Consider the following 57,671-nt stretch of genomic DNA (forward strand, 5'->3'; position numbering starts at 1 on the left):
CAGCTATATTCGATATCCGTAAAAGTTTGTTGCTTTTTCATTTCTCTGCACCGCCTGTGAATTGATAGTTCTATTTTACCAGAGTTCTCCTCTCTTCGGTAGAGGGGCGGATTAAATCAGAGGTTCCCTAATCTATCAACTCGACCCTATCGTTTTCAGGGTAGTTGATATGTTTCCTCAAAGAATAAAAATGAGGGTTTCCCGACTTTAACATCCTCGGCAAAGTAGCCGTGAGCAAAGTTCAATGTCAGGAAACCCTTTATTTATCAGTGCTTTGAATAGCCTTATTTCTCCACCCGTGACATCAAGACAACACACTCGACGTGCGCGGTGCGGGGGAACAAATCCACCGGCGTGATCTGCATGGTTTTATATCCGCGCAATGCGAACCGCTTTAAATCGCGCGAAAGCGTCTCCGGGTCGCAGGAGACGTAAACCACGCGCTGGGGGGCCATCTTGCCGACGGTATCAATTAAAGATTCGTCACAGCCCTTTCGCGGCGGGTCCAGAATGACGACGTCCGGCTTTTCTCCGCGGTTCTTCAGCATGTCGGCGGCTTTTGCGGCGTCCATGCAGAGGAATTCCGCGTTTTCAATCCCATTCTCCTCCGCGTTTTGCCTGGCATCCTCCACCGCCTGCGGAATGATTTCCACTCCGATCACCTTGCCCGCGTTTTTCGCCATGGAAAGCCCGATGGTTCCCGTGCCGCAGTAAAGATCCAGAATCGTTTCGCCGCCGGTCAGGCCCGCGTACTCTGCCGCCAGACGGTAAAGGCGTTCCGCTTGCCGGCGGTTTACCTGGTAAAAAGAGAGCGGGGAAATGCGGAATTTCAGGCCGCAAAGCTCATCCGTAATGGTGTCCTGGCCCCAGATGGTCCGGCATTTGGGGCCGAGTATGACGTTGGTGCGCTCGCGGTTGCTGTTGATGACAACGCTTTTTAATCCGGGAACGTTGTTTTTCAGCAGCTCAACAAGCTCCGGTTCGTTGTGGACTCCGTTGCCGTTGACGACCACGCACGCCATGACTTCGCCTGTGGATTCCGCCAGACGGAGGAAAAAATGCCTGATGTGGCCGCGCCCTGTTTTTTCATCGTATACGTCTTCCCGGGTGCGCTTTTCCCATTCGCGGAAGGCGCCGGCTGCCGCGGAGAAAACCTGCGGCTGCAGCAGGCATTCGCCGCAGTCGATGATCCGGTGACTGTGGGAGGCGTAAAAGCCGAGGCTGATTTCTCCTCCAGGACCGCCGCCGACCGGCAGCTGCGCTTTGTTGCGGTAGTGGTCCGGATTTTCCGCGCGGACAATCGGATTCAGAATTGTGTAATGAAATCCCGCGATTCGCTCGATTGCGTCCTGAACCCGCTGCTGCTTGGCTTTGCATTCGGCTTCATACCGAACGTGCCGGTAGACGCATCCGCCGCAGCGGGAAAACTGTGGGCAGTCCACCGGAATGCGGTCCGGGGAGGATGAAAGGATTTTTTCAATCTTGCCGAACGCATAGGTTTTGGCGGTTTTTAAAATTTTAACGGAAAGACGGTCGCCTGCGGCGGCGTGCGGAACAAATACGGCAATTCCGTTATAGCGCCCGACTCCGTTGCCTTCGGCCGTATATCCGGTTATATCGAGTTCGATCATTTGATTTTTCTTGAGTTCCATTTTTCTCCGTTCTCCTTTTCCTGTTACCCGTCTAGTGTACCATTGAGCAACCGACAATACAAGGCGTACGGAAAAATGATCGGATGTGCCCGGCTGGTTCAGGAAGCATAATAGTGAATAATAACTAAAAGTGTTCGTTTTATTCCTACGTTTTATACAAAGAGTAGATTCTGTTTGGGATTCCTGGAAAGCCGTTGACAGAATGCGCCCAGGGGGGTATACTGATATCAAAGAAATGAAAGATACGAATTTAATCGATTCATTTCTTTAAGGCCTTATTTGTTTTGTGATTATAAGTCCTGTGGCAGAGTTTGCCACACCTTTTCAATACAACTCCTCCCCAAAAAGACAAAAACCGGTGAAAGCCGGTTTTTGTCTTTTTCATTTTTTGCAAGATGCTAAACAGCAAAATTCATAATGATTTTAGTTCTGTGAACGAATTCCACTTCTTACGATGCTTTGACGGAAAAAGTGGTACGATCAGGAGAGAAAGGATGGGGAATTATGGGGAAAATGTTCGAAAAAAGGTTTCCGTTTACTCTTTCTCTGACCATTTTGTTTTTGGCCGTGATTCCTACCACTGCATTTTACGCACAGGAAACTGCAAAACAGGGGAGCGCCGCAGTCAGCGCGGAGGAACACTGGTTTGGCGCCGACGCCACCGTGGAATCGGTCGGCGCGCAGTTAAAGGCTTTTGATCCGAGCATTACCGTGGTGGTGACGGACCAGGACGGAACCCCCAGAACCGGCGGCTTGCTGGAAGAAGGGGATTTCGTCATGATGTATGATGCTTCGGGAAAGCTGCGCAAGGAGTTTGTAAATATTAATCCGGACAGTCAGGAAAGCTCTTCCTCCGATTCCGCGCCGCCGGTCTCCTCACAGCCGGAAGACAGCGCGCCGTCCTCCGAACAGGCCTCGTCGCAGAGTCAGCCGGAGAGCAGCGCTCCATCCGATTTGCCCTCCGCCTCAGAGCCGTCTTCTGCGTCGAATGCCGACTCTTCCGCGCCCTCCGGACAGTCATCGGGCTCCGGGGTCTCTTCCGGGCCGGCGGATGGGTTTTTATCAGGGGATGAGAATTATTTCGATTTCAGAACACCTGTTTCGGTGGAAGAACTGGAGGATCAGCTCCTGGATGAGGGCGTGCCGGATTCCCGGCTGACGGTCAAAGCCTATAACGGCAGCATCCGGCTGGGCGGCTCCGTCTGCACGGGGGATGTTCTGACTGTTGAGAATCCGGACGGCACGGTGCAGAACCGCGTGACGGCGGTCGTTGCCGGAGATCTGACGCGCCGCGGTACCCCGGACGAAGCCTCGTGCAGAGCGCTTTACAATTATCTGACGGGCTCCGGAACACTGAGAGCCGACCTTCGCCGCGCGGCGGACCTCAACGGGGACGGAACCGTTACCACCAGCGACCTTCTGAAGCTGAAAAAGATGATTTCCGGGGAAGACTGAGGATTGACCGGGTTCGAAAAAGTAATATAATAGGAATGATCGAGAAATAAAGGAGATTATATTATGTTTGAACCCGCTGAAATCAGCAGCCTGTTTGATTTGTCCCATACGGCGGCCGCGCCGCTGCTCGCCGCGCTCCGCTATCCCTGGGAGGCACTGCCGAAAATCGGAGAATTGATCCTGCGGATCGGCGCCGGCCTGCCGGAAGAAGAATATGAGCGTCACGGTGAAGCCGTCTGGGTACACCGCACCGCGACCGTGTTTGAGTCCGCTTACCTGCATGGGCCGATAATCATCGGACCCCGGACGGAAGTGCGTCAGTGCGCGTTTCTTCGCGGAAACGCCCTGGTCGGAGCGGACTGCGTCGTCGGGAATTCGACGGAGCTTAAAAATGTGATTTTGTTCGACGGCGTCCAGGTGCCCCACTACAATTATGTGGGCGACTCCATTCTGGGGTATAAGGCGCATATGGGTGCCGGCTCCATCACCTCAAACATCAAATCAGACAAAACGGACGTGACCATCGCGACCGGGGCCGAGCGGATCGCGACGGGTCTGAGAAAGATCGGCGCCATGCTGGGCGACCGTGTGGAAATCGGCTGCAATTCGGTTCTGAATCCGGGGACCGTGATCGGCAGGGAAACCACCGTTTATCCGCTTTCCATGGTGCGCGGATTTGTGCCGCCCAACAGCATTTATAAACGCGCGGGAGAAATCGCCGTAAGAAAATAATACCATGGCCGCCGAAGGGCGGCCGTTTTCTTTTTATCATTCTGCATTTTTCTCCTTGAATCCGTTTGCCGATCCGTCTATTGTGAGGATATTACGGTTTGGAGGGATTCAAAATGAGTGATAACAAACGCGCGGCTCTGATCGGTTCGGTCTGCGGGACCGGGAAATGCTCGCTGACCGCCGCGCTGCCGGTTCTGGCCGCCGCGGGCATCGAGGTGTGCGTGGCACCGATGGCTGCGGCGTCTTCGCCGGGACCGGCGAAGGAAAAACGAATTGATTTGGGCGGCGGCCTGCCGTCTTACGCGGATCAATGGAAGAAGTTGGGCTATTCGTTCGATGCGGTGCTGTTTGAACTTCCGGAAAACGCAAAAGAAGCCGATGCGCTCGCCTCTTTCCTTCACGCGTTTCGGGAAAAGGACAATCTGATTTTGTTTGGCTCTTCCTCTTGGAACGGGAACGGCGGCAAAGACGGAATGACGCGGGAACGGGCAAAACTGGCGGAACAGTTTTGCCCGCTGGCCGATCTTGTAATTCTGCCGGCCTGCGACGCCGCTTTTCTGACGGGAGAGCGCGAGCGGGTCGGGCCGTGGAACCGCAGAACGGTGGAGGACCTGCTGCGGGGCATCTGTTCCCTGGGCGCAAAAAGCGCGGTGATGACGGGGATCTGGTTCAGTCAGGACCTGATGGGCGCGGCGGCTTACACCGCGGAAAACGGGAGCGTCAGCTATGCGTTTTCGCACCGGATCGCCGGGGAATGGCTGGGGGCGGGAGACCTGTTCTGCGCCTCTCTTCTCGCGGGGCATTTGTACGGGATGCATCTGAGCGCCGCCATGCAGCTCGCGGTCGATTTTACGGCCGACTGCATCCGCCGCACAAGGGAAAGCGGGGACGACGGAAAGTTTGGATTGAAATTTGAGGCATGTCTGCCAAAACTGATCAACCAGCTGGGAATCGTAACGCCGTAATCGACGCGTGAAAGACGCGTCCGGCCGCCGATTGGTCGCGTTTTTCGAACGAAAAATTCCGCGCGGCTTTCGACGGCCCGCGGCGCGGCCGCGATCCGGAACCCCGGTTTACTTTAAAGCCGAATGCCGCTATAATGTTTCATGAACCGAAAGGAGGTCCTTTCCTTGAATACGTTTTTAACCGCCCTTACAAGCGCGGAGTCCATCCTGCTGTTTGCGGCGCGGGTTGCCGTGGCGCTGATCAGCGGCGTCGTGGTTTTTCGCTGTTTTTCTTCCCTGCGCGTCGGGCGCAGGCGCGAGGACCCCGTCGTGGTTCTGGAAGATATGGTGACGCATGAGGTGATTCCGGTCCTGTACTGGGAAAATTCCATCGGGCGAAGCCGAAGCTGCGACATTGTTCTAAACGACGAAACCGCAAGCCGGGCCCATGCGGTGCTGTTCCGCCGGGAAAGCGGTTGGCTTGTCACGGATACCGATTCGAAGGCCGGCACATTCATCAACGGCAAAAAAGTCCGGCAGAACGCTCCGATCCTGCCCGGGGACACCGTCGCGATGGGGTCCACCGCGCTGATGCTCAAACGCACTGCGGACGTGAGCGGCCTGAAACCGTCCAAACGCCCGCGCAGGCCGGCTGCCTCCCCAGTGTCGCTGATGCTCGCGGTTACCGCCGCTCAGCTTCTGCTGGGGGCGCAGGCGTGCTTCGCGGGGGACAAGCCCGCTTTGATGCCGCTTGTTCCGCTGGGAATTCTGCTGCTGCTGGGATGGGGACTTTACTTTTTTTCCAGAAAAATACTGGGGCGCGTCAGTTTTGAGCTGGAAACCATCGCCTTTCTGAACAGCGGGATCGGAATCCTGCTGATTTCCGGCACGAATGTCAAAGAGACCTGGGTTCAGCTTGCGGCGCTTGCAGCCGGGATGGCTTTGTTCTGCGCGATGATCTGGTTTTTAGGCGACCTGGACCGCGCGATGCGGTGGCGCGTGGCGATCGGCGTGCTGGCGATTCTGCTTTTTGCCGCGAATCTGCTGCTGGGCAGGGAGTATAACGGCGCGAAAAACTGGATTGAACTCGGCCCGGTCACCATTCAGCCGTCGGAACTGATTAAAATCGCCTTTATTTTTGTCGGCGCCTCCACGCTGGACAGGCTGCAGACCGCGCGGAACCTGACGGGGTTCATCGCTTTTTCGGCGGTGTGCATGGGCGCGCTGTTCCTGATGAAAGATTTCGGCACGGCCTGCATTTTCTTTGTGACCTTTTTAATTATCGCGTTCATGCGGTCCGGCAGCTTTCGCACCATTGCGCTGATCTGTTCGGTGGCCGGGCTCGGCGCGTTCCTGATTCTGAAATTCCGGCCCTATGTCGCGCAGCGGTTTGCGGTCTGGGGGCATGTCTGGGAGCATGCGAGCGACTCGGGCTACCAGCAGACCAGAGTGCTGAGTTATTCCGCCTCCGGCGGGCTGTTCGGCGTGGGACTGGGGCGCGGCAGCCTGAAATCGGTGTTCGCGGCCCAAAGCGACCTGGTTTTCGGGATGCTCTGCGAGGAACTGGGATTGATTGTCGCGCTGATCGCGGTGCTGTCGGTCGCGGGCCTGCTGCTTTACGCGCGCTCCGACGCGACCCGGAGCCGTTCGACGCTCTATTCCATTTCCTCCTGCGCGGCGGCGGGCATGCTGTTGTTTCAGGCCTGCCTGAATATTTTCGGCGCCACGGACGTTCTTCCCCTGACCGGGGTGACGCTTCCGTTTATCAGCATGGGCGGCTCCAGCATGGTGTCCGTCTGGGGGCTTCTGGCCTTTATCAAGGCCGGGGATGAGCGGACTTATGCGGTGCGCAGGAGGAGAAAACCATGAAAACGACCGGGACGCGTTCTTTTATTCTTTATATTCTCTGCGCGGGCTTTGCCGCCGGACTTTGCGTGTTTCTTTACGGGCTGTTTGTCAACGGCGGCAACTGGGCCGTTCAGCCGTTCAACAAGCACATTTCCGGCGGGAGCTCGGTTTCCGCCGAGGGGCGTGTACTGGACCGGAGCGGCGTGGTTCTGGCCGAAAGCGAAAACGGCAAACGGGTGTACAGCAATGACGAGACCGTCCGCAGGGCGATGCTGCACGCGGTCGGGGATACGCAGGGATACATTTCCACGGGCGTTCAGTACAACTTCCGTGCGGAGCTTTCCGGCTACAATTTCGTGACGGGGCTTGCCTCCCCGACGGGACAGTCTTCCGGAAACGACCTCCGGCTTACCCTGGACAGCGGCCTGTGCAGCCTGGCCAGGCAGCAGCTTGGCAGCCGCAACGGCGCCGCGGCCCTTTACAATTACAAAACCGGGGAGATGCTCTGTATGGTCAGCACGCCCGACTATGACCCGGCAAATCCGCCGAAAGACCTGACAACCGATCAAACGGGCAAATACGACGGCGTGTTCGTCAACAAGGTGCTGTCCTCCTCGCTGACTCCCGGCTCCATTTTCAAGCTGGTGACCTCCGCCGCGGCGATTGAACAGATCAAGGACCTGGACAGCCGTACCTGGAACTGCAACGGCAGCGTCACGATCAACGGGAACAAGATCACGGATATGAGGGCGTACGGGAAACTGGATTTTAAAAACGCGCTCGCCAAATCCTCCAACGTGGCGTTTTCGCAGATTGCCATTGAGCTGGGCGCGGACACGATGACCGCAATGGCAAACGAAATGGGCTTTAACCGCACATTTGCCCTGGAGGGAATTCCGTCTGCGAAAAGCGTGTACAATGTAAACGGCGCTCAGCCGCAGGAACTCGGCTGGTCCGGCGTGGGGCAGTTCACCGACCTTGCCAACCCCTATCACATGATGATCCTGATGGGAGCGATTGCAAACGGAGGAACCTATGTGCAGCCGTATCTGGTCCAAAATGTCTCCAATTCCTTTGGATTCCGGACGGTAACCGGCTCCGCGAAAACGGGCGGGCAGCTGCTCAGCCCCGAGACCGCCGCAAAACTTACAACTTATATGCGCTATGACGTCACGTCGGATTACGGAGACGGTCTGTTCCCCGGCATGAAGGTTTCGGCGAAAACCGGGACCGGGGAAATCGGCAGCGGAAAAAAGCCGAACTGCTGGATGGTTGGATTCTCTTCCGACGAAAAGACTCCGTTCGCGTTTGCGGTTCTGGTTGAAAATCAGAATTCAAGCATTGCTTCCGCCGGGAAGCTCGCGTCCGCCTTGATGCGGGCCGCGGCAAAAATTTCATAAGTTTTTTCAGGGACTTCGGGGTGCCAACCCTTTCCGTTTGAATCCGCGAAAATTGGTGCATTTCGCCCTTTTATATCTCCGCCGGTTATGCTAAAATAAGTTGGATAAAATCTGAATGATGAATCGGATCGAAATTCAGCCGTTCAGCCGGCGGAATGGGGGAAAAAATGTCAGAAGTCATCCGTGTTTTTGTGGAAAAAAAGCCGGGGTTTGACTCGGAGGCGCGGCATCTGCGCGCGGACCTGATGGAAAACCTTGGCCTGACTTCCGTGGAAGACGTCAAAATCGTCAACCGCTACGATCTTTCCGGAATTTCAGGCAAAGAATATGAGGCGGCAAGGGACACCATCCTTTCGGAACCAAATGTTGATCTGGTGTACGAAGAGGAATATCCTTTGCCGGAGGGGTACAGAGCCTTTGCGACGGAGTATCTTCCCGGGCAGTACGATCAGAGAGCGGATTCGGCGGCCCAGTGTGTCCAGCTGCTGACGCAGGGGGAGCGGCCGCAGGTTGCGACGGCGAAACTCGTCGCGGTCAAGGGTGAATTGAATTCGGAAGCTCTTTTGAAAATTGAAAATTATCTGATCAACCCGGTTGAAAGCCGCCTTGCTTCCATGAGCAAGCCGGAAACACTCGATTCCGAGGCAAAGGTGCCTGAGGATGTCGTTCGTGTGGAAGGATTCACCTCCTGGAACGATGGGCGGCTTTTTGAATATCACCGCTCGATGGGGTTCGCCATGAGCCGCGAAGACCTTTTGTTCTGCCGCGACTATTTCCGCGACGCGGAAAAGCGGGACCCGAGTGTCACGGAACTGCGCGTGATCGATACCTACTGGAGCGACCACTGCCGCCATACGACGTTCCTGACCCGCCTGAACCGCATCACGGTGGAACGCTCCGCGCTGAGCGCGGCGATAGAGGACGCGCTCGCGGCGTACTATCACGCCCGCGACGAGGTTTACGGAAGAACCGACCGGCCGGTATCCCTGATGGACATGGCGGTCATCGGGATGAAGCTGCTGAGAAAGCGCGGCCTGATCCCCGACCTTGACGTAAGCGAAGAGATCAACGCCTGTTCGATTGAAGTGCCGGTTACGGTGGACGGGAAGGTCCAGACATGGCTGGTGCAGTTTAAAAACGAAACCCACAACCATCCGACGGAGATCGAACCGTTCGGCGGCGCGGCGACCTGCCTGGGCGGCGCGATCCGCGACCCGCTCTCCGGCAGGGCGTACGTCTATCAGGCGATGCGCGTCACCGGCTCCGGCGATCCGCGCGTGCCGTTTGAAAAGACCAGGAAGGGCAAGCTGCCGACGCGCAAGATCACGACCGGCGCGGCGCAGGGGTACAGCTCTTACGGGAATCAGATCGGCCTTGCCACGGGGCAGGTCACGGAGCTTTACGACCCCGGCTATGTTGCGAAACGCATGGAAATCGGCGCGGTGATCGGCGCGTCCCCCAAAGAAAACGTTATGCGCGGCGTTCCGGCGCCCGGTGACGTGATCGTTCTGCTGGGCGGGGCGACCGGACGCGACGGCTGCGGCGGGGCGACCGGCTCCTCCAAGGCGCACACGCAGCAGTCCATCGAGGTGTGCGGCGCGGAGGTTCAGAAGGGCAACCCGCCCACGGAGCGTAAGATCCAGCGCCTGTTCCGCGACCCGAAGGTCGCTCAAATGATCAAGCGCTGCAACGATTTCGGCGCGGGCGGCGTCAGCGTCGCGATCGGCGAGCTGGCGGACGGCCTGAGCATCGACCTTGACAAGGTCCCGAAAAAGTACGAGGGACTCGACGGAACGGAGCTTGCCATTTCGGAATCGCAGGAGCGCATGGCGGTGGTGCTGGCCCCCGGAGACACGGAAGCCTTTGTCTCCGCCGCGGCGCGGGAAAACCTCGTCGCGACCGTTGTGGCCGTCGTGAAAGAAGAGCCGAGGCTTCGCATGACATGGCGCGGAGACAAAATTGTCGATATTGCCCGATCTTTCCTGAACACGAACGGCGTTACCCAGAACGCCGACGCCCTGATTTCGGCCGTCGACCCAAAGCAGAACTACCGCGAAAGGGTTCCGGCGTGCCTTGCGGGGCTTTCGCTGGAGCAGGCGTTTGAAACGAACCTTTCCCGTTTGGAAGTTTGCGGGCAAAAGGGACTTTCCGAGCGCTTCGACGCGAGCATCGGCGCCCAGACGGTCCTGATGCCGTTCGCGGGCACCTACCAGCTGACGCCGGAAGAGGGCATGGTCGCGGGTCTGCCGGTCGCCGGTGCCAGCGACGACGCGACCGCGATGAGCTACGGCTTTATCCCGGGAATTTCCCGTTTCTCGCCGTTTCACGGCGCGGCCTACGCGGTGGTCGAGAGTCTTTCGAAGCTCGCGGCGCTCGGCGCGGACCCGCTTTCGGCGCGGCTGACCTTTCAGGAATATTTCGAACGGATGACGGACGACCCGAAAAGCTGGGGCAAACCCACCGCCGCGCTGCTCGGCGCGCTTTCCGCGCAGATCGGGCTCGGCGTTCCGTCCATCGGCGGCAAGGACAGCATGAGCGGTACGTTTGAATCCATCAGCGTTCCGCCGACTTTGGTCAGCTTCGCGGTGGCGATGACGAAAAAGAGCAAGACCGTTTCCGCGGCTTTCCAAAGGGCCGGTTCCAAGGTCTTGCTGCTTCCGCTTCCGGAGGACCCGGAGACGCTTCTGCCGAACTGGCAGAAGCTGAAGGCTTATTATGCCGCGGTGGTTCACCTTGTTCGGGGGGGCGGAGTCAGGTCCGCCTCCGTCGTAAAAGAGGGCGGCGCGGCCGCCGCCGTGGCGCGCATGTGCTTCGGCAACAAAATCGGTTTCCGCTTCAATCCGCCGGTCCTGAGCCCGCAGTGCCTGTTTGCCCCGGCTTCCGGCGCGATTCTTGTGGAACTGGACGAGGAAACGCCGGTTCGGAATCTGGCGTTTCTCACGATGGGGCATACGATAGAGCGGCCTCGGGTGGAGCTGGGAGACACGGCGCTTGACCTTGACCGGCTGATCTCCGCGTGGAGCGGTACGCTGGATAAAATATTCCCTTCAGCGGCGCCGGGTACCCCGATCCGTGATGTTCCGCTCTGCACGGAACGCGGCGCGGCGGCGCCTTCGATCAAAACGGCGAAGCCCCGCGTATTCATTCCGGTGTTCCCGGGCACGAACTGCGAATACGACAGCGCCCGCGCGTTTGAAAAGGCCGGGGCCGTACCGGAGGTTCTGGTCGTGAGGAATCTGACGCCGAATGATATTGAAGAAACCATCGAACGGATGGCGGAGGCGATTTCCCGTTCACAGATCATTATGATTCCGGGTGGCTTCTCGGGCGGCGACGAGCCGGACGGTTCGGGTAAATTCATTGCGACGACGTTCCGGAATCCGCGAATCGCGGAAGCGGTTGAGCAGATGCTTACCAAAAGAGACGGTCTGATGCTGGGAATCTGCAACGGGTTCCAGGCGCTGATTAAGCTGGGTCTTGTTCCCTACGGCAGAATTACGGCGCCGTCGGAACATGCGCCGACCCTGACCTTTAACAGCATCGGAAGGCATATCTCCCGCATGGTGTACACGCGTGTGACTTCGGTAAAATCCCCATGGTTCGCGGGGGTGAACGCGGGCGACGTGTTCGCCGTTCCGATTTCCCATGGGGAAGGCCGCTTTGTCGCGGATGAGGATGTGATGAGCGGCCTGATCGCAAACGGACAGGTCGCGACGCAGTACTGCACGCCGGACGGCGTACCGAGCGGAGCTTCCGAATGGAGTCCGAACGGCTCCGTCTGCGCGGTGGAGGGAATCACCAGCCCCGACGGGCGAATCCTTGGGAAAATGAGCCATTCGGAGCGGATGGGTGAAAATCTGTACCAAAACGTTCCGGGAAAGAAAGACCAGAAGCTGTTTGAATCCGGCGTGAACTATTTTAAATAAACAAGTATGAGAAGTCTGAAAGCTGGCGGTCGGTGTGACGGAAAATATTTTGAAGCGGACGTGGGCTGAAATCAGCCTGGACGCCGTGGAACACAATTACCGGGAGATCAAAAAGAGGCTGCGCGCTGAAACAAAGGTTTGCTGTGTGGTTAAGGCGGACGCCTACGGCCACGGCGCTGAGCGTCTTGCGGCGGAATATGAAAAGCTGGGCGCGGACTGGTTCGCGGTTTCCAATTTTGAAGAGGCGCGGCAGCTGCGCAGGGCGGGCATCAAACTGCCGATTCTGATTCTGGGTTACACGCCGCCCGAAATGGCGGAGGAGCTAGCCCGGCTGAATATTTCGCAGGCGATGGTCGGCGGCGAATACGCGGCTGCGCTGAGCGAGCGGGCCGTGAAGGCCGGGGCTTCCGTAAAGGTACATATTTCGCTGGACACCGGCATGAGCCGGGTCGGATTTTTGTATCAGCATCCGGAGCGTGACGGCGGTTCGCTGGACGAAATCGAACGCGCCTGCGCGCTGCCCGGAATCGACCCTGAGGGAGTTTTCACGCATTTCGCGGTGGCGGACGAGGGTGAAAACGGGCGTGACTATACCCGGATGCAGGCTCACAATTTCCGCGATGCAATCGAAAAGCTGAATCGGCGCGGCATATCATTCCGGATTCGTCACTGCGCCAATTCCGCGGCGATCTTCGATTATCCGGAGATGCAGATGGACATGGCGCGCCCCGGCATAATCCTCTACGGCCTGATGCCGTCCGGCTGCATCCGAAATCCCGCGCCGCTGATTCCCGTCATGCAGCTGAAAAGTGTTGTGGCGCTTGTCAAGACGGTCCCCGCCCGGACCTCGGTGAGCTACGGACGCAAATTTACCTCTCAGGAAGAGATGAAGGTGGCCACGGTGCCGGTTGGTTACGCGGACGGTTACCCGAGAAGCTTGTTTCAGTCCGCGGAGCTGCTGGTGCGCGGGCAGAGGGCAAAGATCATCGGCAGGGTCTGCATGGATCAGCTGATGCTGGACGTAACCAGAATCCCGGACGTGAAGGCGGGGGACACGGTTACGGTAATCGGCACGGACGGCGCCGCCGCCCTTCCGGTGGACGAGCTGGCTTCTCAGGCTGGAACGATCAACTATGAACTGGTTTGCGGCGTGTCCAAGCGGGTCCCGCGTGTTTTCCTGCGAAACGGTAAGACGATTGGCAGCCTTGATTATCTCAGGCGCTAAAGCACGGTCTTAAACGGGGAGAGGGGGAACGGGAATGCAAAGAAATAGAGCCGTTATGATTCTTGCATGGGCTTTTTCGGCTGCCGCGGTCGCGGCAGCGATTCACAACGCGGTTACGGGAACGGGGTCAATGGAATGCGCCGTTCTGATCACGGCTTCCCTGATTCTTCAGTTTTTATATGCGAAAAGCCTGAAACAAAACAAACCATAAAGGGCTGTTGCAAAATGAATTAGTGAGAGCGATTTCACAAAGAAACAGCCTTAAAAACAAGAGAATGCGTCTTGAAACGGCTTTTACAGGCCGGATCAAGACGCATTTTTTTACATAATTCCTGAATAGGGCTATTTTGCAACAATCTCTGTTCCACCCAAATCAGAGCGTTCTACTGCAGAAAACCAACCTTTTTCATGACCTTGCGCAGCGTTTTGCGGGCGATAACCTCCGCCTTTCGCGCGCCTTCGGCGTAACATTGTTCCAGATAGTCTTTATTCTTCATATAGTCGTCGAATTTCTCGCGGATGGGGCGAAGATGCTCCGCGACCGCCTCGCCGACCGTCGTCTTAAAGTCGCCGTAACCCTTTCCGGCAAACTCCGCCTCGATTTCCTCGTCTGTGCGTCCCGTCACGCAGGAATAGATGCCCATCAGATTGTTGACCCCGTCTTTGCCCGGGGCGCGGCGCACGCAGGCTTCGCTGTCCGTCACGGCGCGCTTGAATTTGCGCATGATATCTTCCGGGCGGTCCAGAACCGCGATGGAGGAGTTCACGTTCTCATCGGATTTACTCATCTTACGGGCGGGGTCCTGCAAAGACATGATTTTTGCGCCCGTTTCCGGAATATACCCCTCCGGCAGCTTGAACGTCTGGCCGTACAGACCGTTGAAGCGGTCGGCAATGTTGCGGGTCAGCTCGATGTGCTGCTTCTGGTCCACGCCGACCGGGACAAGGTCGGCCTGATAAAGCAGAATGTCTGCCGCCATCAGGCTTGGGTAGGTGAACAGACCGGCGTTGATGTTGTCGGGATGCTTCTGGGATTTATCCTTAAACTGCGTCATGCGCTGCAGCTCGCCGAACTGCGTGTAGCAGTTCAGAACCCACGCGAGCTGGGCGTGCTCCGGTACCTGGCTCTGAATGAAAAACGGGCTTTCCTGCGGGTCGATGCCGCAGGCGAGCAGCAGTGCGTACGCCTCAAGCGTATTGCGGCGGAATTTTGCGGGCTCCTGCCGCACCGTAATGGTGTGCAGATCCGCGAGCGCATAGATGCATTCGTATTCGTCCTGCAGCTCAATCCAGTTTTTCAGCGCGCCGAGATAATTGCCGAGTGTGATGGTGCCGCTCGGCTGAATCGCGCTGAAGATGACCTTTCTGGTGTTTTCGTTTTTTTCCGGTTCCATTAAAACTGATGCCTCCATATTGACGCTTTTACGGGATCATGTCGCTTGCGACTTCCCCTAAAAGCTGAATGCCGCGCACGAGGTTTTCGTCGGTCGGCGTGGTGTAATTGATGCGGAACGACTGGCAGGGCTTTGATTCGTCGGTCAGAAAGGCGTTGCCGGGCACGACGCAGACCTTGTGGTCAATCGCGCGTTTGACAAATTCGAGCATATCGATTCCGTTCGGCAGGGTGCACCAGAAAAACAGGCCGCCCTCGATCGGCAGATAGGTGATTTTCGGCAGAAGCCATCGATTCATCGCATCGACGGCGACCTTCGATTTTTTGCGGTATACCTCGCGCAGGCGGGCAAGATGCGCGCCAAAATCGTATTTTGTCATCAGCTCGTCGCAGAGCATTTGGCCCCAAATGTTGGTATGCACGTCCTCGCCTTGTTTGCATACGATCATTTTCTGAAGAATCGGCTTCGGTCCGACCGCGTACCCAACGCGGATGCCGGGCGCAACGACCTTGGAAAAAGTGCCGGAGTAGAGGACGATGCCCTCCGTGTCGAAGGACTTGATGGCCGGAAGGTCCTCCCCCTGAAAACGCAGGTCGCCGTAAGGGTTATCCTCCAGGATCATCACGCCGTATTTCTTTGCGAGCTCATACATTCCGTGCCGCTTTGCAAGGCTCATGGTCGCGCCGGTCGGATTCTGGAAGTTCGGGATGGTGTAGATGAATTTTACCCGCTTTTCCTCCTTTAATGCCTGTTCCAGGCCTTCCAGGCTGATTCCATCCGATTCCATCGGAACGCCGCGCAGTTTCGCCCGGTAGGAACGGTAGGTGTTCAGCGCGCCGAGAAAGCTCGGGGCTTCGCACACAATGGTGTCCTCTTCGTCGACGACGGATTTTGTAAACAGGTCCATGATCTGCTGCGCGCCGCTTGTAATGATCAGGTCGTCGCCGTCCGAACCGATTCCGGACGTTTCTTTCAAATAGGCGGCAAGATGTCCGCGCAGGGGCGTGTAACCCTCCGTCGTGCCGTACTGAAGAGCGTCGATCGGGCGCTGAGCCAGAATTCCCGCTGAAATTTCCGCGATTTCACGAACCGGAAACGCCTCCGGAGCGGGATTTCCGGCGGAGAGTGAAATAACCTGCGGATCGGCGGCATATTTGAAGATTTCCCGGATTGCAGAAGGCTTGAGTTCCAACACGCGCCTGGAAAATTGGTATTCCATAATGATCGACCTTTCTTACTGAATATTTTATTCCCTATTTTAACACAGTTTCCCTCCGGTTGCCAGATAAATCCTAATAAATGATAATATGGTTTTATCCGATTCTTTTCGCCATTATTTTACGCCATGTTATGACAATATGGTCTAAATACAAATCGTATAATAGACTTAGGTCAATTTGGGGACAAGTTGTTCCAATAAACAATGGCGGTGATAGATCCATGGCAAAGGAAAACATCCGGCGTATCCGACTTTCCGCGGCGGCGGCGGCCCCGGCACGGACGGCCGCGCGGCATCTTGCGGCTTTTACGGCGGGCATGCTTTTCGCGCGGGGGACCGTTTTCGGGCAGTACGCGCCGTTCGGCGTTGCGGCGGCGGCAGCGATGCCCTATTCGGTTCTGTGGAGCGCGATTCTTGGCAGTGCCGCGGGGTATCTTCTTCCCTCGGCCGTTACGGTCCCGGTTCACTATCTGGCCGCGCTGCTGGCTGCCGCGGCGATTCGCTGGACCCTGAACGATCTTGTGCGTTTACGCTCGCACCCCGTGTTCGCGCCGGTGGTTGCGTTTCTGCCTGTGCTGGCAACCGGGATGAGCGTGGCGCTGGTCAATGGTTCCGGAACCGCGACGACCGCCATGTACGTGGCGGAAGCCATGCTTGCGGGCGCGGCGGCGTACTTCTTCCGCCGGACGGTCTCCGTCTGGGAATCAGGCCGCAGCCCCGGTGAATGGAGTGCGCAGGAGACCACGTGCGCCGCGTTTTCTGTAGGGCTTCTAATTCTCTCCCTGTCCGGCTTGTCCGCTGGGGGAGTTTCGGCGGGCCGGGTCCTCGCGGTGCTGGCGATTCTGTTTGCCGCGCGGTACGGCGGGGTCAGCGGCGGAAGCGTTTCCGGTGTTGCGGCCGGAATCGCGTTCAGTCTTTCCACGGCGGGCCTGAATTATCTTTCCGGCGCTTACGCTCTGGGCGGGCTGATGGCCGGGCTGTTTTCGCCGGTGGGCCGGCTTGCATCCGCCTGCGCGTTTGTGGCGGCGAATACCATCGCTTCCCTTCAGGTTGGAAATCAGGCGGCGGTGGTGAGCGGCCTTTACGAGGTGATGGCGGCGACCGTCATTTATATGCTGCTCCCGGCCAAAACCGGCAGCGGCCTTGTCGGAATTTTCTCGCGAAGCGACGATTCTTCCCGTGCGGAAGGCTTGCGCCGTTCGGTGATCATGAAGCTGGATTTCGCCGCGAAGGCGCTCGGCAGCGTCTCGGAATCCGTCGAGGAGGTCTCCAAAAAGCTGCAGGTCGTTTGCTCGCCGGATATCAGCAGCGTTTACCACAAAGCTGCGGACGAGGTCTGCCGCACCTGCGGACTGAACGCCTATTGCTGGGACCGAAATTTCACCGACAGCATGAACGCTTTTAACGATCTTTCAGGAAAGCTGAAGGAAAAGGGCCAGATTCAGCGCGAGGATTTCAGCCAGCCGTTCGCTTCGCACTGCGGCCGCCTGAATCTGATTGCGGACGCCGTGAACCGCAACTACGGCGAATATGTGGTCCGCGCCGCCGCGGAGGGCCGCGCGCAGCAGGTGCGGGACGTCGTCGCGGTTCAGTTTGAAACGACGAGCAGCATGCTGGAGGAGATGGCATCCGAGCTGGAGCTGTACGACCTCTTTGACTACGCGGCGGCGCAAAAGGTGGAGGAAACGCTGCGTCTTGCCGGGATTCAGCCCTTTGACGTCAGCTGCAGAACAGATCGGTTCGGGCGCATGTCGGTTGAAATCGTATCGGGTCCGGTGGACTGCGCGCGGCTGAGCAAGGCTGAGCTGACCGAGGAGATTTCCCGCACCTGTTCCCGCACGTTCCAGCCGCCGTGCGTTACCACGGCGGGCGGAAAATGCCGGATTCAGATGACGGAGATGCCTGTCTTTCGCATCAAGTCCGGATGTGCGCAGCATGTTTGCGGAAACGGAAAACTCTGCGGTGACAGCTGGGAGATGTTCTCCGACGGCAACGGCCGTCAGATCGCCGTCCTGAGTGACGGGATGGGGACGGGAGGCAGGGCCGCCGTGGACGGAGCGATGGCCTGCGGTATTATGACGCGTCTGATCAAAGCGGGAATCGGATTCGACGCCGCGCTGAAAATCGTGAACTCGGCCCTTTTGGTGAAATCAGGCGACGAATCGCTTGCCACCATGGACATTGCCGCGTTGGATCTGTTCAACGGCCGTGCCGAGCTGTTCAAAGCCGGAGCGCCGTCCGCGATTCTGCGGCGGAACGGGCACGCGGCGGTGATCGACACCCCCAGCCTGCCGATCGGAATCCTGAACGAAACGCGGTTTGCAAAATCCTCCGAAACGCTTGCGGACGGGGATCTTCTGATTCTGATGACCGACGGGGCGCTTTCCTCCGGCGCGGAATGGATCTGTGAAGAGGCGGAGAAGTGGAACGGCCGTCTGCCGCAGGAGCTTGCGGAGGCAATCGTCTCGCGTGCGATATCAAACCGCAGGGACGGCCATGACGACGATATCACCGTTGTGGTTCAGATGCTGACAAAACTGGAGTAAATCTGAAACCGGCCCATTTTCCGTTGAATTAGGCTGCGGAACATGCTAAAATATCCAATGGAGAAAAACAGTCGGGAGGAAACAAAATGCAGACTGCCATTGGAATCCTGATGATCCTTGCCGGAATTGCCGGCGCGGTTTTTATGATGAAAAAGGCGGAGCGCAGGGCGGCTTCGGCGCCGCCGGCGGAACCGATCCGCCCGGTTCCGATTGAAGAAGCCGTCGAAGCGCTGAACCGGAAGCTGAAAGAGGATCCGGGCGCAAGGCTTCCCGTGGAGCTTTACGGCCTCGCCAGAACGGACCTTCCGGCCGTCGCACCGGTGACCGAACGCCCGGCGGCCTGCTATAAAACCGTTTCGTATTCGTGCCGTGAAAAAAGCGGCGGGCAGAGGCGGGGATTCCGGTCCGCTTCCAATCTGGAACAGACAGAAGAGTACCGGGAATCGGGCCCGGATGATTTCTATATTATGGATTCCACGTCGGATGAAAAGATCTATGTGGATCTGGAAAGCTTCGGCGACCGGGCGGAGCTGCTTTCCGCCTGCGACAGCTATGAAGAGAAAAATTCCAAATGGATGGACAGGCACCTGAAAAGCTGCCGGCGATTTTTCCCGCGGCTTGGTTCCGATATTGCCGGATACCATGTTCTGGAGTATTTTTACCATGTGAATCAGCCTTTGAACATTGCCGGGGACCTGTACCGGCATGCGAGGCGGTACCGCATCGCGGCGTCTTCCGGGAAGAAGCGTTCGCTGGTCACTTATAAATCAGAGGAACAGGCCCAAAAAGTTCTGCAAAAATCCCGCTTGACGGCGGTTGGGCTCGGCCTGATTGCCGTGGTGGTCGGCATCGGAGTGATCATCGCCGGATTCCGATAAAAAAAAGACGTAAAAATAATTTTTTGGTAATGACAGGAGCCGGATGCATGCGTCCGGCTCCTTTTTGTTGAAGTGGAATTTTTTGCTGAATCGTTTCTTTAACAAGAAAGTAAAGATTACTAATTATTTTTGATATCGATAGCTGAATTCATTGAATTTTCATTAAAATCTCATCCGATCCAAGAAAATGAAAAAAAGCAGTTGACAAAACATGATTTTAGCGTATGATTGTATTAGGACGTTAATACAGTAACAAACCGTTTTATTTTGCTCGGCTTCTGTTGACAATCATAAAATTCGCAGTATTATTTAGGTTGTTGACCGGAAATTCGCTGATTTTGGAAAGGAGTAAAATGATGAAAAAAGGGATTGCCCTTTTATTGACGCTCACATTGGCAGCGGGCGCCACGGTTCCTGCTTATGCGGAAGAAACGGCACAGTCTTCGGATCAGAAGCAAACGGTCGAGGTTACACTCGACAGCATCGAAGATATTATGTCAACCTACAACCTGAATGTAAAGACTTATCTGAACAATCTGAAAATTGCGAGAGACAATAAGGATGATTACGAAGATACCGACAACGAAGAATATTATGACAATCAATACGACGCTGCACAGGTTCAATATGATGAAAATATGAAGAACGCGGTTCTGAACGCAAAGCAAAGTTACCTGAACTACTGTGCGGACAACGACCGTTACGCGGCGGCGCAGACGAGCGCGGAAAATGCGCAGAAGGCATACAGCGCAGCTCTTTCTTCCCTTTCCTCCGGCTTTATCTCTCAGAGTGACTGCGACAGCCAGAAAGATAAATACAATCAGGCGCAGAACACGTTGACGCAGCTGGATTCGCAGCTGATAAGGGAAAGAGCCTCCCTTCGCACGCTGCTGAACCTGCCGTCCAATGTCAATATGGATATCAAACCCGTCACGGCGGATGACCTTACCCTGCAGGAGATTCCGAAGATCAATTACAGTGCGGATGTGATCGTCATGCGCGGACTGAACTCCAACATAAAGAAGGCAAAATTGGCTTACGAACTTCAGCAAAACCAAGAAGGGGATCCAGGGTATACAAAAAACACTTTGGATAATGCCTATATTGCGCTTCAGCAGACCAGAACATCGGAAGAGGCTGCGTTTCAGAAGCTTTATGATTCCATGACCAGCGCATATACGGTTTACCAGCAGGCTTTGGACCAGGTACAGCGGAAACAGGCGGAACTCACACAGGAAAGCAAAGCGCTTTCCCTCGGTTACTCCAGTCAGAAATCGGTGGACGAAAAAACCGATGAGCTGAAAACCCTGCAAAGCACGCTCGCCGACGACCGGAATACCCTGTTTACCAGTTATTTGAGCTATATAAATATGAAAAACGGATTTTCAACAGGGAGCTGAATACATGAAACTAAAACCGAAAAAGTTTAAGTTTACCAAAAAAACGGCGGCGATATTGCTGGTAGCGGTTTTGGTCCTGGGGGTTGGAGCGTACTCCTGCTCCGTGCGCGCCAAATCCAAGAACATACATACCAATATTACAACCACCAAGCTGTCAAAAACGAACCTTCAGGATACCGTGGCCGTGTCCGGGACGGTTCACAGCAACGATTCCCACAATGTGTATACGACTTTGACCTATCCGGTTAAAACCGTCAGCGTGGATGTCGGCGACAGTGTGAAAAAGGGAGACGTTCTGGCGGTTTTGGATACCGCTACATTGGAAAAGGACGTTGAACAGCAGCAGTACACGACGGACGATGCGGGTAAGAGCGCGGCGCTTGCTCTCGCGCAGGCCAAAAGAAACTATGATAACGCGCTGTACCTGAACAGCAACGGTTTGAACAACGGCGTAGTAACGGCTCAGGCCGCGCTGAAAACCGCGGCGGATAACTATAACTATCAGAAACTGCTGTATGAAAACGGTCAGATTTCCAAAACGGCGATGGAACAGGCGCAGAGTGATTATGATAAAGCGCAGAAATCGCTGACGATCGCGCAGAATCAGGCGGATCAGGATCTGAAAGCAGCAAAGGAAGCCTATGACAGCGCGGTGCTGAAGGCGGGGGACAAAAGCGCGGATGTCGGGCTGGAAAAGCTGAAAAAAAATCTTGAGGATTCCGTGATCACCGCGCCGGCGGATGGCACTGTTACGGTGAAAAGCGCGACGGTCGGGGCCGTGCCGACCGGAGTCATGTTTGTTATTGAGAATACGGGCGACCTGATCGTAGACACGCAGATCAAAGAAATGGATGCGGCGAGCGTAAAGCCGGGCGACCCCGTAACCATTCAGACCGACGCGACGGGGGATGCGAAAATCAAGGGTACGGTTACAACCATCGCTCCGGCGGCAACCGCGTCGACGGAAGGAACCGGCAACGTCACTTATGCCGCGAAGGTATCCATAGACGACCGGAATTCGTCCCTTCGCATCGGGATGAAAGCCCGTATGGACATTGTTCTTCAGGAAAAGAAAAATGTTTTTGTTGTTCCGTATGATGCCCTGCTGCAAAAGGACGACGGCAACATCATCATGGCGGCGGAAAAAACCGGCGCTCTTTATAAGGCAAAGGAAATTCCGGTCACCACGGGTCTTGAAACCGACGTCTCGGTTGAAATCTCCGGCTCCGGGCTGAAAGACGGAATGCTTATCATCGGAAACTCGGACGGGATTTCCGCGGGTGATACGATTCAGCTGGCAGGGGAGGCCCAAAAATGAGCCGGACGATCATCCAGATGAATTCAATCATTAAAAATTATTATATCGGAACACCGAATGAGCTGCATATTCTCAAAAGTATTTCTCTGGAAGTGGAGGAAGGGGACTTCATTGCCATTGTGGGGGCTTCCGGTTCCGGAAAAAGCACGCTGATGAACATGATCGGCGTGCTGGACCGCCCCACGTCGGGGGAATATATCCTGGACGGGATTTCCATCAAACGGATGAGCGACAATCAGCTGTCGGATGTCCGCAATAAAAAAATCGGGTTTGTTTTTCAGACCTTTAACCTGATTCCCCGCAACAACGCGCTGAAAAATGTGGAACTGCCGATGCTTTACGCGGGAATGGACCGTAAAAAGCGCGTGGAACGGGCGAAAGAGCTTCTGAGTCTGGTGGGGATGGGGGACCGCATGGATCACCAGCCGAACGAGCTTTCCGGAGGGCAGAAGCAGCGCGTCGCCATCGCCCGCGCGCTGGCGAACGACCCGGCCATCCTGCTGGCGGACGAACCGACGGGCGCGCTGGATTCCGAGACCGGGCGAATGGTCATGGATCTGTTCCACAAGGTGCATGAGGAAGACGGCAAGACGATCGTCCTGATTACGCACAACCCAGAGCTGGCGGAGGAAACCAACCGGGTCGTGACGCTGCGCGACGGAATGATTGTCGGCGACAGACCCGGTTCCGGAAAGGCGGCGGTGTAATGTTCCTGAAAGAAAACGTCATTCTTGCGGTCGCCGGTCTGAGGGCGAATAAAATACGCGCGTTTCTGACGATGCTCGGCATCATCATCGGCATCGGCTCGGTCATTGCGATTGTTTCCATCGGGGACGCAGTGACCAATAATGTTTCCGATACCATGGCGGGCCTGGGGGCAAACAACATTTACGTTTATGTTGCTCCGAGCGATAACGACAGCATTTACGGGCAGATGAACGGATCAGGGACGGAGAAGATGGACGACAGCGATCTGCTGACCTTTGAGCAGATTGAGCAGGTGCGCAAAAAGTTCTCCAATGAAATCAGCGATCTTGCACTTTATGAATCCGTCGGCAGCGGCAAGGCGCAGGATGGGCATAAGTACGCGAATGTAACGATTTACGGGGCAAATCCGGGATTCGGTTCGGTTGAAAATGTCGATGTTCAGAAGGGCAGATTTCTGACGGACCGCGATATCAGCGGAAACCGGAGTGTCGCGGTGGTTTCCGATAAGCTGGTTTCCAACATGTTCGGCAGTGGAACCGATCCGCTCGGCCAAAAAATCAACGTGGACACAAGCGACGGCGTGGAATCCTACACGATCGTCGGCGTGTACAAATATGTTCAGCAGGGGTTCGGCGGCGCTGCCGTCGCGGACAAGGACATCAGCACGACGCTTTACATTCCGGTCAGCGTTGCCAAGGAAACGTCGGATAACCAGAACTATTCCTCGTTTGAAATCAGGCTGAAGAATGTGAACGATACCCATGCGTTCACGGACCGGATTGAGTCCTACATGAAACGGCTGTACGCCAACAATCCCAAATACACGTGCTCGGCTTACAATATGGAGAACATGCTGTCCTCCGTGACCTCCATGATGGGGACCATTTCCATTGCGATCGCCGCGATCGCCGCGATTGCCCTGATTGTCGGCGGCATCGGCGTCATGAACATCATGTTGGTTTCCGTGACCGAGCGCACGCGGGAAATCGGCACGCGCAAGGCTCTTGGCGCGCGCAGCAGCTATATCCGGATGCAGTTTATCGTGGAGTCGGTCATCATCTGCGTCATCGGCGGGATAATCGGGATTATCACGGGAATCGGATTGGCTGCGGCGGGGGTGGCCCTGCTGAAGATGAAGCTGGTAATTTCCGTGCCGATCATTTTCATCAGCGTCGGATTTTCCATGCTGATCGGCATTTTCTTCGGATATTATCCGGCGAAAAAGGCCAGCCAGCTGGACCCGATCGAAGCGCTGCGATACGAATAAGCGGAAAAAATCCCCTTTGAAAGGGGAACTTCATACCCCGGCGGCGCCCGATTGGCTGCTTGTTGAAAAAGTCCAGCGGAAGCTGGGCTTTTTCGTTGTAATACGGCAAAACAGAAGCAGACAATAAAAGAAGTTGAAACGGGAAAAACTGCGCAGAAACGCAGTGGAATTTGTGAACACGGACTTATTGGTGCCACAAGAGCATCTGCTGTGGAAGATTGACAGCACGGTGGATTCCTTCCATTTCTATGATTTTGATAAAGAATGATACTGTGAGGACAACGGCCGGACCCAGCGTGGGTCTGGCCATTCTGTTTGAAGATTGTGTTTGCTCAACATCGGTACGAAATCCCCACTTGGGCCGGACGATTCAGTCGGATTCTTTTTGCATTCTCCAAAGGGTAGAACGGCTGATATGAAGCATGCCGGCAATTTCCTTTTGCGTATATCCCAATTTGTCGGATAAATCATGAAGCATATCCGCAGAAGCGTCCGTGACCCCGGGCGCGTAATGGTACCGGCTGAAAACATCCGCCAGCAGCCGCTTTTCCCCAATACACTCGCGGAGGATGCGCGAAAATGATTTTTCTTCTCCCTGCGCATTCAGAAAAAGAGAAAAGCGCGCGCACACATTATGAAGTTCGCGGATGTTTCCCGGCCATGAGTACATCCGGAGAAGGGAAAGGTCATCATCCGGAATCAGAACCGGTCCGGCCTCTACTTTATGATTCAAAAATTGCCGGAAAAGCAGAAGAATATCTTCCCCGCGCCTGCGCAAAGGAGGCAGTTCGAGCTCAAGCTCATTCAGCCGAAACAGCAAGTCCATACGAAACCCGTCTTTCAGCATATCCTCCGGATTTTTATTTGTCGCCGCGATCACCCGTACGTCGACGGGTATGATTTTGTCGTCTCCGATCCTCATAATCTCGTGTTCCTGCAAAACCCGCAGCAGCTTGACCTGCAGCGCCGGGGATACGCTGCCGATTTCATCGAGAAAAATGGTTCCGCCGTTAGCAAGCTCAAAAAGGCCCCGGTGCCCGCCTTTTGCGCTGCCGGTAAAAGCGCCCTCCTGATAGCCGAACAATTCGCTTTCCAGCAAATTATCCGGCAGCGCGGCACAGTTGACAGCCACAAAACTTTGCCCCGCGCGTTCGGAATAGTTGCAGATGCTCTGCGCCAAAAGTTCCTTTCCGGTGCCGGTTTCCCCGAAGATTAAAATATTGTAATTCGTTTTTGAATAAAGTTTTGCTTTATTCAGGGTCTTCTTCAGTTCCGCGCAATTTCCGAGGATATCAGAAAAATGATATTTCGAAATAAACCCGCTTTTGCTTAACAGCGCGCGCTGTTTGATCAAATAAGACATTTCTGATTTTCTGAAGTCGGAAAGGTCGGTGATCAAAGCCGTTGCGGCGGCCTCCACGGCCGGGTCTTCCGTCATCAGAATTTTGCGAAGATGCAGCTGACGGTTGTGGTACAGTACGACCGTATCCTCAACGCGTGATTTTTGCTGAAAGGTGGAGGTCAGTTTCAACTGCGGGAACAGGGTTTCAGCCTGTTTGCCCAGCGCGTCGGACGCCGTTACCCCCAGATAGTTTTCGGCGCTTGGGTTGTAATTTGTAACGGCTCCGAAGCGGTCGATACTGATGATCCCGTTCGGCGACTCTCCGATTACGGCGGCATAATACATCATATCGCTCTTTTTCTTTCTTAGCCGCTGCGCGAATATTTTGGCGGTGCGAAACGCGTTGATAATGACCTGAATGCCGGGATAAATTAACACGCCGGTTAAACCGAGCTGCGCGGCAACCTCACACGCGTACCCTCCTCCCATGATGAGAGGGCAGCCGCAGTCCCTCATCTTTTCCGGCAGATCCGTATTGCGGTTATAAATGATTTTTTTGATTTGGATTCCCAAAAAAGGTTCAAGCAGGCTGAAATCATAGTTCAGCCTGTTTTGATAGCAGGCAATGCCGATCCGGTCGGCCTTCTTCGACGCTTCCACAATATGCTGCAGATAATCCTGATACCCCACTTCAATACCCACGATTGGGATGTCATAAGAATGCGAAATGGTTTCAAAGTTCGAGCTGCCGGCAATAAAAACCTCCGTATTGTTTTTTAAAGCCAGCCGGATGCTTTTGTTTAGCTTTTGCCCCTGTGTTGAGACGCAGGTTATTTCCATCTCGGGATCGTTGAGCTGCCGGACGGCATTCAGCGCCAGTTCATGCAGCTTACCGTATGTAAAACAACAGATTCTGTATTTCTGAAACATTTGTGTCCGCTCCTTTCAACGAATCGGCCGGCTGCCCATCCTCCACAGTATAGCACAAAGATACGCAGAAGAACATCTAAATTGACTAAATTGTAACTTCATATGCTGGATACAGTTATTGAAATAGTAAAAGGTTACTGTTAAAAATATGTTTCAAAATTCCGATCGTCTGAAATTTTGAAACATATTTTTTTTCGGTGTAACGATTCTATCGTATTTTGCGAAGGGATTCATCAGATTCTCAAATCGGTCAAGCCGCCGGTGCCGGCCGCTTCCTCCGCTCCTGATAAGAATTTTCATCCCTTCCCGATGAATCTGGCATGACTTTTGCTGATTCAGGAGGTTGTTCGGGTACAACGTTCCCGAAAACGGCATGTCCTAACGAAAGGATGAAGGAAAAATGGAGTATGAAGGACTACTGAAAGGTTGCAAAGTCCTCGACCTTACCAGAGTGCTGGCAGGCCCTTACTGCGCAATGCTTCTGGCCGACATGGGTGCCGACGTCACCAAAATTGAAATACCCGGGAAAGGCGACGACTCCCGTGCCAACGCGCCCATGGTTCAGAGCAACGGGCTGAAAGAAAGCGCGTATTACATGAACCTGAACCGGAACAAACGCGGAATGACTTTAAACCTGAAAAGCCAGGACGGCAAGGATATTTTCAAACAACTCGTAAAGCAAAGCGATATTGTTCTGGAAAATTACCGTCCCGGCGTCATGGAGCACCTCGGACTGGGCTACGACGAGCTGCGGCAGATCAACCCCGGAATCATCTACGGCTGCGTCTCCGGATTCGGGCACTACGGCCCTTACAGCCAGCGCGCCGGGTACGATATTGTGGGGCAGGCGATGTCCGGCCTGATGAGCACTACCGGATGGCCCGGAGGCCCCCCCACCAGGACCGGGACCGCCATTGCCGACGTAGTCGGCGGTTTAAACTGCGCCATCGGCGTTCTTGCCGCATATTCGCATAAACTGCAGACGGGGGAAGGTGAAAAAGTCGACATCTCGCTGGTGGACGGCATGGTTTCCGCGCTTGAAATCATCAACATGATCTATTTGGTTCAGGAAAGAGTTCCCACCCGGATCGGCAACCGTTATGAAGCCGTATACCCCTACGACACGTTTCGCGCAAAGGGGGAAGATCAGTACGTCGTGATCGCTGCCGGCAACGACAAGCTGTTCGGGCTGCTGGCCGGTGTAATGGGCCGGCCCGAGCTTACGGAAGACCCCCGCTTCCGCACAAATATTCTCCGCGTCCAAAATCACGAAGCGCTGAAACCGATCGTAGAAGCATGGACCGCTCAGTACACGATTGATGAAATTGTCGACATGCTTCTGAAAGTCGGATGCCCGGCGGCGCCGATCAACACCATAGACCGCGTGGTCAAGGATCCCCACATTTCCGGCGCGCGAAAAATGTTCGTGGAATGCAACCATCCAATCGGCAAGTTGACAATTACCGGCAACCAGATTAAACTGACCAACCACCCCATTGAAGAATTCCGCCCCGCGCCTCTGCTCGGCCAGCAAACCATGGAAATTCTGGGCGAAAAGCTGGGTCTCAGCGATAGCCGGATCAATGAATTGAAAGCGAAAGGAGCTCTGTAAGGAGGTGATTACGATGAAAAAAATCGACGTGATAGAGGTCGGTCCCCGCGACGGTTTTCAAAACCTGCCCGATTATCTGCCCGTTTCGGACAAGCTGACCGTCATCGACAGTCTGGTGCAATCGGGCGTAAAACACATGCAGATTACATCTTTTGTCAATCCCAAAGCGATTCCCCAGATGAAAGACGCCGGTGAAGTCGCCCGCGCCTGCCTCCGGAAATACCCGGAGCTTGATTTGTTCGCGCTCATCCCGAATTTCAGGGGCGCGCAGTCCGCCCGGGAAGCCGGAATAAAAAAGGTAACCAACGTGATTTCGCTGAGCGTCAGTCATAATAAAGCAAATATCAACCGGACACATGACGAATCGTTTGCAGAACTGGCAAAAATCAAGGAGTCTTTTCCGGAGCTCGACGTTTGTCTGGACGTCGCGACGGCGTTCGGCTGCCCGTTTGAGGGAAAGTTTCGCAGGGTGGAGCCGCTTCTCGGTTTCCTGCAGCGCGCCTGGGGCCTTGGAGTTACAACGTTCAATCTGTGCGACACCGTCGGTTTGGCGGATCCGGCACAGGTTCGCCTTTTTCTGAAAGCGGTTAAAGAGAAATTCCCCGCCGCCAGGGTGGAAATCCACATTCACGACACGCGGAACATGGGGCTTGTCAATACCCTTGCCGCCGTGGAATCCGGAATAGACGGAGTGCAGGCAACGCTCGGCGGTCTGGGCGGCTGCCCGTTCGCTCCCGGTGCGTCGGGGAATACGGCCACGGAGGACCTTGTTCTGATGCTGAACGAGATGGGATATGAAACCGGGATTTCCTTTGAGAAAATTCTTGCGGCGGCAAAGGCGGAATATCAGATGATTCCAAACGGAATTTACAGCGGCCATAATATCCGAATCAAAAGCGGCTTGTGTTGCTAAAAATATGTTTCATAAATTTTTATGTAAGAAATAATGAAACATAACTCAATAAATCCGCCCTGCTGACATGACCTGTATTAGCGTATTTTATCTATAATTTTCTTAATGTATCTGCATTTTTTGACGATTTGTATGTAAATGGCATAGATTTTGCTATTATACTAAATCAGTGGCCTGTTCACTGCTGCAAAACCGGGTTTCGCGCTTTGACCGATTTGCAGGCATTTGTAAAGGCGCAAATAATTAGAACAGGAGTTTGTATTATGAAAAGGAAACTTGCACTGTTTTTAACCTTTGCACTTCTCACAACTTCCCTGCTGAGTGCCTGCGGCGGCTCCGGGGCGTCAACGCAGACCGCCTCAAATCCGGGCGGCGCCGCATCCTCCGCGTCGGGGGGTGACGCTTCAAAGGACCCAGCGGTTACATTCAAGGTTAACAATACTCATTCCGGGGAAGGCGTCCAGGACACCACGATGGACCTGCTGATTAAATTGTGCGACCAGTACTCCGGCGGCACGATAAAAGGAACAAAAATCGCAGGCGGCAGCCTGGGCGGAGAACGTGAAATGACGGAAATGGTCCAGCTCGGAACCCTGGATGTCGGCCTGATCGCGGACATGGGAATCGATTCGTCAATCGGCGGACTCGGCTGGGCATGGCTTCCGTTTATGATTACCTCTTACGATCAGGTTGACAAATATTATATCAACGGATGGATCGGGCAGGAGCTGACCAAAGAGATGGCCGCGAAGGGAATTGTTCGTGTGGCGGCTACGGAAAATGAATTCCGCGAATGCGGTACCGTATCGCGCCCGATTCAATCCATGGACGACTTTAAGGGCCTGAAAATCCGCGTGCCGGAAGTTGACGCGTGCCAGGACTTCTACAAGGCCTGCGGTGCGATTCCCGCCGCGATCAGCACCAGCGAAACCCTCGCGGCGCTCGAGCAAAAAACCGTGGACGGCGTTGACAACTCGGTTTACAATCTGAAATCCATGGGCGTTCTTGACGACATTAAATATGTGACTATGCTAAATTACATGTATTCCGGCGCGTCCATTGTATGCAGCCAGTCCTTCTGGGACAAAATGACCCCCGCGCAGCAGGCCGCATTTACAAAGGCCGCGACGGAAGCCGGCGCGAGCTTCCGCAAATCCATGCGCGCCGACACTCAAACCATTATAAAGAACGGTAAATTCAAGACCTACGAAGTGAAAGAAGATTCCCAATTCTATAAAGATCTGAAGAAAGTTGCGGTAAACCTGTGGTCCACCTATAACAACAAGTTCGATTCCTCCATCATGGAAAAAATCAATAAGGATTTTGGCGTTTAAGCCGGAATCTCGCCGATTCAAACGTTTGTGAAAGGAAAACAAAGCAGCGGCGGATTCCAAAATTGAATCAATCCGTCTGCTGCTGTTTTCTTTAAAAACCGTTTTTAAATCCATTTGGGATGTGAGGGTACTTGATATGCAGAAAAAAAGCGCCGAAAAAACCTTCCGTAAAATTGAACACGGCATCGTCGCCGTGGAGAACATCTTTCTGGTTGTTTCGCTGGTCGCCATGGTCGGCAGCATTGCGATTCAGGTCGTCTGCCGTTATCTTCTGATGATTTCCTCCCCTTGGTGCGAAGAGCTCGCGCGGTATCTTTTTGTGGCTCTGACATTTATCGGGGCCGCCCGCGCGTTTGCGACCAAGGAGCACATCGGAATCGACCTTGTGGACACGATCGCCGAGAAAAAATGCAAAAATCCTCAAAAGGTGATCGCGCTGTTTAATAAGCTTGCGATTCTGATTACGTTCCTCTTTATCGTTTTGTTCTCTTATCTTTATTTTGACTATCTTCAAAGCATCGCAGTGCACCCGCAGGTTTCTGCGAGCATGCACATCAACATGCTGATTCCGATGAGCAGTATTCTGATCGGCAGCATTCTGATGGCCTACCACGATATTTGCCGTCTCTTTTATTCCTATCAAACAAATGATGAAGCAACGGAGAGTGCTTGATTAAAGGAGGATAAAAACAATGAGCCCATTGGCATTACTCGGTATTTTTCTGCTGTTCTTCCTTGGTCTGGCCATGTGCTTCAAAGTTCCGGTCGGGTATTCTATCGGCATGGCAACGCTGGCCGTACTGTTCTTCGACGGCTTAAGCAGTAAAATTCTCTGCACGGTCGCCTTTTCCGGTCTGGACAGCTTTCCGCTGCTTGCCGTTCCGCTGTTTATTTTTGCGGGCGCAATCATGCAATACAGCGGCATCGCGGCCGCGCTGATTGAATTGATCGATTCCCTGGTGGGGCGCCTGCGCGGTTCCCTGGGCGCCGTAACCATTCTGACTTCTGCGGCGTTCGGCGTTTTGACCGGCTCCTGCCTCGCGACCATCAGCTGTGTGGGCGGCATCATGGTCCCGGAAATGAAGAAAAAGGGGTACTCGGCCAGCTACTGTGCGGCGCTGGCTGCCGCGGCAAGCTTTCTGGGAATTTTAATTCCGCCGTCCGTACCGGGAATCATGTATGGTTTGTGCGCCTCGGTCAGTATTTCTCAGGTATGGATGAGCACCGTCGGACCCGCTCTTATCTGCATCGTCGCCTTTATGGGAATCAACTACTTTGTGCAGGGGCGCAGGGAAGAAAAAAGCACGGTCCGGATTACTTTTCCCCTTTACATAAAAAACGTCGGAACGGCTTTTCTGAGCTCCATTCCCGCGCTGATTATGCCCGTGATTATTTTCGGAGGAATCTACGGCGGCATTTTTACCGCTACCGAAGCCGGTGCCGTCGCTGTCGTTTACGGAATGATCTTTTTCCTGTATAAAAAGATATTTCATAAAAACGACTTGACTTCCAAATTCCTCGGTCTAACCTTAAATGCGGCGATCTCAACCGCGGCTATTTGTATTCTGATCGATTTTTCCAACTGTTCCGGCCGCGTCATCTCCATGATCGGCATTGCGGAAGCGATCAAAGTTTTTGTCACCGCCCATATTGCGAGCGGCGCCGTCTTCCTGATCTTTGCCAATGTCATTTTCCTGATTGCCGGAATGCTGATCGATATTAACGCCGCGATCCTGCTCATCGTTCCGCTTCTGCTGCCTACCGCAACGGCAATGGGAATCAACCCGATCCACTTCGGCGCCATTATTCTTGTCAACCTGAGCGTTGGATTCATAACGCCTCCCTTCTGCAGCTCCGTATTCATGGCCCAGAAAATTTCCGGCGCGCGGTATGTGGATATTGTAAAAGATGTTATGCCCTTTGTTATCGCCAGCCTGGTCGTCGTATTGCTGACCACCTATATCCCTGCAATTTCCACTTTCATTCCGAACCTGCTGGCATAAACAAACTTTCCTTTCCAATCACCTCACTTTGGCCTTAACGCAAAAGAAAAATGGAATCGCTCCGGAGAGAGCGGTTCCACTTTTCTTTATTTCAGACTTCTGCGTTCAAAGGCGTTTTTGATCTTCAGCTCATCGCGGTATTTCGCAACCGTTCTGCGTGATAGGTTAACTCCCGATCCCTTCAGTTTTTCCGCAAGCGCGCTGTCGCTAAGCGGTCTGGCAGCGTCTTCCTCCCGAATCAGCCTGACAATCATTTCCTTGACCGCGTGGCTGCTCATCGTTTCTCCGCAGGACGCCACGCCGGCGCTGAAAAAGTCCTTAAACAGACGCGTGCCAGCGGGCGACTGAAGATATTTTTCCCGAATTGCCCGGCTGACGGTCGATTCATGAAGCTTCAGCTCGCTCGACACCATGCTGAGATTCAGCGGCGCCAAAGGACCTCTGCCCTCGAAATACTCTTTCTGCCTGTCGAGGACCACGCGCGTCACTCTAAGAAGGGTGTTGCGCCTTTGCTCAACGCTTTTCACAATAAACTGCGCCCGCCGGATTTTTTCTTTCAGGTACTCCGTCGTGCCCGGATCTTTCGAATGGTGATACAGAGCTTCATACATTCTGCTGACGCCGACGGATCCGATCCACCGGTCATTGAGCGTAATCTCCCAGGAGTCTTCCTGCCGGTCGATTAAGACGTCCGGTATGATGTAAGCCGGATTCTCCGGGCATCCAAACCCGCTGCCAGGGCGCGGGTTCAGGGTGTGAAGGACCGCAACGTATTCTTTCACCTCTTTGATCGGAAGAGAAAGCTGCCGTGCTAGTTTATGATAATGGCCATAGGCGACCTCAGGCAGGTGATTTTCTACGATCGAAGCAAGATTGCGGTCCCAAAGGCCTTTTGCCTCCAGCTGGAGCAGCAGGCACTCGCAAAGGCTGCCGGCCCCCACTCCGGCGGGCTCCATGCACTGAACCGCGTCAATGCATTTTCGCACCTGATCCGGGCTGCAGTTTGTAAGGGAACTGATTTCGTCCGCCGAAACCGTGAGATAGCCGTCCTCATCCAGAAGGTCGATGATATACTGAATCAACTGGATTTCCCGTTTTGTATACATACGCAGCCTGATCTGGGATTTCAGTGATTCCTGCAAAGAAATCGTTTGGTCTTCTTTCCGTGCAGGCTCCCGCTCCTCATCGTCCCATTCAATGCTCTCGGGGCCGTGTCCCTGACGGCAAAACCAATCGCCGACCGAACGGATCTTCTCCTCTTCCGAACCGCCTTCCAGCTCCAGCACGGGATTTTCCATTTGCTCGCGCTGCAAAAAATCATACAATTCGCTGTTGTTCATCATCAGAATCTTCAGCGACTGAGTCTGCAGGAGCGACAACGTTTGCTTCTGGCTGATTTCCTGCAGTAAGTCCATCCCAAATTCCTCCCCGCTTTCATCTCTCAAGTTCAATATAGCAGCAATTTGCCGTATCATAATAACAATTCGGAAAATGAGAGCAAAGCCGGTTCGAAGCAAGCATCAAATTCATGGAAAATTAGGATTAAAAGCCATATGCCGAGGATCAAACATATGGTTATCCGGTGAAAGGCCGCGGCCGCTGATCAAATGACATTCGAGCTTCCATCAAGTCCCCGTCACTGAAAACGCAGGTTGTTCGGGCACGAAATGCCGCCGACAGCCTGCTTTTTCATATCCGCCGGCGGATGCTTCCCGAACGGGCGTAAGCCTTTAAACGAGCGAAAGTTCAATGTCAGCCTGTTCGATGAAGCTTTTCCAGTCGGAGGACAGTCCGCTGTCGGTGATAATCATATCCATTTCATTGAGCTGAGCAAAATAAGCCGGGCTTACCTTGCCGAACTTGCTGGAATCCGTAATCAGGATTTTTGTCTGCGCGGACTGGATGACCGTGCGCTTGTTTGGGACCTCGTAATTGTTCGCGCAGGTTATTCCCAGCTTTTCATGGACGCCGGTGGCTGAAATAAACGCCTTGGTCGCCCGGATTTCCCCGATCAGCTCAATGGATTGGGGGGATTCGAACAGCTGCTCGGTCGGGTGGTAATACCCGCCTGGAAAAATCAGCTTGGTCAGCGTTTTATTGATGAGGCAGGAGAGCACGTTGTAATTGTAGCAGAGCACCGTAATATCCATGTCTTCCGGCATGTACCGCGCGAGCTTGTCCGCGGTGGAGCCGGAGTCGATGATGACCACGTCGCCCGGTTCAATCAGGGTTGCCGCAAATTTCCCGATCCGGTCCTTTTCTTCGTTTTGCTGTATTTTTGCCGAATACAGCTCGTAATTCGAAACGGTGTTCTCGACGACGCTGTTTCGACGATAGGTTGCGCTTCCATAGCTGCGGTCCACAATGGCTTCGCTTTTCAGCGTGTCGAGATCGCGGCGGATGGTCATTTCGGAAACGCCGAGAAGCTCGGCCAGCCGCCGGACCGACACGGTTTCATTTTCTTTTAAAATCGCGACTAATTGATTGAGCCGTTTACTTCGGTTTTTCATGTCCACATACCCAAGTTTCTTTACTTACAGCAATTCCAGTTGAATTGTAGAAGTTACTTATGTCCCTCCCCCGCATTCGGCGGGGAGGGACATGTCCATAGTTGCAATCTAAATTGGAAATGCTGTAACGTTATAAATTGATACTATCATTATACCAAATTTCTGAAAGAAATCAACCGATTTCCATTTTTTTGATTGATGTCCACCTGATCAAACATGTATATGTTCGTTTTAATCTAAATTTTGTTACATATATGTTCGACTTTTAATAAATTGTTTGATACTGTTGTAAAAAGCAACATATTTTAAAGAACTATCTCGATAATAACAACGAAATTGTTTTTTTGTATTGACTTAGTGTTCGATTCAGCTCATAATTGTGTTCGAATGCAGGGCATATCACACAGGAAGTGATCTTAAAACTTATAAAATTTTGGCGTTTCATTAAATCGGACCGCCGCCGGAAAGGATGGAAAAAAATGAACGCAGCGGAAAAAAAGAAGCTTCAGATCCTTGCCTGCAAGGTGAGGCTAGGCGCAATCGAAGGGGTATATCGCGCCAAATCGGGACATCCGGGCGGAAGTCTGTCGGCCGCCGACCTTTTTACATACCTGTATTTCAGGGAGATGAGGGTGGACCCGGCGAATCCGGGGGATGAAAACCGGGACCGCTTTGTACTGTCCAAGGGACACAGCGCGCCGGGCTTGTATGCGGCGCTTGCCTTAAAGGGATATTTCCCGATGGAGGAGATCAGTCGGCTGCGCCGCATCGGGGCCATGCTCCAGGGGCATCCGGATATGAAGGGGACGCCGGGCGTAGACATGAGCACCGGTTCTTTGGGGCAGGGCTTTTCCGCAGCCTGCGGCATGGCGCTTGCCGGCAAGATGGACCGCAGGGACTACCGCGTTTTCACCCTGCTGGGGGACGGGGAGATTGAAGAGGGCGAAATCTGGGAGGCCGCAATGTTTGCCGCCCACCACCGGCTGGATCATCTCTGTGTGATTGTGGATAACAACGGACTGCAGATTGACGGCTCCGTTGAGGAAGTCGCCGGGCCGGCTCCGATTGACGAGAAATTCCGCGCCTTCGGCTTCGACGTTCAAACGATCGACGGTCACAGTTTCGACGAGATCGAAAAGGCGCTGAATCACGCAAAAACCGTCAGGGGAAACCCCTGCGCCATCCTCGCAAAGACGGTAAAAGGAAAGGGCGTATCTTTTATGGAAAACCAGGCCGGCTGGCACGGAAAAGCCCCGAACGACGAACAGTATGCGGTGGCCAGGAATGATCTGAACAAGATACTGCGCAGACTGGAGGCGGAATAATATGGCGGAAAAGGTGAAAAAGGCGACCAGAGAAAGCTACGGAGAGGCGCTGAGGGAGCTGGCGGAAGAATATCCGCGTGTGGTCGTTCTGGACGCGGATTTGGCGGAAGCGACCAAGACGGCGCTCTTCAGGGACGCATATCCGGAGCGTTTTATCGACTGCGGCATCGCGGAATGCAATATGGTCGGTGTGGCGGCCGGCCTGGCCTCCTGCGGTAAAATTCCGTTTGCCACCTCTTTCGCGATGTTTTCCGCGGGCCGCGCTTATGAACAGGTGCGCAACTCCGTCGGCTATCCGAGGCTGAATGTAAAAATCGTCGGTTCCCACGCGGGCGTTTCCGTCGGGGAAGACGGAGCAACTCACCAGTGCTGTGAAGACATCGCCCTGATGCGCACCGTGCCGGGGATGGTCGTTCTCAACCCTGCCGACCACTACGAGATGAAGGCGGCGGTGAAAGCGGCCGTTGAGTGGAAAGGCCCGGTTTATATCCGCCTGGGAAGGCTCGCGGTGGAGAGCTTCAACAATTCGGACGGCTACAGTTTCGAGCTTGGCAAAGGCATCACGCTGCGGGACGGCAAAGATCTTACGATTATCGCCACCGGACTGATGGTGTCGCGCGCGCTGGAAGCGGTGAAAAATTTGGAGAGACAGGGCGTTGACGCCAGACTGATCAACATCCATACGATCAAGCCGATTGACAGGGAACTGGTCGTACGGGCGGCGAGGGAAACCGGAAAAATCATCACGGTGGAAGAGCACAGCGTGATCGGCGGACTGGGAGACGCGGTTTGCGGCGTTCTTTCCGGGGAATGCCCGGTGCGGGTCGTTAAAATCGGGGTGAACGACCAATATGGTCACTCCGGCCCGGCGCAGGACCTCCTCGACGAATTCGGGCTCAATGCCGACCACATTGCGGAAACCGCGCGGAAGGTTATGGAACGGTCGTAACGGGCCGGATGCGCCGGAGCCTGAAACCCGGCCGCATCATCCCTGACGGAATATCTGAAATGACGGAAAAGGAGCTATGGAGTATGAATCGGAATACGGTCGTGATCGGCTGCGACAATGCCGCAGTGGAGTTAAAAAAGACGATTGCCGGCTATCTGGAGGAAAAAGGCTGCCGGGTGGAAAATGTCGGCTGCGACGAATCCGGCGACCCAACCAATTACCCGACCGTTGCAAAGCGGCTCTGCCGGAAGATCATCGACAGCGGTTACAACAAACGCGGGATTTTGATTTGCGGCACGGGGATCGGCATGGCAATGTGCGCGAACAAGTTCAGGGGAATTCGCGCCGCCGTCTGCCACGACGCCTATTCCGCGGAGCGCGCCGCGCTGAGCAACAACGCAAACGTCCTCTGCATGGGGGCCCGAGTCATCGGACCGGAGCTTGCGAAAAAAATCGTGGACGAGTGGCTTCCGCTGGAATTCAAGGGAGGCCGTTCCACCGTCAAACTGGAGGAAATCTCCGGGATTGAAGCTGAAAATTTCCGGTAGCTGCTGATCATAACAGAAAGGGGCTTTTCATGGACCGCAGGAAAAAGATTTATTTGGGCACCAACACCAAGATGTACAAGACCACGGCGCAGACTGTGGCGTTTTTAAAAAGGCTGAACCAGTTGACGAAGGATATTTCACGCGACAGGATGGAGCTCTTTGTCATCCCTTCCTATCCGTCCCTCGCGGCTGCGCGGGAAAGCGTTCCGAGACAGAGCGTTTCCCTGGGCGCGCAGAACATGGCGTGGGAAGAGGAGGGGCAGTTCACCGGGGAGATTTCTCCGCTGATGCTTCAGGAAGCCGGCGTGGATCTCGTCATGGTCGGACATTCCGAGCGCCGCCATGTGTTCCGTGAAACGAATGAAGAAGAAAACAAAAAGGTTTTATGCGCTCTGAAGGCCGGGCTTTCCCCGCTGCTCTGCGTTGGGGAGACCGCCGGCGAAAAGGGGTTCGGAATCGCAGAGGAAGTGATCCGCACCCAGCTGAAGATCGGCCTGTACGGCGTCATGCCCTGCGAGGCGAGAAAAATCCGGATCGCCTACGAGCCGGTATGGGCCATTGGGGTGAACGGCGAGCCCGCCTCCAAGGAATATGCCGATCAGATCCACACGGTGATTCGCAGGACGCTGACAGAGCTGTTCGGCGCCGAGGCCGGCGGGGATGTTCCCGTTCTTTACGGCGGAAGCGTAAACCCGCAAAATGCAGAGGAATTGATTTGGATGCCGGGGATCGACGGGCTGTTCATCGGCCGCAGCGCATGGGACGCGGACAACTTCAACGCCGTCATCCGCAAGGTGCTGCCGGTGTTCGAAGAAAAACGCGCGGGGGAGGGTGCCGAATGAAGCCGTCCCAGCTTTACGCGCTGAATGAGTCCATCCGCGATCTGGATTACGTTCTTGCCGCCTACTATCTTGAGCTGCCGAAGGAAGCCGACGTGGTGGAAAAGGCGGCGGGAATGGCAATGGGCCAGACGATCGGCACCTGGGTCCCGGTTCCGGGAATTACGGACGAAATGAGGGAAAAGCATATGGGGAAAGTGGTCAATATCATTGACCTTCCCCCGTGCGACCTTTCCACTCAGGTGCAAACGGAGACGGCCGCCTACCTGATTCAGCTCGCATATCCGGTGTCCAATTTCGGGGCGCAGTTTCCGCAGATGCTGGTGACGCTGCTCGGGAACGACGCTTCCACTTCCGCTCAGGTGAAGCTGGTGGATCTGCAGCTTCCGAGAAGCTTTGTCGGGGAGTTCCGGGGGCCTCGGTTCGGGATCGAGGGTCTGCGCAGGCTGACCGGGGAGCCGGAGCGCCCGCTGCTTTTGAACATGATCAAACCCTGCACCGGTTTTACGCCGGACGTGGGAGCGAAGATTTTTTACGAGACGGCTCTGGGCGGCGTTGACTTCATCAAGGACGACGAGCTGCTCGGCAATCCGGAATTCTGCCCTGCGGCGCAGCGGGTGAAAGCGTATGGGAAAGCCTCTGACGCAGCGTATGAAAAAACCGGGCACCGCGCGATTTACATCTGCAATGTGACGGACCGCGCGGACCGCGTGCTTGACAACGCGAAGCGCTGTGTCGAGGCCGGCGCGAAAGCCGTCATGGTCAGCTATGCCGCGGTCGGCTACAGCGTGGTACGCGCGCTTTCGGAAAGCGTGGGGGTACCGGTTCTGGCTCATTATGCGGGCAGCGGACCGCTGTTCGAGGGCGTTGCCAGCGGTCTTTCGTCCCCGTTTGTCACCGGGCTGTTTCCAAGAATGGCCGGCGCGGATCTGATCATGATGAATACTCCGTACGGCGGATACCCGCTGAAATACCAGAAATATATTCAGGCGGCGCATCAGATGTCCCTGCCGTATTATCATTTGAAACCTTCCATGCCGATTGCGGGCGGCGGCGTGCACCCGGGCATTGTCGAACGCTATGTGAAGGATCTGGGGACTGATATGATTCTCGGCGCGGGCGGTTCCGTTCAGGGGCATCCGATGGGGGCGGCCGCCGGCGCGCGGGCCATGCGCCAGGCAATTGATGCCGCGATGGCGCGCGTCCCTGTGGAGGATGCCGCGAGGGAGCACGAGGAGCTGCGCGCCGCGCTGGAACGATTCGGGCGCGACGGGTAGACGCGTTTCAAGAACCTGCCGGCCGGTTGCCCCTACGGGCCGGAGGACAACACGAAAACTGATCGAGGTGTGTGAATTGCAGCAATATGACATGATCATTATCGGCGGCGGGATAACCGGCTGCGCCATCGCGCGGGAGCTTTCCAAATACCGGCTGAAGGTCGCTTTATGCGAAGCATCCGCCGATGTTGCGGCGGGTACGACCAAAGCGAACGGCGGCCTGATCCATGCCGGAGACGATCCTGTGCCCGGAACCCTGAAAGCGCTTTTAAACAGCAAGGGGTGCCTGATGTACCCCGTTCTTTCCGAAAAGCTGGGGTTCCGTTTTCAGAAAAAGGGCTCGATGGTGGTCGGCTTCGACGAAAAGGATCTCGCCGTTTTAAAGAAGCTGCTGGAACGCGGCCGGCTGAACGGAGCTCCGGACCTGGAGCTGATCGGCGGAGACCGCATCTTCGACCTGGAACCGGAGACAAACCGGAAGGCGAAATATGCTCTTTATACCCCGCACACGGGAATGGTGGACCCGTTTGAAGTCGCGATTGCTTTCTGCGAGAACGCGGTCGCCAACGGCGTTCGGCTGTATCTTTCCTCCCCTGTTACGGCGATCCGCAGAGCGGAGGGCGGTGGGTTCCTGGTTACTATCCCGAAAGGGGAGATTGCCGGCAGGTATGTTCTTAACTGCGCCGGCGTGCACGCGGACGACGTGGCGCGGCTGGCCGGCGCGGATGAATTCACCATTCGCGCGCGCCACGGCGACCTGCTGGTGATGGACAAAAACTGTGGGATCCGCGATGTGATGACGCTGTATCCGGTGCCAAAGCCCGAATCAAAGGGCGTCGTCCTCATGAATTCCGTTTCCGGGAATATCCTGGTCGGCTCCACGGCGGTCATGATGGAAAAAGACGACGTCGCGAGCTACCGCGATGGGATCGAAGAGCTGATTTCCAGCGCGAACCGGCTGATCGAGAAGCTGGATACCCGCAAAGTGATCCGCACGTTTGCGGGCAACCGCGCCGTTGTCGTGGGAAACAACAACGACTTTTACATTCGGCCCTCCCAAAAAGTTGAAGGGCTGTTCCATATTGCCGGAATCCAGTCCCCGGGGGTGGCTTCCTCCCCTGCGATCGCGGCCTATGCGGTTCAAATGCTTAAGGCTTACGGCGTGCCGATGGTTGAAAAGGACGACTTTATCGACACACGCACTCCGCCGGTCGATTTCAGCACGCTCACCGCGGAGGAACAGGATGAGCTGATCCATAAAAACCCGGCATATGGCCGGATCGTCTGCCGCTGTGAGTGCGTGACCGAGGGGGAAATCGTCGACGCCCTGCGCCGAAACCCCAGACCGACGACGGTGGACGCCGTCAAACGCCGCACCAGGGCGGGAATGGGACGCTGCCAGGGCGGCTTCTGCCAGCAGAAGGTTCTCGGCATCATGGCGAGGGAACTGGGGCTCAGCCCGACTGAGATCAGTCTCGGCGGGGCGGATTCTCAGATCGTTTACTCCAAGCTGAAGGAGGGCTGCTGATATGAATAAGCTGCAATTTGACGTTGTGGTGATCGGGGGCGGGCCCGCCGGCATGGGGGCGGCGCTGAAGGCGCAGGAAAACGGCGCGAGCGTCGCTTTAGTCGAGCGAAACCCGCGCCTGGGCGGAATCCTGCTGCAGTGTATCCACAGCGGGTTCGGTCTGAGGCTTTTTAAGAAAGAGCTGACCGGGCCGGAGTACGCACAGCGTTTTATCAACCGGCTGAAGGATACGGGTGTGAAAGTTTTTCTTTCCACCATGGTACTGAGAATCACTCCCGACAGGGAAGTGGTCTGCATGAACGAGACGGGAATTACCGTGATCCACGCGAAAGCCGTTGTGCTCGCAATGGGCTGCCGCGAACGCACCCGGGGGGAAATCAAGATTCCAGGCGACCGCTGCGCCGGCGTTATGACTGCCGGCCAGGCCCAGCACTATATCAACATCGACAATTTCTGCCCCGGCCGTCGGTTTGTCATTCTCGGCTCCGGGGATATCGGGCTCATCATGGCGCGCCGCCTGAGTCTGGAGGGGATGAAAGTAGAGGGCGTTTATGAGCTGATGCCGTATCCGAACGGCCTTGTCCGGAATCTCAAAAACTGCCTGGAGGACTTTGGTATTCCGCTGCATCTCTCCACCACCGTGTCCCGCGTCATCGGCAAGAACGGCCGCGTTTCCGCGGTCGAGGTGACAAAAGTGGACGACAGACAGCGGCCTTTGGAGGGAACGTCTGAAATCGTGCCGTGCGACACGCTTCTTCTTTCCGTCGGCCTGGTCCCGGAAAACGAACTGTCTCTCGGCGCCGGAGTCAGGCTCAATCCCCGCACGAACGGCGCGGCGGTGGACGACAGCCTGCAGACCAGCGTCCCCGGCGTCTTTTCCTGCGGCAACGTTCTGCACGTGCACGACCTGGCGGATAACGTCACAATGGAGGCGGAACGCGCGGGAGAATCCGCGGCCGCTTATGCAAAGGGCGTTCGGGGCGAAAGTACGGCGGACCTGAAAATCCACTGCGAGGAACCGATCGGCTATACGGTTCCTTCGGTCATTCGCTCGCGCGAAAAGACCTCCGTCATGTTCCGCGTGCGGCGTCCCTGCGACCGTGCGCGCCTGACGGTTATATCCGCCGGAGAAGTTTTGCTGCGGGGCAAACCGCGCCGATACATCCCGAGCATTATGGAAGAGCTGATCCTGACGCCCGCTGTTTTGCAAAAGGCCGAAGGCGAGATCACTATGAAAATCGAATCCGTATGAGGAGGAATCCTGGATGGACACCAGAAAACTTGTGTGCACGGTCTGCCCGAACAGCTGCGGCATAACCGTTGAGTTAAACGAAAAAGCGGAAGCGGTCCGGGTTTTGGGGAACAAATGCCCGCGCGGCGAGGCTTTTGCCAGACAGGAAATCACCTGCCCCGTACGGGTGATCACCAGTACGGCGCTGCTTCGCTGCGAAGACGGAAGGGAAGCTCTGCTTCCGGTGCGTTCCTCCGAGGCGTTCGCGCTGAGCAAGCACGCGCGGGCCATGGAGCTGCTCCGGCATGTTACGGTGCGCTCCCCGGTCAGGATGGGCGACATAATCATCCGCAATTTGCTGGATACGGGCGTTGACCTGATTGCCTCATGCGATTCCTGATTTCAGCGCTTTCATCACCGGCATTTGGGCTGGTTATCATTCTTGGCGTCACTTTTCTTATTTACGCCGTCTGCCGGGCCCGCTTGTTCCGGCGCGGCGTCGTAGATGCGGCAGCCGTATTTTTGAAGAGAGGTGTGCCATTCCTGAGAAAGAGGCCGGTCGGTGATAATTGCGCTCAGGCAGTCGTACCCGCAGATGGTGATGAACGATGCCTGATTGAATTTTGTATAGTCCGCGACCAGGTAGCATTCTTTGCTGCGCTGAAGGATGGTTTTACGTATCTGAGCCAGGTCGTCGTTGGAATCCGTAACGCCCTGGTCGATGGAAAGCGTACGGCAGGAAAAGAAAGATTTATCCACATAATACTCGTTCAGGGCTTTCTGCGCTTTGCTGCCGTAGAAAGCAAGCTCTTTGAGGGAGAAAAACCCGCCGATGCCGATCAGGCGGATGTTCTCCTTTTTGGAAAGAAGATTGATAATGGGCAAAGAGTTTGTAATCAGCGTGAGCCTCATGTCCTCTACGGCCTTTGCAATTGCGAAAGTGGTCGTTGAATGATCCAGAAAAACAACGTCGCCGTTTTGGATGAGGCTCCTGCATTTTTCGGCGATAATGCCTTTTTCCTTTAGGTAGACGGTGGAACGAATGCTGTAGTCAATCAGATTTTCAACGCCTGTCTGTACGAAGGCTCCGCCGTAGGAACGCAGCAAGACTCCCTCCGATTCCAGACTTCTGAGATCGCGCCGGATCGTTTCGTCCGTTACGGAGAACAGTTTGGCAAGCTCCGAAACCGTGGCGCTTTTCTTTTCCAGAATCAGATCTTTAATTTTCTGTTTGCGTGTAACCGATAACATCGGGCAGGACTCCTTTCCTGATTGCGGCGGATTCCGAAATGCGCTGCCGCCGCTTTTCAACGCTTTTTTTAGTTTGTGGGCAATGGCTTCCCGGGGTTCACCGGATTGTTCGGCTCTTAACGCTGCACCCTCCTTTCCAACTGAAAATTCCACGGGCCGGCAGTCCGAAAAAAACAAGAATTCAATATAAAACAACATAACAACAAAATTGCTTATAACAATTATATAATATATATCCTATAAATGCAAATATTTTTTGGGAAATTACGTAATATTTGCCTAAATATGATTGACACTCCAACATAATAATGGTATAATCCATCATAAATCCAAATAATGACGAGATAAACAAAAATGCAGAATGGGGCGATAAAATGTTTGTCCAAAATAACTATCCCACCGATGAGCAAGCAAAATTGGATATCGTCAAATATGGACGCGGATTGTTTCAACACGGTTATGTGGTATCAAATGACGGGAACATTTCGGTGAAGGTATCGGAAAATGAAATCTGGTGCACCCCGACGGATGTATCCAAGGGAGATATGAACCCCGATATCATGGTGAAGCTCGATTTGGACGGAAACATCATAGAAGGGCATGAAACGCCGTCTTCCGAAGTGAAGATGCATCTGCGTGTTTATCAGGAGAATCCGGACGTCATGGCGGTTGTGCACGCCCATCCCATCTATGCGACGACATTTGCGATTGCGGGCGTTGCGCTGGATGAGCCGACGCTCATGGAAGCGCTGATGCAGCTTGGCAGCGTGCCGGTGGCAAAATATGCAAAGCCCGGTGTGGACGAAGTCCCCGAAAGCATCGCGCCTTTCTGTAAGGATTACAACGCCGTTCTTCTTTCCAATCACGGGGCGCTGACCTGGGGGGATTCCATTTCCACGGCATACCGCCGCATGGAGGTTTTGGAGGATTATGCAAGGATTACGTTTAACCTTCATCTTCTTGGAAAAGCCCGCTATCTGACGGAGGAGCAGCTGGCGGGGCTGGATGAGCGCCGGCGGGCCGGCGGCTTTACCACCGGACTGCTGCCGCGTGGGGTCAGCCGACCGCAGAACGCGTCGGATGTTCTTCCGAGAACAGCTGACCTCGGACCGCTTTAAAAGTACAGAGAAAAGGGGATACGGTTATGTTAAGCAGGAATTTAATCCGTTTGAATCTTGATGTAAAAAGCAAAGAAGAGGCAATCCGCATACTGGCCGAAGATTTTGTGGAGGCCGGCGTTGTCAAAGAGAGCTTTGTGGATGCGGTGCTGGAGCGCGAACAAGAGTCGCCGACGGCGCTTCCGGCCGTCGCTTATGATGTTGCCATTCCCCATACCGTGAGCGCTCACGTGATTACCCCGGCGATGAACGTCGCCGTGCTGAAGCACCCGGTGGAATTTCAGCAGATGGGGTCTCCCGACGTCACGCTTCATCCCCAGGTGCTGTTTATGCTTGCCATCAGCGACCCGAAAGATCAGCTTTCACTGCTTCGCCGCATTATGAAAATGCTGCAGAACAAGGATCTGCTCAATCAGATCCGCGCCGCAAAAAGCGAAGATGAAATTTATGGTTTGCTCAAACCCGTCATTGAAGTCTGACCGCTTTTCATGGATTAATATCAAAGCCGCGGCCGAGGTATTAACATAGATTTTATCTAAAAAAGGAGTGTGTGTTTATGGCAACAAGAATCAAGATTTTATCAATCTGTGGCTCGGGGGTGGTGACCTCGAACATGGTAGCCGGCAAACTCAAGGATCTGTTTGCGGAAAAGGGCTACGACGCGGAAACGGTCGAAGCCAATTCCAGCGAGGTTGAAGGCTGCTGCAGCCGGGAGCACTTCGACCTGATCGCGTATGCAAGCCCGATCAGCAACAACTGCGGCGTGCCAGCTTTCAACGCGATCGGCTTGATTACCGGAATGGGCGAAGACGAATTTATGGAGGAGGCGATTGAAGCACTGCATAAGGCCGGGAAATAACCGGATTGAGCTTTGGTAGCTGCGGAGGTTGTACGGGAAAAGGGGCATATCGGCTTCTTATTCCGAAATGAAATTGGGAGGATTCACAATGTTTTTTACAGCGATTAAAACCTTCTTCGATACATTTGGACCCGTCGTATTTGTACCGGTCGTCATCTTTATCATTGCGGTTATCCTGAAGGTTCCGGTCAAAAAGGCTTTTATGTCCGGCTTGTCCGCCGGCGTCGGCCTGGAGGGATTTAACCTTGTGATCGGCGCTTACAGCCCTATCATCACGCCGATCATCAATCAGCTGGTTAAGGATACCGGCATTCACCTGAATATCCTTGACATGGGCTGGCAGACCACTTCGATCATCGCATATTCCACAAACATCGGTATGATCTACCTGGTTGTGGCGATCGTACTCCAAACCGTGCTGTTTCTGACGCATTATACCAATGTATTCCAAGCCGGCGACCTTTGGAACAACTACTCCTACATGGCTTGGGGGTCCTGCTTGTTCCTGCTGACAAAGAATTTTGCGCTTTCCCTTTCCTGCATGATCATGCAGCAGCTTTTCACCCTCTGCTTTACAGAGGTGATTGAAGAAAGATGGTCCAAATACTATCGTTATCCAAGCTGCACCATCGCTTCCCTACATACCGCGACCGTCGGCGTTTATGCGGTCGGCATGAACTGGGTCCTGAACCGTCTGGGTCTCTACAAGGTGAAAGCGGACCCGGAAAGCTTCCGGAAGCGCTTCGGCTTTTTGGGCGAACCCATGACGCTGGGATTTCTGCTTGGGCTGTTTATCGGCGTCATCGGGAACATAAAGCATCTGGGAGAACTCGCATCCTGGGGCACGATTCTCGTCTGCGGTGTCGCCACCGCCTCCGTCATGGCGGTTTTTCCGAAGATTTCGGGCATTTTCGCCGGTTCCTTCGGGCCTATCACAGAGGCTTCCAAAAAATCCGTGAAAGGAACCAAGGGAGAATGGTACCTGGCCGTCAACGACGCCTGCGGATACGGCGAAACCGCAACGCTGATTTCCGGAATTGTTCTGATGCCGATCGTACTGATCATTTCCTTTATTCTTCCAGGAAACCAGACGCTCCCCATGCTTGATCTGGTTGCAATCCCATACGTCATCCAGCCCTGCGTTGCCTGTTCAAACGGCAATATGCTCAAATCCATTATCTCCGGCGGCATTTACTGCGTTTTGTTTTTGTATTGCTGCACCATGACCGGCAGCGCGTTCACCGATGTGGCCAAGAGCGTCGGCACCATCGAAATCCAGGCCGGCGTAATGATGATCACAAGTTTTATCATACTTGGTCAGCCGGTCGGCGCAATTATCTTTATGGCGTTCCTTTCGAAGAATCCGATCGCGATCGGGGCGGTCGTAGCCGTGTATATTTTCTCTTACATTTTTGTACGCAAGAATCGCGCCAAGATTCACGCCTGGATCGAAAAAGAAGCGGTGAACCCCGGCCATATAAACGACAGTGCCGCCACCGTGCCCGCGCAAAGCTGAACATCCCGCTTTTCATGCAGCGGCATTCGGCCTTGCCGCTGCGGCAGCCGTTCGGTCGACAGCTATGTTAACGTTCCGAGGGAAAAAGGGGCGCCGCACTGTTTCGGCGGTGCGATTTCCCCTTTCCCTTTTTTGAAATGATGAAAAGCCGTCTGGAAGCTTTCCAAAGTCAAGGAGGAGTTTGAATTGGTATGTCAGGGAAATCCGGTGTCCGAAGGAATCGCGATCGGCAAGGTCATGCGATATGAGCCGTTTGTTCCTGTGGTCGACAATACGGCGATTGCCGGGGAAAAGATACCGGCGGCCTTGAGCCGTTATGAGGAAGCGCGCAGCGGCGCGAAGCAGGAACTGGAGGAATTGCGGCTTCGCCTTGAGCAGGAAGACCCGCAAAAAGCCAAGATCATCAAGGCCCATATGGATATCCTGTTTGACGTGGCCATGGAGGAGGAAATCCGCGACGGGATTGCCGGAGGAAAAAGCGCGGAGGCAGCGGCGGACCAGATTTTTCGAAAATACGCCAGGATCATTGGAAGATCCGCGGATGAAAGGATTCGGGAGCGCGCTTCGGACCTGGAGGACGTCAGATGCCGCCTGCTCAGGAACTGCATGGGAATTCCGGAACGGAATCTGGCGTTCCTCGCGGAACCGGCGGTGGTCGTAGCAAAGGATCTCTTTCCGTCGGATACCGCGTCCATGGACCGCCGGAAGGTGCTCGCCATTGTCACGGAGGTCGGCGGCCCCACTTCGCATACCGCGATTCTCGCACGCAGTTATGGAATTCCGGCTTTACTGGGTGTAAAGGATGCGCTTTCGCTGCTGCAGAGCGGTCAATCCGTCATCGTAGACGCCGTGGACGGCAAACTGATTGTCAACCCTGCCGGCGAGGAGGAAAAAGCGTATCGCAGAAAGGCGGCCGAGTTTCGGCGCCAGGCGGAAGAGACGAAAAAATATCTGGACGGCGACTCCTTTACAAAGGACGGCGTAAAAATTGAGGTTGAGCTGAATATCGGTTCCGCCAACGCACAGGAAATCGACGCAATTCGGCACACAAACGGCGTGGGCCTCTTTCGCTCCGAATTTCTGTATCTGGGAAGAGAGACTCTTCCCACGGAGGAGGAACAATATAAAATATACCGCAGGGTTCTGATGCAGGCGGGAGACGCCCCCGTGATTCTGCGAACCTTGGATATCGGCGGTGACAAGAAACTTGAATGCCTGCAGCTTCCGAAGGAGGAGAATCCGTTCCTCGGCAACCGCGCCCTCAGACTTTGTCTGGAGCGCCGCGATATTTTTAAGACCCAGCTTCGCGCGGCGCTCCGCGCCGGTACCGTCGGAAATTTGTGGCTGATGTTTCCGATGGTGGGCAGCATGGACGACATCCGAAAGGCCAAGGGGGTTGTCAGGGAAGTACAGCGGGATTTGGATTGTGAAAAGATTGAATATAACAGGGAAATTAAAATCGGCATCATGATTGAAATTCCCGCCATCGCCCTGATCGCGGATCTGGCCGCCAAAGAAGTCGATTTTGCGAGCATCGGCACGAACGACCTTTGCCAGTATACCACGGCGGCGGACCGGCTGAACCAGAATGTCGCACAATATTATCAGAGCTACCACCCGGCGCTGTTCCGGCTGATACGCGATACGGTGCGGCAGTTCGACAGGGCCGGGAAACCGATTTCCGTCTGCGGTGAATTGGGGGGCGACGGTCTCGCCATGCCGGTCCTTCTCGGCTTCGGCATGCGGCGTGTCAGCATGGGATTATCGGCGGTCGCGCGCGCGAAAAGGATCATTTCCCGCCTGGATCTGGCGCAGGCGCGGGACATGGCGGACCGGGTCTGTCAAATGGAAACGGCGGGAGAGGTGGAAGCGTATCTCAGAGATGCGCTGAAAGATATTGTATAAGAGATAAGGAGACACGACGATGTATTCGAAGAAAACCGTTATTGCAAACCCGACCGGGCTTCACGCGCGCCCGGCATCCGACTTTATCGCGGCGGCAGGAAAATTCTCCTCCAAGATCAGAATTTCCCGCGTTGCCGGGGACCCGGAAGAAGATGCGGCGAATGCCAAGAGCATTATCAGCTTGCTTTCCTTGGGGCTTGCCCAGGGAGAGGAAGTAGAGGTCTTTGCGGATGGGGCGGATGAAAAACAGGCGGTGGACGATCTGGTCGCGCTCATCGATTCCAAATTCGGGGAATCATCCGCAGGATGAACGGCCGTTGCAAACAGGGGAGGGATGGCTGATATGGAGCCGATCGCTTATCAATTCAAATTGACGATGAATGATTACAGGGAAATGGTTTTCTTCTCCACTTTTTCGTTTCGCAAAGGGCAGAACATCGCTGTCTTAATCGCCTGGATCGCGGGCTCCTCCGCCTTTTTGCTTGATTTGGCCGGGATCATCGAGCTGACGGAAACGATCCACCTTTGCGCTCTGATGGTGGCCGTTACCATGCCGATGCTCTTTGTAAGCGCTTTGCTCCGTGTCCGCCGGTTTAAGCGGGACGGATCCGCTTACCGCAAAAGGGCGCATACGGTATTGCTGGCAAAAGACGGGATGCAGTACCGGGAAAGCGGAAACTACCATACCGGAAAGGACAACTGGGACGACATCGCTTACGCCTTCGAGACGAGTCATCTTTTTATGATCTTCCGGACGCAGAACGACGCGGTCCTGCTTCCCAAAAGAGGCGTGCCGGAAGATTTGACTGAAAAAACCCGCGTTTGTCTGAAGGAGCATCTCGGCGTTCGTTTTAAAATACATTGCAGGGCCGGGTCTAAGAATTGGAAACGGACTGGAAAATCCGGCGCAGCCATGTAACTTTTTGCGATAAAATGATTTAAAAAGGCAAACGGACTCCTGACGGCAAGAGCCCGCTTGTTTTTTTAAGCTGTTTAAAATCTCAGGAAGAACGGTTTTTCGCGTGCTTTTTGGCAGGGAAGAGGGAGAGAACCCCTGTATGGGTCCGCAGCGGACGACCGTTCAGCGAACAATGCCTCTTAATTTTTGCAGACGCGGAAAAGGGTTTCCGCGTTTTCTTTTGCCAAATTTAAAATATCCTGCGGACTTTCGCCTCGGATTTCAGCGATTTTTTCCGCGACGAAAGGGATCAGCGAGGAATCGTTGCGCTTGCCGCGGTACGGGACCGGCGCGAGATAGGGACAGTCGGTTTCCAGCAGCAGGCGGTCGCGCGGCAGGCTCTTTACCACCTCGACCGGAACGCGGGCGTTCTTAAACGTGACGGAACCGCCGACGCCGAGATACATCCCGAGCCGAACGGCTTCGGACGCCATTTCCACGCTGCCCGAAAAGCAGTGGATGACCCCGGTCGGGCGGTGGCGGCGCAGCAGCTCCATGGTGTCGCCGTGCGCGTCGCGGTCATGCACGATCACCGGCAGGCGGAGCTTGTTTGCCAGAAGAATCTGCTTTTCGAAAATATCGCGCTGCACGTCTCTGGGGGCGTTTTCCTCAAAGTGATAGTCAAGGCCGATTTCCCCGACCGCAACAATGTGCGAATCGGCGAGCAGCTCTTCCAGCTGTGCCTGCCAATCGGCGGGAACGTCTTTGGCGCATTCCGGATGAATGCCCGCCGCCGCCGAAAAATAGCCGTACCGCCCCGCAAGTGAAATTGCTTTTCGGGAAGAGACAAGGTCCGCGCCGCAGTCGACCACATGGCAGACGCCCCGCTCCGGGAGCGAAGCGAGCAGTTCGTCCCGGTCGGCGTCGAACGCTTCGTCGTCGTAATGCGCGTGGCTGTCGAAAATATTGGAGTAATTCATATGACCTCCATCAAAGATTTCTTTAGTGCGTTGAGGTGCATGGGATAAAAGCCGTTCCTGTTCCGTGAAAGCATCTCTTTGCACTTTTGGCGTGTGGCCCATCGCATATTGGCGGTTTCGTTTGTTTCCGTCGGTAAAGTTCCTCTGCTTGGCACACGAATGTCTGCAAAACAAGAAATGTCCGCCATCCGCCGAAAGATTTTGTGTGGAAAAAAACCGGGAGAATCCAAAGACTCTCCCGGTGAAAAACGCGTATCCGCAGGTTACCGGATCTTGCTGCCGGCGGGAACACCGTCGACAAAGACCACCCGGACATCGTCCTCGCCGGCGTCGGCGGCAAGGATCATTCCCTGGCTTTCCACGCCGCAGAGCTTGGCTGGCTTCAGATTTGAAACCACAACGACCGTGTGCCCGATCAGGTCTTCCGGCTTGTACCACTGCGAAATGCCGGAGGCGACCGTGCGTCCGCCCATGCCGTCATCCAGCGTCAGCTTTAAAAGCTTTTTGGAACGCTTGATCGGTTCGCAGGCCGTTACTTTTGCCGCACGCAGATTCACTTTCGCGAAATCTTCGATTCCGATCTGTGCGATTCCCTCGGGCTGATCCTCCGCTTTCGTTTCCTGCGCGGCTTTTGCGTTTGCCGGGTCGGCAGGATTCGGAATCAGCTTGTTCAGTTCCTCAATCTCTTTGTCCACATCGATGCGGGGGAAGAGGGTCGCCCCTTTTTTAACGACTGCATCGGTTGTAAATACGCCCCAGCTTCCTGCTGATTCATAGGTTACCGTATCGCCGGAAATGCCGAGCTGCTCCTGAATTTTCGGAGAAGTTTCCGGTAAAAACGGAGTGAGCAGAACGGATATGATGCGGAGCGACTCGCACAGATTGTAAAGAACCGCCGCAAGGCGAGCCTTTTGACTTTCGTCTTTGCCCAGCGCCCAGGGCGCCGTTTCGTCGATATATTTGTTCGTGCGCGAAATCAGCTTCCAGATTTCCGCGAGCGCGTTCGAGAACTGGTATTTATTGATCGCCTCGTCGCACTTGCCGCGCAGGGAAAGCGCCATGGCCTTCAGCTCTTCGTCGAGCGGGGCCGCTTCGCGTTCCGCGGGGATCTTCCCGCCGAAATACTTTTCCGCCATCGCGGTCGTGCGGGAAAGCAGGTTCCCCAGGTCGTTCGCAAGGTCGGAGTTGATGCGGCTGATCAGCGCTTCGTTCGTAAACAGGCCGTCGGCGCCGAACGGGATTTCCCGCAGCAGGAAATAGCGGATCGCGTCCACGCCGTAACGGGAGCAGAGAATCATCGGGTCGACCACGTTGCCCTTGCTTTTGCTCATTTTGCTTCCGTCGCCGAACAGAAGCCAGCCGTGGCCGTAAACCTGCTTCGGCAGAGGAAGGTCGAGCGCCATCAGCATTGCCGGCCAGATGATGGTGTGGAACCGGACGATTTCCTTGCCGACGAACTGCACATCCGCGGGCCAATATTTTCGGTAAGCGGAATCGTCGTCCGAGTTGTACCCGAGCGCGGTGATATAGTTGGTCAGCGCGTCCAGCCAGACGTATACCACGTGCTTCGGGTCAAAGGTGACCGGGATGCCCCAGGAAAAGCTGGTGCGGGAGACGCACAGGTCCTCAAGGCCCTGCTTGATAAAGCTGATCATTTCATTTTTGCGGCTTTCCGGCTGGATGAAATCAGGGTGTTCCTCATAGTATTTCAGGAGCGGTTCGGCAAAATTGGACAGGCGGAAGAAATAGGCCTCCTCGCTGACGATTTTCACTTCGCGGCCGCAGTCGGGACACTTGCCGTCTTTGAGCTGCGTCTCGGTCCAGAAAGCCTCGCAGTCCGTGCAGTACCAGCCCTTGTATTCACCCTTGTAAATGTGCCCGCGGTCGTACAGATCCTTGAAAATCTTCTGAACGGCCTTCACGTGGTACTCATCCGTCGTGCGGATAAAGCGGTCGTTTGAGATGTTCAGCAGTTTCCACAGATCTTTAAAAACCTGCGCCATGCGGTCCACATATTGTTTTGGCGTGACGCCTTCCTGCTCCGCTTTTTGTTCAATCTTTAAACCGTGTTCGTCCGTCCCGGTTAAAAACATCACGTCGTACCCCTGCATTCGCTTGTAGCGCGCGATGGCGTCGCTGGCCAGCGTGCAGTAGCTGTGTCCGATATGGGGCTTGCCGGACGGGTAATAGATGGGCGTCGTGATGTAAAAGGTCTTTTTCTCCATTTTTTCAGCCTCCGGGAACTTAATTTTTATTATTATACCATTCTGTGCCATAAAATAAAAGCAATTTCACTTCTTACGGAAAAACGGCGGGTTTCCCCGCCGTCACAAGCCGTTGATCGCGGCGCGCGACCGCAAAAATCAGGTTCCGTCCGAGCTGCTTTCGGACGAGCTGTTTTCGCCGTAGAGAAATTGCCGCAGAACGGTGCAGTTCTTTTCCAGATTGACCGAAACCACTTTCCCGATTCCTTTCACGGAAACGCTGTCGTCAAAGGTATTGGGAGCGGGAATCTGCTGAGTTTCAATTTTGTAGCCGGAAAGCGACGCGCCGACGGACGCAAGGTACAAAAGCTGGCTGTCGCTCAGGTTCGTTTTTACATAATTTAAATAATCGTAAATCAGTTTGTTGGCGTCGATGAGGTTCATGGATTTCATTTTTTGGATCATAAGCTCCACGACCTGCCTCTGCCGCCCCGTGCGGCCGTAGTCGTCATGACCGAATTCGTCGGTCGCGTGGCGGATGCGGGCGTAATAAAGGCAGAGTTTTCCGTTTAGATGGTGGGTGATGGTTTTTTCGCCGGCGGAGGGGTAGGACAGATGGCTTCCCATATTTGCATTCTCCGCCTGGCAGGCCGCTTTGGACATCGGCACGTCCAGCCCGCCCATTTTGTCAATCACGGCGACGAAGTTATTGAAATCGACCGAAATATACTGGTCGATATTGATTCGGTAATTGTTTTCCAGCGTCTGCATGGTCAGGGCGACTCCGCCGTTCGCGTAGGCGACGTTGAGCTTGTTTTTCCCGACGGTCGGAATTTCCAGGTAGGAGTCCCGCAGAAAAGACACCAGCCGGATGCTTTTGGATTTGCTGTCGATGGACATCAGCATGTTGGTGTCCGACCGGCCGTCGGAGCCATCCTCGTTCTCATCCACGCCGAGCAGCAGGATGTTCATGACGCTGTTGTCAGACTTTACGTTCCAGGCCGGGGCGCCGCTCGGCAGCTGCACATAATTCGCCAGCTGCGAGCTGGTTACGTCGGAACGGTCCAGGCGGGAGGAGAGAATGTGGAAATAAATAAATCCGCCGCCGACCGCGGCCAGCGCGACAACGAGGAGCAGAGTGAATAATTTTTTCAGGCAGCCGCCCTTTTTCCGCCGCTTTTTGGCTTGTGTGCCGCGGCGTTTGGGGGAATTGCTGTAGATATCCCGGTCGACCACATTGTAGCGATCGATTTCCTGCGTGTCCCAGGAAACATTTCGGCGCGCCGACGGTCTGCCCGCGGCGTTTCGGCTGGCGCCGGAGCCGGCACGGCGGACGGGACTTCCCATGTTTTGTCTGTTCATACTGCACCTCGCGTTCATTTCAATCAAGCCTACTTATTGTATTGCAAAGAGGAGGGCTTGTCAACGCGGAGCGTTTTCGGCGGCTTTATGAAATTCCTGTGAAGATCGGGCAAAACACTGTATTTTCAATCCGCCGTTTGCTATAATAAAACGAATGGGACGAATGGGAGGGATTGCCATGAAGCATCAGCCGGCGCCGGGAAAACCGCATGCGCTGTTTGTCCGGATTCTTGCCGGAGTCTGCGCGGTTTTGATCGCTGCCTCCGCTTTTTTTCTGGCGTTTTTTTCCTGAAGACCGGTCGTCGCGGCAATGCGGCGGACTTTTTGTTTTATCAGCCGGAGACTCCCAAATTTTGAACATACAGAGGTATCTTTGAATGGATCAGCTGGTTACCACATTGATCAATGCCCTGCGGGGCATTCCCGCTGAACTGATTGTGTTTCTTATTTCTCTTTTGCCGCTGCTGGAGCTCAGGGGCGGCATCCTTGCGGCGGGTTTGCTGCACGTCGGAATGATCCGTGCGTTTTTTATTTGTCTGGCCGGCACGCTGCTGCCCGTCCCTTTTATCCTCCTTTTTTTCCGAAAAATTCTGGACTGGCTGCGCAACACGCGCTTTGTCCGTCTGGTGCGCCGGCTGGAGGACAAGATGAACCGCAAAAGCAAACAGATTGAAAAATACAAGACGTTCGGCCTGCTGCTGTTTGTCGCGATTCCGCTGCCCGGCACCGGCGCGTGGACAGGCTCCGCCGCCGCCGCCCTGATCGGCATGAAGTTCCGGCACGCGCTGATTTCCGTGGTGCTTGGCTGCGTCGTCGCGGATGTGATTATGTGCCTGCTCGCCTACGGCGTTTTGGGCTCGATTCTGTAGGAAAGGAGGGACCCCCATGCAAAAAGCGGATCTTGCGGTTGTCGGGGGAGGGGCCTCCGGCATGGCCGCGGCTTTGGCTGCCGCGCGGGCCGGAGGGCGCGGGACGAGCGTCGCGGTGCTGGAAAAGAACGACCGTGTCGGAAAAAAGCTGCTGCTGACCGGCAACGGCCGCTGCAACCTGACCAACCGCTGCGCGGGAGAAAGCTCCCACTACCACGGGGACGCGGCGGCGCATCGGATTCTGAAAGACTTTTCGCCGGAACAGGCGCTTTTGCTGTTTCAAAAGCTGGGCCTGCTCTGCCGTGAACTGGACGGCGGACGGATTTATCCATACAGTCTGCAGGCGGCGTCCGTTTTGAACGTTCTGCGAAGAAATCTGGACCGCTGCGGTGTTGAGACCGTCTGCGGCTTTGATGTGAAAAGCGTTCGGAAATCAGGCGGCGGATTTTTGGTCTCTTCTCCGCAGGGAGAGTTTTTTGCCCGGCGGGTGATTCTTGCGGCGGGCGGTGCGGCCTGCCCTCGCTCCGGTTCGGACGGCGGCGGCGCCGTGCTGGTGAAAACACTGGGCCACACCGTCGGGCCCCTTTTCCCGTCTTTGGTTCAGATCAAAACGGACCCGGCGCGGGTGCGCCCTTTAAAAGGGGTTCGCTGCCCGGCTGCCGTTTCGTTCCGCGCGGAAGGCAAAATCCTGCGCGCATCCGTCGGGGAAGTCCAGTTTACGGAAGACGCGCTTTCCGGCATCTGTATTTTTGAGCTTTCCCGGTGTGTCGGCGAGGTTCGAAATCCGAAGAATGCGGAAATCCTGCTTGATTTGTTTCCGGAGCATTCGCCGGAAAAGCTGAAAGAGCTGTTGCGGACAGCCTCGGTCGGCGCGGGCGACTGGACCGTTTCGCAGCTTCTGGAGGGCTTCCTGCCCAAAGCGCTGACAATCGAGCTGTCGAAATACGCGCTGGGCGGCGCGTCGACGCCGACCGGCCGGCTTTCGGACGAAACGCTGGACCGGCTGGTTTCGGCGGCGAAAGGCTATGCCTTCCCGGTCAGGGGGACGCTTTCGTGGGACCACGCGCAGGTAACGGCGGGCGGCGTTCCTCTTTCGGAACTGACGGAGCGACTGGAATCGAAAAAGTGCGGGGGACTGTATCTGTGCGGCGAGCTGCTGGATGTCGACGGCGACTGCGGGGGCTATAATCTGCACTGGGCCTGGGCCAGCGGTGTAACCGCCGGAAGGGCCGCCGCAGAATCTTTAAAAGGAGGGTGACGGCAGTTGGAAGGCGAACTCATGATTGACGTACTGATGTTTGTGTTTACGGGGCTGATCCTGCTGGTCGGCTGGCTTGTACGGGACCATCACTCCGGGTACCCGGATACGTTCTGCGGGTATCATGTGGGAGGCATCGCCGCGAAGAGCGGGGAGGCTTGGGAAGATGCGAACCGCTGGTGCGGCGGCGCATTTTTGAAATGCGGGTCGGCCTTCCTCTTTCTGGACGCAGCCGCGGCGCTGACGTTCCGGGTGATGCGGGCGGAGGAGCGGCTTCCGGGCCTTCCCGTCAGCTATCTGATGGCGGCGATATTGGTCCCGACGGCACTGTCCATCGTTTGGACGGAGCGGCGGCTCAAGCAGAAATACAACCCTGACGGCACGTTGAAATAAGGAGAACCTGCGATGAACTGTGCTTATTATGTTGTGGACGCGTTTACGGACCGCGTTTTTCGGGGGAATCCCGCCGGGGTCTGTGTCCTGAGTGAATTTCCGGAGCGGAAGCTCATGCAGAGCATTGCGGCGGAAAACAATCTGTCCGAAACCGCGTTCGTGGTTCGGCGGAACGGGTTTTATGGGAGGCGGCGCAGCATCCGCGCGGGGCGGTTTGCTTGACTGCGAACTGTGCGGGGAGCGTGTGAAAATCGGCGGCAGGGCCGTTTTATACCTGACAGGAGAGATATTAATTTGATTTATCGCATTTCAGAACTTCGTTTGGAGTTGGGCGGGTCGGAGAATGAACTGAAAGCGCAGGCAGCGAAGCGTTTGCGCGTTTCAACAGAAGAAATCCGCTCGATGAGCCTGTGTAAAAAATCCGTAGACGCGCGCAAAAAGAGCGACGTCCATTTCATCTGCACCGTGGAGGCCGACTGTCCGTCGGCCCGAATGCCAAAAGACCGGCGTGTGACAAAGGCCGAACCGTACCGGTACCGTCTGCCGGCTTGTCGTCCTCTGGAACAGCGGCCCGTGGTGGTTGGATTCGGTCCCGCCGGAATGTTTGCCGCGCTGATTCTAGCGCAGGCGGGGCAGCGGCCCGTTGTGCTGGAACGCGGTTCCCGCGTGGAGGAACGGCAGAAGCAGGTTTCCGCTTTCTGGAACAGCGGAATTTTAAATCCGGAGTGCAACGTCCAGTTCGGCGAGGGCGGCGCGGGAACCTTTTCCGACGGAAAGCTGAACACCGGCACGAAGGACCCGCGGA

At 55.1% G+C, this 57,671-nt stretch carries 49 protein-coding genes and 1 pseudogene (1 of these 50 running past the window's edge); 40 read left to right on the forward strand and 10 right to left on the reverse strand.

The window, feature by feature from the left end; translation table 11 throughout:
* Positions 1-284: 284 nt before the first annotated feature.
* Positions 285-1,652 (reverse strand): 23S rRNA (uracil(1939)-C(5))-methyltransferase RlmD, encoded by a 1,368-nt coding sequence (gene rlmD, locus CAFE_RS03760; RefSeq protein ID WP_156989835.1) that lies wholly within the window; start codon positions 1,650-1,652, stop codon positions 285-287.
* A gap of 504 nt (positions 1,653-2,156) precedes the next feature.
* On the opposite strand from rlmD, the gene CAFE_RS03765 reads away from it, so the two are divergent.
* From CAFE_RS03765 to CAFE_RS03800, 8 genes are all read left to right on the forward strand, one after another.
* Entirely contained in the window at positions 2,157-3,107 is a 951-nt protein-coding gene (locus CAFE_RS03765; RefSeq protein WP_156989836.1) for a dockerin type I domain-containing protein, read from the forward strand.
* A 63-nt stretch (positions 3,108-3,170) separates the two neighbouring features.
* Entirely contained in the window at positions 3,171-3,839 is a 669-nt protein-coding gene (locus CAFE_RS03770; RefSeq protein ID WP_156989837.1) for an acyltransferase, read from the forward strand.
* Positions 3,840-3,952: 113 nt separating this feature from the next.
* Complete coding sequence (locus tag CAFE_RS03775; protein ID WP_156989838.1) at positions 3,953-4,804, forward strand: carbohydrate kinase family protein; 852 nt, start codon at positions 3,953-3,955, stop codon at positions 4,802-4,804.
* A gap of 165 nt (positions 4,805-4,969) precedes the next feature.
* Entirely contained in the window at positions 4,970-6,652 is a 1,683-nt protein-coding gene (locus tag CAFE_RS03780) for an FtsW/RodA/SpoVE family cell cycle protein (RefSeq protein ID WP_233452695.1), read from the forward strand.
* The gene (locus CAFE_RS03785) at positions 6,649-8,031 is read left to right on the forward strand and encodes a penicillin-binding transpeptidase domain-containing protein (protein ID WP_066642000.1); all 1,383 of its coding nucleotides are present in this window, start codon (positions 6,649-6,651) and stop codon (positions 8,029-8,031) included. The genes CAFE_RS03780 and CAFE_RS03785 overlap by 4 nt, the downstream gene beginning before the upstream one ends.
* Before the next feature lie 167 nt (positions 8,032-8,198).
* Complete coding sequence (locus CAFE_RS03790; protein WP_207708862.1) at positions 8,199-11,957, forward strand: phosphoribosylformylglycinamidine synthase; 3,759 nt, start codon at positions 8,199-8,201, stop codon at positions 11,955-11,957.
* A gap of 34 nt (positions 11,958-11,991) precedes the next feature.
* Positions 11,992-13,182 carry an alanine racemase gene (gene alr, locus CAFE_RS03795; RefSeq protein WP_330593848.1) on the forward strand — a complete coding sequence of 397 codons (1,191 nt, stop codon included), beginning with the start codon at positions 11,992-11,994 and terminating at the stop codon, positions 13,180-13,182.
* 34 nt (positions 13,183-13,216) lie between these two features.
* Positions 13,217-13,393, forward strand: a complete 177-nt coding sequence (locus CAFE_RS03800) for a hypothetical protein (RefSeq protein WP_156989842.1) — start codon at positions 13,217-13,219, stop codon at positions 13,391-13,393.
* Positions 13,394-13,565: 172 nt separating this feature from the next.
* On the opposite strand, the gene trpS is transcribed toward CAFE_RS03800, so the two are convergent.
* Complete coding sequence (gene trpS / locus CAFE_RS03805; protein WP_066642012.1) at positions 13,566-14,576, reverse strand: tryptophan--tRNA ligase; 1,011 nt, start codon at positions 14,574-14,576, stop codon at positions 13,566-13,568.
* Between the two features lie 28 nt (positions 14,577-14,604).
* A complete protein-coding gene (locus CAFE_RS03810) occupies positions 14,605-15,795 on the reverse strand; it encodes an aminotransferase-like domain-containing protein (RefSeq protein WP_066642013.1) in 1,191 nt (396 codons plus the stop codon).
* Positions 15,796-16,016: 221 nt separating this feature from the next.
* Between CAFE_RS03810 and CAFE_RS03815 the strand changes: the two genes are divergently transcribed.
* The 7 genes from CAFE_RS03815 to CAFE_RS20315 all read left to right on the forward strand — a co-directional run bounded on the left by CAFE_RS03815 (position 16,017) and on the right by CAFE_RS20315 (position 24,180).
* Complete coding sequence (locus CAFE_RS03815) at positions 16,017-18,341, forward strand: SpoIIE family protein phosphatase (RefSeq protein ID WP_156989843.1); 2,325 nt, start codon at positions 16,017-16,019, stop codon at positions 18,339-18,341.
* A gap of 86 nt (positions 18,342-18,427) precedes the next feature.
* Positions 18,428-19,219, forward strand: a complete 792-nt coding sequence (locus tag CAFE_RS03820; RefSeq protein ID WP_066642016.1) for a hypothetical protein — start codon at positions 18,428-18,430, stop codon at positions 19,217-19,219.
* 353 nt (positions 19,220-19,572) lie between these two features.
* Positions 19,573-20,619: a TolC family protein gene (locus CAFE_RS03825; RefSeq protein WP_156989844.1), complete on the forward strand. Its 1,047-nt coding sequence runs from the start codon at positions 19,573-19,575 to the stop codon at positions 20,617-20,619.
* A 4-nt stretch (positions 20,620-20,623) separates the two neighbouring features.
* Positions 20,624-21,937, forward strand: a complete 1,314-nt coding sequence (locus CAFE_RS03830; protein WP_156989845.1) for an efflux RND transporter periplasmic adaptor subunit — start codon at positions 20,624-20,626, stop codon at positions 21,935-21,937.
* A complete protein-coding gene (locus CAFE_RS03835) occupies positions 21,934-22,644 on the forward strand; it encodes an ABC transporter ATP-binding protein (protein ID WP_156989846.1) in 711 nt (236 codons plus the stop codon). The genes CAFE_RS03830 and CAFE_RS03835 overlap by 4 nt, the downstream gene beginning before the upstream one ends.
* Positions 22,644-23,912, forward strand: a complete 1,269-nt coding sequence (locus tag CAFE_RS03840) for an ABC transporter permease (protein ID WP_066642027.1) — start codon at positions 22,644-22,646, stop codon at positions 23,910-23,912. Before CAFE_RS03835 ends, CAFE_RS03840 begins: the two co-directional genes overlap by 1 nt.
* Positions 23,913-24,045: 133 nt before the next feature.
* The gene (locus CAFE_RS20315) at positions 24,046-24,180 is read left to right on the forward strand and encodes a hypothetical protein (protein ID WP_267459189.1); all 135 of its coding nucleotides are present in this window, start codon (positions 24,046-24,048) and stop codon (positions 24,178-24,180) included.
* A 102-nt stretch (positions 24,181-24,282) separates the two neighbouring features.
* Here CAFE_RS20315 and CAFE_RS03845 read toward each other — a convergent pair whose 3' ends face one another.
* Positions 24,283-26,184 carry a sigma 54-interacting transcriptional regulator gene (locus CAFE_RS03845; protein ID WP_156989847.1) on the reverse strand — a complete coding sequence of 634 codons (1,902 nt, stop codon included), beginning with the start codon at positions 26,182-26,184 and terminating at the stop codon, positions 24,283-24,285.
* Positions 26,185-26,584: 400 nt separating this feature from the next.
* On the opposite strand from CAFE_RS03845, the gene CAFE_RS03850 reads away from it, so the two are divergent.
* The 5 genes from CAFE_RS03850 (at position 26,585) to CAFE_RS03870 (ending at position 32,046) form a co-directional block, all read left to right on the forward strand.
* Entirely contained in the window at positions 26,585-27,796 is a 1,212-nt protein-coding gene (locus CAFE_RS03850; protein WP_066642036.1) for a CaiB/BaiF CoA transferase family protein, read from the forward strand.
* 13 nt (positions 27,797-27,809) lie between these two features.
* Positions 27,810-28,709 carry a hydroxymethylglutaryl-CoA lyase gene (locus tag CAFE_RS03855; RefSeq protein ID WP_066642041.1) on the forward strand — a complete coding sequence of 300 codons (900 nt, stop codon included), beginning with the start codon at positions 27,810-27,812 and terminating at the stop codon, positions 28,707-28,709.
* A 263-nt stretch (positions 28,710-28,972) separates the two neighbouring features.
* Positions 28,973-30,043, forward strand: a complete 1,071-nt coding sequence (locus CAFE_RS03860; RefSeq protein WP_066642043.1) for a TRAP transporter substrate-binding protein — start codon at positions 28,973-28,975, stop codon at positions 30,041-30,043.
* Positions 30,044-30,179: 136 nt separating this feature from the next.
* Positions 30,180-30,716: a TRAP transporter small permease gene (locus CAFE_RS03865; protein ID WP_066642045.1), complete on the forward strand. Its 537-nt coding sequence runs from the start codon at positions 30,180-30,182 to the stop codon at positions 30,714-30,716.
* 19 nt (positions 30,717-30,735) lie between these two features.
* The gene (locus CAFE_RS03870) at positions 30,736-32,046 is read left to right on the forward strand and encodes a TRAP transporter large permease (protein WP_066642046.1); all 1,311 of its coding nucleotides are present in this window, start codon (positions 30,736-30,738) and stop codon (positions 32,044-32,046) included.
* Positions 32,047-32,132: 86 nt separating this feature from the next.
* Here the strand turns inward: CAFE_RS03870 and rpoN are convergent, their stop codons facing one another.
* Positions 32,133-33,461, reverse strand: coding sequence for an RNA polymerase factor sigma-54 (gene rpoN, locus CAFE_RS03875; RefSeq protein ID WP_066642048.1), 1,329 nt, complete (start codon positions 33,459-33,461; stop codon positions 32,133-32,135).
* Positions 33,462-33,776: 315 nt separating this feature from the next.
* The gene (locus tag CAFE_RS03880) at positions 33,777-34,556 is read right to left on the reverse strand and encodes a DeoR/GlpR family DNA-binding transcription regulator (RefSeq protein ID WP_066642286.1); all 780 of its coding nucleotides are present in this window, start codon (positions 34,554-34,556) and stop codon (positions 33,777-33,779) included.
* 479 nt (positions 34,557-35,035) lie between these two features.
* On the opposite strand from CAFE_RS03880, the gene CAFE_RS03885 reads away from it, so the two are divergent.
* The 8 genes from CAFE_RS03885 (at position 35,036) to CAFE_RS03920 (ending at position 42,653) form a co-directional block, all read left to right on the forward strand.
* Positions 35,036-35,881 carry a transketolase gene (locus CAFE_RS03885; RefSeq protein ID WP_156989848.1) on the forward strand — a complete coding sequence of 282 codons (846 nt, stop codon included), beginning with the start codon at positions 35,036-35,038 and terminating at the stop codon, positions 35,879-35,881.
* Between the two features lies 1 nt (position 35,882).
* Positions 35,883-36,830: a transketolase family protein gene (locus tag CAFE_RS03890; RefSeq protein WP_066642057.1), complete on the forward strand. Its 948-nt coding sequence runs from the start codon at positions 35,883-35,885 to the stop codon at positions 36,828-36,830.
* A gap of 83 nt (positions 36,831-36,913) precedes the next feature.
* Positions 36,914-37,378: a ribose 5-phosphate isomerase B gene (rpiB, locus tag CAFE_RS03895; RefSeq protein WP_066642295.1), complete on the forward strand. Its 465-nt coding sequence runs from the start codon at positions 36,914-36,916 to the stop codon at positions 37,376-37,378.
* Positions 37,379-37,407: 29 nt separating this feature from the next.
* The gene (locus CAFE_RS03900; RefSeq protein ID WP_156989849.1) at positions 37,408-38,220 is read left to right on the forward strand and encodes a triose-phosphate isomerase; all 813 of its coding nucleotides are present in this window, start codon (positions 37,408-37,410) and stop codon (positions 38,218-38,220) included.
* Positions 38,217-39,494, forward strand: coding sequence for a RuBisCO large subunit C-terminal-like domain-containing protein (locus CAFE_RS03905; protein WP_156989850.1), 1,278 nt, complete (start codon positions 38,217-38,219; stop codon positions 39,492-39,494). Before CAFE_RS03900 ends, CAFE_RS03905 begins: the two co-directional genes overlap by 4 nt.
* 76 nt (positions 39,495-39,570) lie before the next feature.
* Positions 39,571-41,022, forward strand: a complete 1,452-nt coding sequence (locus CAFE_RS03910) for an NAD(P)/FAD-dependent oxidoreductase (protein ID WP_066642064.1) — start codon at positions 39,571-39,573, stop codon at positions 41,020-41,022.
* A 1-nt stretch (position 41,023) separates the two neighbouring features.
* The gene (locus CAFE_RS03915; protein WP_156989851.1) at positions 41,024-42,274 is read left to right on the forward strand and encodes an NAD(P)/FAD-dependent oxidoreductase; all 1,251 of its coding nucleotides are present in this window, start codon (positions 41,024-41,026) and stop codon (positions 42,272-42,274) included.
* A 13-nt stretch (positions 42,275-42,287) separates the two neighbouring features.
* Positions 42,288-42,653: a DUF1667 domain-containing protein gene (locus CAFE_RS03920; protein ID WP_156989852.1), complete on the forward strand. Its 366-nt coding sequence runs from the start codon at positions 42,288-42,290 to the stop codon at positions 42,651-42,653.
* 14 nt (positions 42,654-42,667) lie between these two features.
* Here the strand turns inward: CAFE_RS03920 and CAFE_RS03925 are convergent, their stop codons facing one another.
* Positions 42,668-43,504: a DeoR/GlpR family DNA-binding transcription regulator gene (locus CAFE_RS03925; protein WP_083209901.1), complete on the reverse strand. Its 837-nt coding sequence runs from the start codon at positions 43,502-43,504 to the stop codon at positions 42,668-42,670.
* 374 nt (positions 43,505-43,878) lie between these two features.
* Between CAFE_RS03925 and CAFE_RS03930 the strand changes: the two genes are divergently transcribed.
* The 7 genes from CAFE_RS03930 (at position 43,879) to CAFE_RS03960 (ending at position 49,821) form a co-directional block, all read left to right on the forward strand.
* Positions 43,879-44,622 carry a class II aldolase/adducin family protein gene (locus CAFE_RS03930; protein ID WP_156989853.1) on the forward strand — a complete coding sequence of 248 codons (744 nt, stop codon included), beginning with the start codon at positions 43,879-43,881 and terminating at the stop codon, positions 44,620-44,622.
* 26 nt (positions 44,623-44,648) lie between these two features.
* Positions 44,649-45,101 (forward strand): PTS sugar transporter subunit IIA, encoded by a 453-nt coding sequence (locus tag CAFE_RS03935; protein WP_066642098.1) that lies wholly within the window; start codon positions 44,649-44,651, stop codon positions 45,099-45,101.
* A gap of 77 nt (positions 45,102-45,178) precedes the next feature.
* Positions 45,179-45,481, forward strand: coding sequence for a PTS sugar transporter subunit IIB (locus tag CAFE_RS03940; protein WP_066642107.1), 303 nt, complete (start codon positions 45,179-45,181; stop codon positions 45,479-45,481).
* Between the two features lie 88 nt (positions 45,482-45,569).
* Positions 45,570-46,997 (forward strand): PTS transporter subunit IIC, encoded by a 1,428-nt coding sequence (locus tag CAFE_RS03945; protein WP_066642109.1) that lies wholly within the window; start codon positions 45,570-45,572, stop codon positions 46,995-46,997.
* Between the two features lie 186 nt (positions 46,998-47,183).
* Complete coding sequence (gene ptsP, locus CAFE_RS03950) at positions 47,184-48,902, forward strand: phosphoenolpyruvate--protein phosphotransferase (RefSeq protein WP_233452696.1); 1,719 nt, start codon at positions 47,184-47,186, stop codon at positions 48,900-48,902.
* 19 nt (positions 48,903-48,921) lie between these two features.
* Positions 48,922-49,212 (forward strand): HPr family phosphocarrier protein, encoded by a 291-nt coding sequence (locus CAFE_RS03955; RefSeq protein WP_066642111.1) that lies wholly within the window; start codon positions 48,922-48,924, stop codon positions 49,210-49,212.
* A gap of 33 nt (positions 49,213-49,245) precedes the next feature.
* Positions 49,246-49,821: a YcxB family protein gene (locus CAFE_RS03960; RefSeq protein ID WP_166525057.1), complete on the forward strand. Its 576-nt coding sequence runs from the start codon at positions 49,246-49,248 to the stop codon at positions 49,819-49,821.
* Positions 49,822-50,000: 179 nt separating this feature from the next.
* On the opposite strand, the gene CAFE_RS03965 is transcribed toward CAFE_RS03960, so the two are convergent.
* The 3 genes from CAFE_RS03965 to CAFE_RS03975 form a co-directional block, all read right to left on the reverse strand.
* Positions 50,001-50,780 (reverse strand): TatD family hydrolase, encoded by a 780-nt coding sequence (locus CAFE_RS03965; protein WP_156989855.1) that lies wholly within the window; start codon positions 50,778-50,780, stop codon positions 50,001-50,003.
* Between the two features lie 263 nt (positions 50,781-51,043).
* Entirely contained in the window at positions 51,044-53,005 is a 1,962-nt protein-coding gene (metG, locus tag CAFE_RS03970; protein WP_156989856.1) for a methionine--tRNA ligase, read from the reverse strand.
* 138 nt (positions 53,006-53,143) lie between these two features.
* Positions 53,144-54,346, reverse strand: coding sequence for an LCP family protein (locus CAFE_RS03975; protein ID WP_166525058.1), 1,203 nt, complete (start codon positions 54,344-54,346; stop codon positions 53,144-53,146).
* Between the two features lie 377 nt (positions 54,347-54,723).
* Between CAFE_RS03975 and CAFE_RS03980 the strand changes: the two genes are divergently transcribed.
* The 5 genes and pseudogenes from CAFE_RS03980 to CAFE_RS04000 all read left to right on the forward strand — a co-directional run.
* Complete coding sequence (locus CAFE_RS03980; RefSeq protein ID WP_066642120.1) at positions 54,724-55,215, forward strand: COG2426 family protein; 492 nt, start codon at positions 54,724-54,726, stop codon at positions 55,213-55,215.
* A 16-nt stretch (positions 55,216-55,231) separates the two neighbouring features.
* Positions 55,232-56,473 (forward strand): BaiN/RdsA family NAD(P)/FAD-dependent oxidoreductase, encoded by a 1,242-nt coding sequence (locus CAFE_RS03985; RefSeq protein ID WP_156989857.1) that lies wholly within the window; start codon positions 55,232-55,234, stop codon positions 56,471-56,473.
* A 6-nt stretch (positions 56,474-56,479) separates the two neighbouring features.
* Positions 56,480-56,866: a hypothetical protein gene (locus tag CAFE_RS03990; protein ID WP_156989858.1), complete on the forward strand. Its 387-nt coding sequence runs from the start codon at positions 56,480-56,482 to the stop codon at positions 56,864-56,866.
* 12 nt (positions 56,867-56,878) lie between these two features.
* A pseudogene (locus CAFE_RS03995) lies at positions 56,879-57,058 on the forward strand (PhzF family phenazine biosynthesis protein); the annotation flags it as partial.
* Between the two features lie 105 nt (positions 57,059-57,163).
* Positions 57,164-57,671 carry the beginning of an NAD(P)/FAD-dependent oxidoreductase gene (locus CAFE_RS04000; RefSeq protein ID WP_413814419.1) on the forward strand. 1,070 nt of this gene lie beyond the right edge of the window, so the window shows 508 of its 1,578 coding nt (coding positions 1-508); it begins with the start codon at positions 57,164-57,166; the stop codon falls past the right edge of the window.

Source organism: Caproicibacter fermentans (assembly GCF_009746625.1).
GTDB classification, from domain to species: Bacteria; Bacillota; Clostridia; order Oscillospirales; family Acutalibacteraceae; genus Caproicibacter; species Caproicibacter fermentans.

Coding starts and splice junctions, on each gene's coding strand:
- rlmD (WP_156989835.1), bottom strand. CDS start 1,652: ATGGAACTCAAGAAAAATCAAATGATCGAACTCGATATAACCGGATAT.
- CAFE_RS03765 (WP_156989836.1), top strand. CDS start 2,157: ATGGGGAAAATGTTCGAAAAAAGGTTTCCGTTTACTCTTTCTCTGACC.
- CAFE_RS03770 (WP_156989837.1), top strand. CDS start 3,171: ATGTTTGAACCCGCTGAAATCAGCAGCCTGTTTGATTTGTCCCATACG.
- CAFE_RS03775 (WP_156989838.1), top strand. CDS start 3,953: ATGAGTGATAACAAACGCGCGGCTCTGATCGGTTCGGTCTGCGGGACC.
- CAFE_RS03785 (WP_066642000.1), top strand. CDS start 6,649: ATGAAAACGACCGGGACGCGTTCTTTTATTCTTTATATTCTCTGCGCG.
- CAFE_RS03790 (WP_207708862.1), top strand. CDS start 8,199: ATGTCAGAAGTCATCCGTGTTTTTGTGGAAAAAAAGCCGGGGTTTGAC.
- CAFE_RS03800 (WP_156989842.1), top strand. CDS start 13,217: ATGCAAAGAAATAGAGCCGTTATGATTCTTGCATGGGCTTTTTCGGCT.
- trpS (WP_066642012.1), bottom strand. CDS start 14,576: ATGGAACCGGAAAAAAACGAAAACACCAGAAAGGTCATCTTCAGCGCG.
- CAFE_RS03810 (WP_066642013.1), bottom strand. CDS start 15,795: ATGGAATACCAATTTTCCAGGCGCGTGTTGGAACTCAAGCCTTCTGCA.
- CAFE_RS03815 (WP_156989843.1), top strand. CDS start 16,017: ATGGCAAAGGAAAACATCCGGCGTATCCGACTTTCCGCGGCGGCGGCG.
- CAFE_RS03820 (WP_066642016.1), top strand. CDS start 18,428: ATGCAGACTGCCATTGGAATCCTGATGATCCTTGCCGGAATTGCCGGC.
- CAFE_RS03825 (WP_156989844.1), top strand. CDS start 19,573: ATGATGAAAAAAGGGATTGCCCTTTTATTGACGCTCACATTGGCAGCG.
- CAFE_RS03830 (WP_156989845.1), top strand. CDS start 20,624: ATGAAACTAAAACCGAAAAAGTTTAAGTTTACCAAAAAAACGGCGGCG.
- CAFE_RS03835 (WP_156989846.1), top strand. CDS start 21,934: ATGAGCCGGACGATCATCCAGATGAATTCAATCATTAAAAATTATTAT.
- CAFE_RS03840 (WP_066642027.1), top strand. CDS start 22,644: ATGTTCCTGAAAGAAAACGTCATTCTTGCGGTCGCCGGTCTGAGGGCG.
- CAFE_RS03845 (WP_156989847.1), bottom strand. CDS start 26,184: ATGTTTCAGAAATACAGAATCTGTTGTTTTACATACGGTAAGCTGCAT.
- CAFE_RS03850 (WP_066642036.1), top strand. CDS start 26,585: ATGGAGTATGAAGGACTACTGAAAGGTTGCAAAGTCCTCGACCTTACC.
- CAFE_RS03855 (WP_066642041.1), top strand. CDS start 27,810: ATGAAAAAAATCGACGTGATAGAGGTCGGTCCCCGCGACGGTTTTCAA.
- CAFE_RS03860 (WP_066642043.1), top strand. CDS start 28,973: ATGAAAAGGAAACTTGCACTGTTTTTAACCTTTGCACTTCTCACAACT.
- CAFE_RS03865 (WP_066642045.1), top strand. CDS start 30,180: ATGCAGAAAAAAAGCGCCGAAAAAACCTTCCGTAAAATTGAACACGGC.
- CAFE_RS03870 (WP_066642046.1), top strand. CDS start 30,736: ATGAGCCCATTGGCATTACTCGGTATTTTTCTGCTGTTCTTCCTTGGT.
- rpoN (WP_066642048.1), bottom strand. CDS start 33,461: ATGGACTTACTGCAGGAAATCAGCCAGAAGCAAACGTTGTCGCTCCTG.
- CAFE_RS03880 (WP_066642286.1), bottom strand. CDS start 34,556: ATGAAAAACCGAAGTAAACGGCTCAATCAATTAGTCGCGATTTTAAAA.
- CAFE_RS03885 (WP_156989848.1), top strand. CDS start 35,036: ATGAACGCAGCGGAAAAAAAGAAGCTTCAGATCCTTGCCTGCAAGGTG.
- CAFE_RS03890 (WP_066642057.1), top strand. CDS start 35,883: ATGGCGGAAAAGGTGAAAAAGGCGACCAGAGAAAGCTACGGAGAGGCG.
- rpiB (WP_066642295.1), top strand. CDS start 36,914: ATGAATCGGAATACGGTCGTGATCGGCTGCGACAATGCCGCAGTGGAG.
- CAFE_RS03900 (WP_156989849.1), top strand. CDS start 37,408: ATGGACCGCAGGAAAAAGATTTATTTGGGCACCAACACCAAGATGTAC.
- CAFE_RS03905 (WP_156989850.1), top strand. CDS start 38,217: ATGAAGCCGTCCCAGCTTTACGCGCTGAATGAGTCCATCCGCGATCTG.
- CAFE_RS03915 (WP_156989851.1), top strand. CDS start 41,024: ATGAATAAGCTGCAATTTGACGTTGTGGTGATCGGGGGCGGGCCCGCC.
- CAFE_RS03920 (WP_156989852.1), top strand. CDS start 42,288: ATGGACACCAGAAAACTTGTGTGCACGGTCTGCCCGAACAGCTGCGGC.
- CAFE_RS03925 (WP_083209901.1), bottom strand. CDS start 43,504: ATGTTATCGGTTACACGCAAACAGAAAATTAAAGATCTGATTCTGGAA.
- CAFE_RS03930 (WP_156989853.1), top strand. CDS start 43,879: ATGTTTGTCCAAAATAACTATCCCACCGATGAGCAAGCAAAATTGGAT.
- CAFE_RS03935 (WP_066642098.1), top strand. CDS start 44,649: ATGTTAAGCAGGAATTTAATCCGTTTGAATCTTGATGTAAAAAGCAAA.
- CAFE_RS03940 (WP_066642107.1), top strand. CDS start 45,179: ATGGCAACAAGAATCAAGATTTTATCAATCTGTGGCTCGGGGGTGGTG.
- CAFE_RS03945 (WP_066642109.1), top strand. CDS start 45,570: ATGTTTTTTACAGCGATTAAAACCTTCTTCGATACATTTGGACCCGTC.
- CAFE_RS03955 (WP_066642111.1), top strand. CDS start 48,922: ATGTATTCGAAGAAAACCGTTATTGCAAACCCGACCGGGCTTCACGCG.
- CAFE_RS03960 (WP_166525057.1), top strand. CDS start 49,246: ATGGAGCCGATCGCTTATCAATTCAAATTGACGATGAATGATTACAGG.
- CAFE_RS03965 (WP_156989855.1), bottom strand. CDS start 50,780: ATGAATTACTCCAATATTTTCGACAGCCACGCGCATTACGACGACGAA.
- metG (WP_156989856.1), bottom strand. CDS start 53,005: ATGGAGAAAAAGACCTTTTACATCACGACGCCCATCTATTACCCGTCC.
- CAFE_RS03975 (WP_166525058.1), bottom strand. CDS start 54,346: ATGAACAGACAAAACATGGGAAGTCCCGTCCGCCGTGCCGGCTCCGGC.
- CAFE_RS03980 (WP_066642120.1), top strand. CDS start 54,724: ATGGATCAGCTGGTTACCACATTGATCAATGCCCTGCGGGGCATTCCC.
- CAFE_RS03985 (WP_156989857.1), top strand. CDS start 55,232: ATGCAAAAAGCGGATCTTGCGGTTGTCGGGGGAGGGGCCTCCGGCATG.